Consider the following 56018-nt stretch of genomic DNA (forward strand, 5'->3'; position numbering starts at 1 on the left):
CAGGGCCCGCTGGGACAGCCGTGCTGCCCGGCGTCTCCGAGGTCGTCTACGTCACCTACACCGAACAGCTGAACTGACGAACAGCGCCAACGCAGCCGCCGCGACGAGCGCCGAGTAGTCCGACACGGACATGTCCTCGTCGTCGAGGGCGGCTTCCTGGACGTCGAGCAGCCACGCGACGTCGACGTAGAGATGCATCAGGCGGCCGCGGCCCCCTCGCGCTCGGACGGTGGCACCTCGTCGGGGAACGCCTCGTCGAACTCCTCGCGCAGCCGGTCGGCCCACGCGGCGGCACCGGAGACGAACTGGCGGCGCTGCATCTCTCGCACCCCGAGGTCGTGCAGGTACTGCTTGAGGCTCTTGCCCTCGGCCGCGGCGGCCGCCCGCACGCCTTCGAGCTCGGCCTCGGTGAAGGACACATTCAGTGACGGCATGACCCGATGGTACCTAGTAGGTGCCTGGAGGGCGAGAGCCGGTACCTCCGGGAGGCCGGGGCGGCACGCGCGCGGGCCGCGGGGGCGTGGTGCGGACGCCGGGACGGGGGCCCGGCGAGGGGGCGTTGTCAGTGGTGGCAGGCAGGATGACCTGCATGACAACTCCTGTTGCAGTGATCGTGGACGCCGTCGCCTACGCGCAGGCCGTCGAGGACGCCACCAAGGCGTCGGCCGCCTACTACGAGGGCGGCACGTCCGCGCTGGACGACGACGCCTACGACCGGCTGGTGCGGGGGATCGCCGCCTGGGAGGCGGAGCATCCCGACGAGGTGCTCCCGGACTCGCCGACCGGAAAGGTGGCCGGCGGGGCCGTCGAGGGGGACGTCCGGCACACCGTCGCGATGCTGAGTCTGGACAACGTGTTCTCGCCGGAGGAGTTCACCGCCTGGACCGCGTCGCTGACCCGCCGGATCGGTCACGAGGTGGAGGCGTTCAGCGTCGAACCCAAGCTGGACGGTCTGGCGATCGCGGCGCGCTACGAGCAGGGCCGGCTCACACGACTGATCACACGCGGGGACGGGACGGCCGGGGAGGACGTCTCGCACGCGATCGGCACCGTCGAAGGCCTGCCGGGCGAGCTCGCCGAACCGGTCACGGTGGAGGTGCGGGGCGAAGTCCTCATGACCACCGCCCAGTTCGAGCACGCCAACGAGGTGCGCACCGCACACGGCGGACAGCCGTTCGCGAACCCGCGCAACGCCGCGGCGGGCACCCTGCGCGCCAAGGACCGCGCCTACACCGTCCCGATGACGTTCTTCGGGTACGGCCTGCTGCCGACGCCCTCGACGCGTGCCTCGGTGGCCGGGGAGCTGGAGGAGCGCGCGCACAGCGATCTGATGCGGCGGGCCGCCGAGCTCGGTGTGAACACCACGGCGGGGACGCCCGTTCCGGGCATCACCGCCGCGACGGCCGAGGAGGTCCTGGCCCGCGTCCAGGAGATCGCGGCGCTGCGCCCTGAACTGCCGTTCGGGATCGACGGGATCGTCATCAAGGCGGATCTGGCCGCGGACCAGCGGGCCGCCGGATCGGGCTCCCGCGCGCCGCGCTGGGCGATCGCCTACAAACTGCCGGCCGTCGAGAAGATCACCCGCCTGCTGGAGGTGGAGTGGAACGTGGGCCGCACCGGCATCATCGCCCCGCGCGCCGTCCTGGAGCCGGTCGAGATCGACGGCTCGACCATCACCTACGCCACACTGCACAACCCGGCGGACATCACCCGCCGCGACCTGCGGCTCGGTGACCACGTGATGGTGCACCGCGCGGGCGACGTCATCCCGCGCATCGAGGCGCCCGTCGCCCACCTGCGCACCGGCGAGGAACAGCCGATCGTCTTCCCCGAGGCGTGCCCGCGCTGCGGCTCCGCCATCGACACCAGTGAGCAGCGCTGGCGTTGCGAACAGGGCCGCATGTGCCATCTGGTCGCCGCCCTCTCGTACGCCGCGGGACGCGACCAGCTCGACATCGAGGGCCTCGGCCACACCCGGGTCGTCCAGCTCGTCGACGCGGGCCTGGTCGGCGATCTGGCGGACCTGTTCACGCTGACCCGTGAGCAGCTCCTCGGTCTGGAGCGCATGGGCGAGACCAGCACGGACAACCTCCTCGGGGCGATCGAGACGGCCAAGGGCCGGCCGCTGTCGCGGGTGCTGTGCGCGCTCGGCGTCCGGGGTACGGGCCGCTCCATGTCCCGCCGGATCGCCCGGTACTTCGCCACCATGGAGCACGTCCGTGCGGCGGACGCGGAGGCGATGCAGCGGGTCGACGGCATCGGCACCGAGAAGGCGCCGTCCATCGTCGCCGAACTCGCCGAGCTGGCGCCGCTCATCGACAAGCTCGCCGCCGCCGGGGTGAACATGACCGAGCCCGGCGCCACCCCGCCCGTCACGGCGGACCCGTCGGAACCGGGCGCCGAGGGCGACGAGCAGGACGGAGGACCGCTCGCGGGCATGACGGTGGTGGTCACGGGCGCGATGACCGGTGCGCTGGAGAAGCTCACCCGCAACCAGGTGAACGAACTCGTCGAGCGCGCGGGCGGGCGTTCCTCCTCCAGCGTGTCGAAGAAGACCAGCCTGGTGGTCGCCGGAGAAGGCGCCGGTTCCAAGCGCGCCAAGGCCGAGACCCTCGGGATCAGGCTCGCGGAACCGGAGGAGTTCGCGACGCTGGTCGCCGACTACCTGACCTGAGGCGACGGGTGTCCGAGGAGACGGATACCCGAAGCGAGGAGTACCCGAGGCGAGGCGGTTGACGGGGCACGGCGGTGGCTCCGAGAGTGCTCCGGAAGTCGGCTTCGCTCCGCCCGTCAGCCGATCCGTCGTTCCAGCACCTGTCCCGGCCAGGTCCCGGAGAGGAAGCTGTCGGTGGGGGTGAACCCGTTGCGCTCGTAGTAGGCGACCAGGTCACCGCCGCCGCCCGCCCAGCAGTCGACGCGGAGCAGGGAGACGCCCGCTCGCCGGGCCTCCTCGACGGCATGGGCCAGCAGCGCCGCCCCGATACCCCGGCCCGCGCTCCGGCGGTCGGAGACCAGCAGGCGCACGTAACGCTCCGGCTCGTCCGCGGGCTTGATCATCGGCATCTGCGGACTGGGCCCGGAGTCCAGCACCAGGGTTCCGACCGCGGCGCCGTCCAGCTCCGCGATGTGGGGGGCGTACTCGGTGGTGTACCGCCGCACCCTCTCCACGCCACCCGAGGTGCGTGAGTACGGGACGGTGCCCCACTGCTCGGTGTTCCCGCGGCTGTTCATCCAGGCCACCGCGGCGTCGAGCATGTCCAGGATGACCGGGGCGTCGGCCGGGCCGCCCGGCCGGATCCGTAGGTCGTGCGTGCTGTCGTTCACGGCCGAGAGCCTAGGCATCCGCCGCCTCGGGCACGAGAGGCGGCCCTCAGGCGCACGAAGGGCACAGCCCGCGGTAGGTGACCTCGACGGCGGCCACCGTGAAGCCGAAGCGTTCCGCCGCCGGAAGGTCGGACAGCGGGTTCCCGGTCGGGTGGACGTCACGGACGGTGCCGCAGCCGGAGCACACCAGGTGGTGGTGGGGGTGGTGCGCGTTCGGGTCGTAGCGCTTGGCGCGGCCGTCGGTGGCGACCTCGATGACCTCGCCCAGGGAGACCAGCTCCCCCAGGGCGTTGTAGACGGTCGCGCGGGAGATCTCGGGCAGCCGCTCCGCCGCACGGGCGTGCACCTCGTCGGCCGTGAGATGCACATGATCACCGTCGAGGACCTCGGCGACGACACGCCGCTGCGAGGTCATCCGCCAGCCACGCCCGCGCAGTCGCTCCAGCAGGTCACTCATGTCGGTTCACCTTTTCGGGTTCGGTGGGATGCCCGCAGTTTATCGGTGCAGATCCGGGATCCGATCGGATATGGGATTGGCGTCCTTCTTGACTTGGACTCTGTCCATCGTAGGATCGGTTTCGGCGCTAGCCAAGGGACAGGATGACTCCAGTACGGGCAGGAGAGACAGACATGTCGGGACCACCGCCGCGGAACTGCGCGGCGCCGGTCTGCACGTGACGACCGCCCAGGGCGCGAAGCCGCACTCCGCCGAACGTCGTACACGGCCCTCCGTCCGCTCGCCGTGGCAGGACGCGTACCCCGCACCGGACCGCTTCCGCCGGCCCGCCGCACGGGATGTGCCGCGTCCTGACCGTCGGCCGTGCGGCCGGCGAGGCCCCCTGTCCGTGTCCGTCCCACCACCACGGCCTTCCCGTCGGACCCATCGACGGTTCCGAGGACCGTTCCCCTGGCCGCCGCCCCCGAAGCTTCACCCCCCTCAGTTCCTGAGCACCGAGATCCGCCCCGTCCGGAAGGATTCCCATGTCTGAGAACCACGATGCGATCGTCACAGACCCGAAATCGGAAGAGGCCGGAGGTGGCTGCCCCGTCGCGCACGGCCGCGCCCCGCACCCGACCCAGGGCGGCGGCAACCGTCAGTGGTGGCCGGAGCGCCTCAACCTGAAGATCCTCGCGAAGAACCCCGCCGTGGCCAACCCGCTCGGTGAGCGGTTCGACTACGCCGCCGCGTTCCAGGGCCTCGACCTGGCGGCCGTGAAGCAGGACATCGCCGGGGTGCTCACCACCTCCCAGGACTGGTGGCCCGCCGACTTCGGCAACTACGGCCCCTTCATGATCCGTATGGCCTGGCACAGCGCGGGCACCTACCGCATCAGCGACGGCCGCGGCGGCGCCGGTGCGGGCCAGCAGCGCTTCGCCCCGCTCAACAGCTGGCCGGACAACGGCAACCTCGACAAGGCCCGCCGTCTGCTGTGGCCCGTGAAGAAGAAGTACGGCCAGAGCCTCTCCTGGGCCGACCTCATGATCCTCACCGGCAACGTCGCCCTGGAGCAGATGGGCTTCGACACCTTCGGCTTCGCCGGCGGCCGCGAGGACGTCTGGGAGTCCGAGGAGGACGTGTACTGGGGCCCGGAGACCACGTGGCTCGGCGACGAGCGCTACACGGGCGACCGCGAGCTGGAGAACCCGCTCGGCGCCGTCCAGATGGGCCTCATCTACGTCAACCCCGAGGGCCCCAACGGCAACCCGGACCCGCTCGCCGCGGCCCGCGACATCCGTGAGACGTTCCGCCGCATGGCGATGAACGACGAGGAGACGGTCGCCCTGATCGCGGGCGGTCACACCTTCGGCAAGACCCACGGCGCGGGCCCGGCGGACAACGTGGGCGACGACCCCGAGGCCGCCCCGATCGAGGCCCAGGGCCTCGGCTGGAAGAGCACGTACCGCACCGGCAAGGGCGCGGACGCGATCACCTCCGGCCTGGAGGTCACCTGGACGACCACGCCCACGCAGTGGAGCAACGGCTTCTTCGACAACCTCTTCGGCTACGAGTGGGAGCTGACCCAGAGCCCCGCCGGCGCCAACCAGTGGAAGCCGAAGGACGGCGCGGGCGACGGCACCGTCCCGGACGCCCACGACGCGTCGAAGAAGATCGCCCCCTCGATGCTCACGACGGACCTGTCGCTGCGCTTCGACCCGATCTACGAGCCGATCTCGCGCCGCTTCCACGAGAACCCCGCGGAGTTCGCGGACGCCTTCGCCCGCGCCTGGTACAAGCTGACCCACCGCGACATGGGCCCGAAGTCGCTCTACCTCGGGGCCGAGGTGCCGCAGGAGACCCTGCTGTGGCAGGACCCGCTGCCCGCGGCGGAGGGCGTGGCCATCGGCGCCGAGGACGTCACCGCTCTCAAGGCGAAGCTCCTCGACTCCGGCCTGACCGTGTCGGAGCTGGTCTCCACGGCGTGGGCGTCTGCCTCGACGTTCCGCGGCAGCGACAAGCGCGGCGGTGCCAACGGCGCCCGTATCCGTCTGGAGCCGCAGCGCGGCTGGGCGGCCAACGACCCCGACCAGCTGGCCTCGGTGCTGCGCACGCTGGAGGGCGTCCAGCGTGAGTTCAACGCCGGTGGCAAGCACGTCTCGCTGGCCGACCTGATCGTCCTCGGCGGCGTCGCGGCCGTCGAGAAGGCCGCCCAGGACGCCGGTCACGCCGTCCAGGTGCCCTTCACCCCGGGCCGGGTCGACGCGACGGACGAGCACACCGACGCGGAGTCGTTCGCCGCGCTGGAGCCCGCCGCCGATGGTTTCCGCAACTACCTCGGCAAGGGCAACCGCCTGCCGGCGGAGTACCTGCTGCTCGACCGCGCGAACCTCCTGACCCTGAGCGCCCCGGAGCTGACGGTCCTCGTCGGCGGCCTGCGCGCCCTCGGTGCCACCCAGGGACAGTCGGCGCACGGTGTCCTCACCGAGACCCCCGGCAAGCTGACGAACGACTTCTTCGTCAACCTGCTCGACCTGGGTACGACGTGGACGGCGACGTCCGAGGACGCGACCACCTTCGAGGCCCGCGACGCCTCGGGCCAGGTCAAGTGGACCGGCACGCGCGCCGACCTGGTCTTCGGCTCGAACTCCGAGCTGCGCGCGATCGCCGAGGTCTACGCGAGCGACGACGCGAAGGAGAAGTTCGTGAAGGACTTCGTCTCCGCGTGGGACAAGGTCATGAACCTCGACCGGTTCGACCTGGTCTGACGACCGCGGCGGAGCGTCTCCCGTCCGCGGTCTGACGACTGAGGACGACGACCGCCGTCAGGGCCGGCCTCCTTCGGGGGCCGGCCCTGACGTGTGTCCGGCCCGCGGGAGCCGGGGGCCGCGGGGTCGCGGAGCCGCCGCTCAGGCGTGAGCCGCGTGACACCCCATAGGCTGGCCGTCATGAGCGCACACTTTGACGTGGTGGTCCTGGGCGCCGGCCCGGGTGGTTATGTCGCGGCGATCCGGGCGGCCCAGCTCGGACTCAGTACGGCGGTCGTCGAGGAGAAATACTGGGGCGGTGTGTGCCTGAACGTGGGGTGCATCCCGTCGAAGGCGCTGCTGCGCAACGCGGAACTGGCCCACATCTTCACCCAGGAGGCCAAGACGTTCGGCATCCGCGTGGACGGTGAGGTGACCTTCGACTACGGCCCGGCCTTCACCCGTAGCCGCAAGGTGGCGGACGGCCGCGTCAAGGGCGTCCACTACCTGATGAAGAAGAACAAGATCACCCAGTTCGACGGGCGCGGCACGTTCTCGGACGACCACACCCTTCAGGTCGCCCTCACCGACGGCGGCACGGAGACGGTCACGTTCGACCACTGTGTCATCGCGGCGGGCGCCACCACCCGGCTGCTCCCGGGAACGTCACTGAGCGAGCGCGTGGTGACGTACGAGGAGCAGATCCTGTCGGACACGCTTCCGGAGAGCATCATCATCGCCGGGGCGGGCGCCATCGGCGTCGAGTTCGCGTACGTGCTCCACAACTACGGCGTCGAGGTCACCCTCGTCGAGTTCCTCGACCGGATCGTCCCGCTGGAGGACGAGGAGGTCTCCGCCGAACTGGCCCGGCGCTACAAGCGGCTCGGCATCAACGTACTGACGTCCACCCGGGTCGAGGCGATCGACGACTCCGGTGACGCGGTCAAGGTCATGGTGACCACGGGCGGCCAGCGGCAGACGCTGGAGGCGGGCAAGGTGCTCCAGGCGATCGGGTTCCAGCCGCGGGTGGAGGGCTACGGCCTGGAGAACACCGGGGTCAAGCTCACCGAGCGCGGCGCGATCGACATCGACGGGCGGGGCCGCACGAACGTGCCGCACATCTTCGCCATCGGGGACGTGACGGCGAAGCTGATGCTCGCGCACGCGGCCGAGTCGATGGGCATCGTGGCGGCCGAGACGATCGCCGACGCCGAGACGATGGAACTCGACTACGTGATGATCCCGCGAGCGACCTACTGCCAGCCGCAGATCGCCAGTTTCGGCTGGACCGAGGCGCAGGCCCGCGAGCAGGGCTTCGACGTCCAGGTGGCCAAGTTCCCGTTCACGGCGAACGGCAAGGCGCACGGCCTGGGCGAGACCGCGGGTTTCGTCAAGATCCTCTCCGACGCGCGGTACGGGGAACTCCTCGGCGCCCATCTGATCGGACCCGAAGTCACCGAGCTGCTTCCGGAGTTGACGCTCGCCCAGCAGTGGGACCTCACGGTCCACGAGGTCGCCCGCAATGTGCTCGGGCACCCGACGCTCGGCGAGGCGGTCAAGGAGGCCGTGCACGGACTCGCCGGGCACATGATCAACATGTGAGTACGGCCGACCCCTCCCCGGTCTCTCCCCCGGCCCGTGCCTCCTGTCCACGAAGCGGACAGCACGAACAACAAGGTGTCGGGTGCATCTAGTGTGCGGCGTACGCCGACCGCAGAGGGGAGCCCGGGGATGGGTGAGGTGCCGACCGAGGAATCAGCCGATCTCCGAGAGGCGGTCGTCGCGCTCCGCGAGGTGAGCGTGCACCGTCACACGACGGGTCAGGTGATCCTTTCGGAGATCGACTGGACGGTCAGGTCCGGTGAGCACTGGGCGCTGCTCGGTGCCAACGGCGCGGGCAAGACGACGCTGCTGCGGCTCCTCGGCGCGCTGATGCACCCGACCACCGGGACCGTCGAGGTGCTCGGGTTCCGGCTGGGCCGCGTCGACGTGCGGGAGCTGCGCGCCCGCATCGGTCATGTGAGCACCGCACAGCGGGTGCCGCTGGACGTCACCGCCCACACCGTCGTCCTGACGGGCCACACCGGCACCGTGCAGCCGCTGTGGCGGAAGTACGACGACACGGTGCGCCGGCGGGCCGACGAGCTGCTGGCGGAGCTGGACATCAAGGAACTGGCCGACCGGCCGTACGGCGTCTGCTCGGGTGGGCAGCGGGCCCGTGTCCTGATCGCCAGGGCACTGATGGCCGACCCGTCCCTGCTGCTTCTCGACGAGCCGTTCAACGCACTGGACCTGCCCTCCCGCGAGGATCTCGTGGACGCGATGCAGCGGCTGGCCGAGAGCCGTCCGGGCCTCGCGACGGTGACGGTGACGCACCACCTGGAGGAACTCTCCCCGGCCGTCAGCCACACCCTGCTGCTGCGGGAGGGCCGTGTCCTCGCCCGCGGTTCCGTGGACGAGACCCTGACCGACACCTGGCTGACCAGTTGTTTCGGCCGCCCCATCAGCGTGGCCCGGCACGACGGGCGGTGGGCGGCCTACTCCGGTCGCTCCGGCGGTCGTTGACGGCCCGTCGGGATCGCGCGGCCGAGGACGGCCGCCACGGCGGATCTTCCCGACGGTGTGTGCGCGCAGCGCTCATGGGCATGATCGGACGAGGGCTCCTGCGTGCGCGTGTGCGCGAACGGGGGCGCATCAAGAGACAGAGTGAGCCCTGTACGCGCCCCCTGCCGTGCGGCGAAAATGCGCCTGTCGAGGGTCATGTGGCCGAGACATCGCGTATCCCGCCGCCAAGTCACCAGGAAAGCAGGTCGGCTGCCGTGCTGTTGCGTCTGCCCACGTCCGTGTCCGAAGCACAGGAGTGCATGGCCGAGGGGGCGGTGCCGATAGGCGGCGCGACGCTGGTGTGGGCCGGCTGGCAACGGGACGGTTTCCCGGAGCTGGCGATGTCGCTGCGCGACCTCCCGGAGGCCAACGCGATCGGGGACGGGACGCTGGGCGCGGCCGTGGTGCTGCACCGGATCGACGACCGCGTACCGGAGGTGCTGCGCCGTGCCGCGGCCACCGTGGGGACCGGGGCGGTACGCCGGACGGCCACCGTCGGCGGCAATCTCGTCGGCAGCTCGTTGCGCTGTCTGCTGCCCGGGGCGCTCGTCCTGGACGCGCGCGCGGTCGTCCTGGAGCAGGACGGGGTCCGCGAGACCGATCTGGCGGAGGTCATCGCCAAGCGCCACCTCCTTCTCCGCCTTCGCTGGAGCGCTCCGACGGCCAGCAGCTACCACAAGTCGGAGGGCGAGGCGGGCGGGGCGCCGCCCCTCGTCGTGGCCGCCGCCCTGCGTCCCGCCGCCGACGGACGGCGCCTCCTGCGCGTCGCCGTGCGCGACGGGTACGAGGTGCTGGACGACAGCATCGTGTGCGACGCGGGCGCGGACTCCGTCCTCGGCACGCTGCGCAACGGCGACCTGGGACAACTGCCGCCCGCCGCCTGGGACGTCATGGCCCGGCAGACCACCGATCTCCTGGCCCGTAGCGCGGCCTGACCGGACGCCACGGAAGGCCCGGCGGGAATCCCGTCCGAGGACGGCGTTCCGGCCGGGCCTCACGTCCGTGGGCTACTCCGCCGCCGGGCCGCCGACCGTGGCGGGAACCGGGGCCACGCGCCAGTAGCCGAGAGCGTGCACCCGCTGGCGGGGCACGTTCAGCTCCTTGCGGACGTGGGCGGAGAGGGCCCGCGTGGTCGCGGTGTCGCAGGTGATCCAGACATACGGGTCGGATTCGTCGCGCAGCAGATCGGGAAGTTCGGCCCTCACCCGCTCGACGAGGTGTGCGCCGTCCTCCCTGCGGGGCACCGGACGCAGATCGTGCCGGGCCGGGTCGACGGCACATGGGAGGCCGTCTGGGTCCCCCTCGAACCAGATGGTCGCGGGCGCCGAACCCAGCGCGCCGATCAGGGAGTTGAGGGCGGGCAGCGCGGCCGGGTCGACGACGGCGAAGACGTGGGACGGCGCGGGCGTGGGCTCCTCGAAGTCCGTGCCCTGAACCGTGGCCTCGATCGTGTCGCCGGGCCGGGCGCCGCGCGCCCAGTCGCTCGCACTCCCCTCGTGCAGCGCGAACTCGAGGGCGAAGGTGCCCGTCGCCGGGTCCGGGTCGACCAGGGTGTACGCCCGCTGATGGGGCCGGCCGGCGTTGGCGAACCACAGGCGGACCCACATGGTCGGGTGGACACCGGTCGCGGTGAGCAGGCCCCCGTCGCTGACCCGCAGCCGCCGGTAGAGCGGCGCCACGTCCTCCACGTCCGTCACGGTGAGGACGAAGTCCCTGGCCCTCAGCAGTTTGAGGACCGCACCCTCCCAACCACGTCGCTGCCCCATCTACCCTCTCCCCTCCGAAAACGATCTCTTGGTGATATTAGGCAAGCCTAACCTAATATGATCCGCCTCCGGTCACGAAGGACCGCCCGACACAAGGAGATCCATGTCTGAAATGTGCGCCCCCACCCGGCCGTTCGTGCACGAAGAGCACATCCCGGGCGCCGGCACCTTCCGCATCCTGCCCCTCGACCCCGCCGCCGACTGCGCGACGATCCACGCGTGGGCGCGCCAGGAGCGCGCCGCCTTCTGGGGCATGAGCGAGCTGACACAAGCCCAGATCATGGAGATCTACGGCGAGTTGGAGGAGCTGACGACCCACCATGCCTTCCTGGTGGAGAAGGACGGCGAGCCGGTCGCCCTGCTGCAGACCTACGAGCCGGCGGCCGACCGCGTGGGCGAGTGCTACGAGGTCCGCCCCGGGGACATCGGCATCCATCTGCTGCTCGCGCCCGCGGGTCCGGAGGGGAGTCACACGGGCTGGACGGCGTCCCTGTCCGCCGTGATCGCCACGTACGTGCTGCGCGGTCTCGACCGGCGGCGGGTCGTCACCGATCCCGACGTCCGCAACCAGAAGGCGATCAGCAGACTGTTCAGACAGGGGTTCGTGGCCGGACCCGTGGTCGTCCTGCCCGAGGTCGACCTGCCGGAGGTCCATCTCCCCGAGAAGCGCGCCCAGTTGGCCTTCCTGCCGCGCGAGGTCGTCTTCCCCGCCGGCTCCTGAGGCACCGGCCGACCGCCCGGCGCCGGAGCCGGCGGGGCCCTCGCCCGGGCGCGCCGTACCGCTCGCGCGGAAAATTCAACAGGGCTCACCATCTCACTCGGAACGAGGGGCGCGGGCACCGGCGGGCCCGCCGGTGACGGATCCGATCCTGATCCTCATCAAGAAACTGACCTGCGTATTCATCAGGTGCGACACAGCGGCCCGCCGTGCGGTGACTTCGCCTCATCACCGTCCGCCGTGGCGCGGCAGAATTCATCGGCGTGGAAATCCGCGCGCCGACTGCCGAGTCTGGTTCCAGGCCCGGGATCCACCCGGACCGCTCGGACGAAGGACAGAGGCCATGCCCTCCACGCGCGCCCAAACCGCCGGCCAGGCGCCGGCCGCACGCCACCATCTGATCCTGGTGGTCACCTGCCTGGCCCTGGGCGCGGTGGTCGCCGCCATGGCCTCGCTGAACGTGGCCCTGCCCGACCTCGCCCGCGAGACCCACGCCACCCAGACACAGCTGTCCTGGATCATCGACTCCTACAGCCTCGTCTTCGCCTCGCTGCTGCTTCCGGCCGGTGCGCTCGGAGACCGCTTCGGCCGCAGGCGGGCGCTCCTCGCGGGTCTGACGATCTTCGGAGCCGGATCGGCCGCGGCGGCCCTCACGACGGACCCCTCGACGCTGATCGCCCTGCGCGGGGTGCTGGGCGTGGGTGCGGCCCTGGTCATGCCGGCCACGCTGTCCACCATCACCAGCACGTTCCCGCGGGCCCAGCGGGCGCGGGCGGTCAGCGTCTGGGCGGCGGTCGCCGGTGCCAGCGCACTGGTCGGCCTGTTCGCCACCGGCGCCCTGCTGGAGGGCTGGTCATGGCGCTCGGTGTTCCTGTTGAACGTGGCCCTGGCTCTGGTCGCGCTGATCGGGACCCTGCTCTTCGTGCCCGAGTCCGCGGAGCCGCAGCAGCCCCGCCTCGACGTCGGGGGTGCCCTCCTCGCCGTCGCCGGTCTGGTCGCGCTCGTCTACTCGGTGATCGAGGCGCCGACCCGCGGGTGGGCCGACCCGGTCACGCTCGGCGGCATCGGGCTCGGCCTGGTGATACTGGCGGGCTTCGTGCTCTTCGAGCTGCGCCGCGCCAACCCGTTGCTGGACCCCCGGCTGTTCCGCAACCACCACTTCGCCGCCGGTTCGCTGTCGATCATGCTCCAGTTCTTCGTCTTCTTCGGCTTCATCTTCGTGATGATGCAGTACCTCCAACTGGTCCGTGGGGACAGCGCGTTGATGGCCGCGACCGCCATGCTGCCGATGGCCGTGACGATGGTGCCGGTCTCGCGTGCGACGCCGCGCCTGGTGGCCCGGTTCGGTTTCCGCGGGCCGTGGGTGGCCGGTCTGGTGGGTGTCGCCGCGGGCATGGGCGTGCTCTCCCTGCTCGACGCGTCCAGCCCGTACTGGCTCATCGCGACCGGTCTCGTCCCGCTGGGCGCCGGTATGGGGCTGGCCATGACGCCGGCCACGACGGCCATCACGGACGCCCTGCCGCGCTCCCTGCAGAACGTCGGATCCGCGATGAACGACCTGGCGCGTGAGCTGGGCGGAGCCCTCGGGATCGCCGTCCTCGGCAGCCTGCTGAGCGCCGCCTACCGCGACCATCTGAGCCTGCCGGGCCTGCCGGACCACGTGGCGGACGCGGCCCGCTCCTCCCTCGCGGCCGCCCACGCCATCGGCGGACCGGTCTCGGACCGCGCGACGACCGCCTTCGTCGACGGCATGCACGTCGCGCTCCTCGGCGCCGCGGCCGCGGCGGTGCTCGCCGCGGTGACCGTCGCGCTGTTGCTCCGTTCCGCCCCGCTCCAGAAGCAGTTCGACGACGACGAGGGGACCGACGTGACGGGTCCGGCCGACATCGAGGAGCAGGAGCAGCCCGCGTACCGGTGAATCCCCGGGTTCGGGGTCCGAGAGGCCTCCGTACCGCTGGACAACGGCCGGAACCGGCGCCCCGCGTCGAGCGGGTCGCCGGTTCCGTCGTCGTGTGCGCGTCGGAGCGGCGCGCACGCCGGGAGCCCCGGCCGGCGGGTCAGGGGCGGGCCGCCGGTGGCCGGACCTGACCCGTGCCGGGCGCCTGGCGGCCCGGGCCGCGCAGCGCCTGCCGCAGCTGCGGGCTCACGAAACGGATCACCTCCTCGACGCTCATGGAGACGATCGGCTCCAGACGCAGCAGATAGCGTGTCGTGATGAGACCGGCGATCACCGTGGTGAACGCGGCGGCACGCTGTCGGGCGTCCCGGCCGGGCACGAGACCGGCGATCCGTTCCACGATCTCCCGTTCGACCGCCTCCTTGACCAGCTCACCGAAGCCGTCGTCGTCGATCGCGCTCTTCAGCATGGCGAGCAGGGGTGGTCCCGACACGGGGTCGTCCCAGACGGCGAGGACCTGGCGGAGGACCCGTTCGGGGAACGTGCTCAGGTCTCCGTCCTCCGCGACCTGCGCGAGGATCTCGGCCGGGTTCGCGCCGAGTGCCAGGGCCGCGCCGAACAGGCCCTTCTTCGAGCCGAAGTAGTAACTGATCAGGGCGAGATCGACCTCGGCCTCGCCGGCGATCGAGCGCAACGTCACCGCGTGGTAGCCGTCCTCCAGGAAGCGGCGCCGCGCGACGCCCAGGATCGCCGCCCGGGTGTCCGGGCTGCCCGGCCTGCGTCCACGCTGCGACCCGGATTTATTCATCACGGACGAATTCTAGGGCCCGTACCTCTGCCCGGATAAGCGGTCAAGCAGCGTATTCGCCCGGTGTGAAGCACTCCGGAATGATTCTCACGAAATGATGTCGTTCATCCATATGAGTGGTGCATCACACATCGGGGCCGTAGCGTCGTGGCAGAGAAGGAAGCCGGTGATCACCTATCGGCGACCGAACGACAGTCGTCCCGCACGGAGCACACATATGCGCAGCAGCACAGCGAGAACAGCAATCACCCTCTGCGCGGCCGCCTCGCTCGCCGCGGTCATGGGTACCGCCTCGGCAGCTCCGCAGGCCCCGAAGGCCATACAGGCTCCGCAGCCCAAGCAGTCGGCGCCCGTCCTCGTCGACTGCTTCTGGAAGCCGGACGTCCGCCCCGCGAACTTCATCCTGGCCTGCGGCGACGGGAACAGCCGGCTCGTCTCCCTCCACTGGTCCCACTGGAACCAGAACGCGGCGGTGGCCCGGGGCGTCAACGTGGTGAACGACTGCAAGCCGTACTGCGCGGCGGGCAAGTTCCACTCGTACCCCGTGGTCGTGAAGCTGGACCACCCGCAGACGTGGAAGAAGAACCCGCACCAGCGGCACTACACACAGATGACGCTGGTGTACACCCACGACCGTCCCGCGGGGTTCGACCGTACGGTCAGCTATCCGCTGTGGAACTGACGTCGGCGCGCCGCCGGGCCACCCGCGCGGCGCACTGACAGCGGGCCCGTGGACACGCCGGGATCGTTTCCGGGGACGGCCTTCGCGCCGGACACACCGGCGGTCCCGGCCCGGCCCGAAGCCCACCACCGCAAAAATCAGGGCAAACTGGCACACGTGGGCAACCGGCGCATGTCAGTGGGCAGCCTCGTGGAGCAACCGTCGGGCCGCGGCCTGGTGGCGATCCCGCTGGCGTTGATCGTCGTGATCGCCATCGTGGACATCCGCTCCCCCACGGACGTGCACCTCGGCCCGTTGCTGGTCATCGCGCCCACGCTCACGGCGTCGTTCGCCGGCCCCCTGCTGACAGCGCTGATCGGACTGCTGGCCGTGGCCGCGCAGGTCGTCATCGCCGTGTTCCACGGCGGCCTGACCACCACCAACCACATGGCGCAGATCATCGCGCTGATCGTGCTCTCCGCCCTGGTGGTGTTCGTGTGCCACGTACGGGAGCGGCGGGCGCGCGAGCTGGTGCGGGCCCGGTCGGTGGCCGAGACGGCCCAGCGCGTACTGCTGCGGCCGCCACCACGGCGGATCGGTCCGCTGCGCACGGCCTGGCTGTATCTGGCGGCCGAGGACGACACACAGATCGGCGGCGACCTGTTCGCCGTCACCCGCGCCGCCGGCGCGTCCACCCGCGTGATCATCGGTGACGTACGGGGCAAGGGGCTGGCCGCCATCGGCGAGGCCTCGGTGGTGCTGGGCGCCTTCCGCGAGGGGGCCCACCGGTACGCGACGCTGCCGGAGCTGACGGCGGCCCTCGAGGTGAGCGTGTGCCGTGACATGGACGAGGTCGCCGACACGCGGTACGACCCCGGCGAGCACTTCATCACGGCTCTCGTCCTCGACATTCCCGACACCGACGCCGAGGTCGGGATGATCAACTGCGGCCATCCCCCGCCGCTGCTCCTGCGCGGCCGCGAGGTCACGGTGCTGCACGCCCGGCACTCGGTACCGCCGCTCGGCATGTGCGAACTGCCCGCCGCGAGCCATCACACCGACCCCTTCACCTTCGAAGCCGGCGACTTCCTGCTGCTCTACACGGACGGCGTGATCGAGGCCCGCTCACCGAGCGGTGCCTTCTATCCCCTGGTCGAGCGGCTGGCGTCCTTCCCTGCCTCCGGTCCCGACACCCTGCTGCGCCACATCCACGACGACCTGGTCCGTCACATCGGCGACGAGCCGGCCGACGACGCAGCCCTCCTCGTCATCGAACGCACCACCGCCCACCACCTGCGGATCCCCCATCGCGGGCACCACACCGAGGGACCGCCGCCCCGGCCCGACGCGAACGCGTCCTGACCGGGCGGACCGCGCACCTCGGGTCGAGTGGCGGGGCCGGGCGCCCCAGGGCCACGATGGAGGAAGAGCTGCTCGGCGTCGGGGGGCAACGCAGGGAGGCGTCCGTGGCGCACATCTTCGGAACCGACGTGCTCGTCGCGGGCGCGGGCCCCGTGGGCCTCACCGCGGCGGTGGAACTGCGCCGACGCGGCGTGCGCTGCCGGATCGTCGATCCCCTCCCGGCCCGCCGCCCGTACGCGAAGGCCGTGGGCATCCAGCCACGCACCCTGGAGATCTGGGACCACATCGGGCTCGCCCGCACGGCTCTCGAAGCGGCGGTGCCGATGTACGGGCAACTGGCGTACGTCAACGGCGTAGAGCGGCCCCGGATCGACCTCGCGCTCCCGCCCGAAGTGCCCTACGGATTCGCCGCGATGCCGCAGTACGAGACGGAACGCATCCTCGACGAGTTCCTCCAGCGGTTCGGGACGACGATCGAACGCGGCACCGAGCTGGTCTCCTTCGACCAGGACCTCGACGGGGTGACGGTCGCGCTGCGGACGGCGTCCGGCGTCGAGGAGGAGGTCAGGGCACGGTATCTGGTGGGCTGCGACGGCGCGCACAGCACCGTCCGCAGGCAGTTGGGGCTCACCTTCGAGGGCAGCGCCTTCCCGGAGGAGTACATGCTCGGCGACGTGGAGGTCGACTGGGATCTTCCGCGGGGGTACGGCGTTCGCGCCATGCACCAAAACGCCGACGGGGACGTGGACGACCTGCTGGTCTGTATCCCGCTGCCGGGCCGGGGACGCTATCGGATGTCGATGATGGTGCCGCCCGAACTCTCCGCCGCGGCACGGCGGTCGGAGACGTCCGACGGCATCACCCACGGCCTGGAGAGCGGCACCGGTCCCACCCTCTCCGACATCCAGGCCGTCCTGGACCGGCTCTCCCCCCGGCCCACCACGGCCTCCGCGCTGCGCTGGTCCTCCGTGTTCCGCATCAGCCACCGGATCGTCGACCGGTACGGCGACGGCCGCGTCTTCGTGGCCGGCGACGCGGCGCACATCCACCCGCCGACCGGCGCGCAGGGCATGAACACCGGGATCCAGGACGCCTGGAACCTGGCCTGGAAACTCGCCCTCGCGACCGAGGGAGGCACGCATTCCAGCCTGCTCGCGGCGAGTTACGACGCCGAGCGGCGGCCCGTCGGCGAGGAGGTCGTGGAGCGAACGGTCCGGCACGCGGGCCAGGGCATCCAGGCCGACCCGAGCGACCCGTCGACCCTGATGCTGCGCGAGGCCCAACTCCTCGTCGGCTACCGCGGCAGCCCGATCGTCGACCCCGAGTCCGTGGGCCCTGCCCCGCAGCCCGGGGACCGCGCACCCGACTGCGCCGGTCTCGCGGCGTCCATCGCGACCTACCCGCTGCGTCTGTACGACGTTCTGCGCGACCGCGAGCACGTGCTGCTCCTGTACGGCGACACGGACCGGGACGGCGACGGCGTCGTACAACTCGTCGACCTCGCCCGCGATCTCTCACGCGACCGCGTCGACGTCTGCGTCATCCTCCCGTCCGAGGCCCAGCCCGACGCAGGGGGGCCGCCCGCCTACGTCGACACACTCGGCGAGTTCGCCCGCCTCTACGCGGTGCCGGACCGGGCGACGGCGTTCCTGATCCGCCCGGACGGCTACCTCGCCGCCCGCCTCTCCCCACCCACGGTGTCCGGCCTGACGGCGGCTCTGGCCCGCCCCTTCGCCCCGCCCGGATACGCGTAGCGCGGGCGCGGATCACCTGAAGGGTCATCAACGAGCCCAACCAGGGCGCCGGTTGATCGAACGCGTACCGGCCCCGTCATTCCATCAACTGAGCGGCGAGGGTCGCTCCGAGGTCCCAGCAGGCCTCGATGTCGGCCTTGCCCGGTTCGCCGGTCACCGTCACCGCCTCGGCGGCACGCCGCCAGCCGAGCCCGGTCGTGATCGCCTCGATGCCGCGCACCGCCCCCGTGACGTCGTTGCCGCCGTGGACGTAGTACCCGAAGGGCCGCCCGGACGTCGTGTCCAGACACGGGTAGTAGACCTGATCGAAGAAGTGCTTCATCGCGCCCGCCAGGTAACCGAGGTTCGCCGGGGTGCCGAGCAGGTAGGCGTCGGCGTCGAGCACATCCGAGGCGGTCGCACTCAACGCGGCTCGTCGCACCACCCGTACGCCCTCGATCTCGGGAGCGGTCGCTCCGGACACCACGGCTTCGAACAGCGCCTGGCAGTTGGGCGAGGGGGTGTGATGAACGATCAACAAGGTAGCCACCCCCGCACCTTGCCGCCCCGCCCCTCCCACCGCAAGCACCGCCCCGACGCCCCCGTCGGATCCACCCAGGCCGCCTGCTAGGCTGAATACCGAGCCCACACCAAACACTTGGTGCAGGGCCCGGCGTTGGTGGTCCAAGGAAAGACGCCCCGCTTCCTGCGGGGAAATGCAGGTGCAAGGCCTGCCCGGCGCTCCACATGCACCGCCTCCGGTTCTCCGGTGGCGGTGTTCTTGCGTGCGCGTCCCTCCGGGAAGAGATGGTCGAGAGACAGCCGTCGTCGCGGAACATCGGTTCCTGGATCGACTCATGCACCACCGGGCTCCACCCGGTGCGCGGGAATACGACAGAGGGCCCGGCATCCATGATGCCGGACCCTCTGTCTTCGAGTAGCGGGGACAGGATTTGAACCTGCGACCTCTGGGTTATGAGCCCAGCGAGCTACCGAGCTGCTCCACCCCGCGTCGTTGAACACAACCCTACGCCATGTTTCGCGGGTTCAAGACCATGATCAATCGCGGGCTCGGGGAGTGATCATGGATGGTGTCTCGGAGGGCGGCGGGGCTGGGGGCTCGGTCAGGTGGGCCAGCCAGGTCCTCGTGGCCCGGGGTGTGCGGAGGTGGACGACCTTCAGGGGGGTCGGGCGGGGGGCCGCGCAGCGGGTGGCGATGTCCGTTCTGCGGGTCTCGTACTGCGACCAGGCCCACCACACCGGGTGATCGGCGCCGAACCAGGAGCCGAAGGTCTCGACGTTCCCGCCGAAGACCCGGCGTCGGAACAGGGTGCGGGCCACCGACCTGCGCAGCACCCGGCGCATGACCACCGCACGGGGATGGTCGAGCCAGACGACGGAGTCGGCGCGCGCCCACAGCAGGTCGCGCACGCTCGGGTGGCCGAAGGAGTCGATCACCCAGCCGGGACCGTCAACGAGGCGCGACACGTCGTCGACCAGGCTGGGGTTCTCCTGCCAGCCCGGCCCCGTGATGGCCAGGGCGTCCATTTCGTGGAAGGGAACGCCCAGCCGTCCCGAGACAGCCCGCGCCAAGGTCGTCTTGCCGGCGCCGGTGCTCCCCACGACCAGGATTCTTCGCATACCTGATCTTCACCGCACGAGGCGGTGCCGGGCAAGATCCCCAGCGCGGGCGGGAGAGTGCCGAAGCCCGAGCACACAGCGGCACCCCGGCCCGTCCCGCCCACCCGTCTCCACGGCGGGCCGGCGCAGGCCGGGGTGCCCCGGTGCGTCTCACACATCGGTGGGCAGACCGCTCACCTCGGCGATGCCCCGCAGTTCCTCGTCCTGGCGGTGGCGCTCACCGATGAACTCGGCGATCTCCCTGCACCGTTCGGGATCGTCCGCCGTCCCCGAGTCCGTCACGACCCGGACGACACCGATCTCCTCGGTCTCCAGCTCGACGATCCGGTTGTCCAGGCGACCCGTCACAGCCACCGCGACCACGAGGGAGGCCTCGTCGCGGACCTCCTGCGGGACGTCGTCGGCGTCTTCGCCGTCCAGATTCAGTTCGATCGCTCCAGCCCTCTCCTCCCTGATCGCTTCGAGTACGGGCTCGACCATGCGCAGCAAGAGCGCGTAGTCCGCCGGAGCCATGCGCAGGCGGAGCATTTCGAGGTACAGGTCGAGGGGCCGGTCATCCGGTGCCTGCTCTGATGCGTCCATGGAGCTTCGCCTTCCCCAATGTGGACGACATGATCGCGTCTCACCCCAGGATGCTGTGAATCGGCGCACACCGCCGGTCGAGATCGCCTCCCGGGACACCTCTGAGGGGGCTTGTGCCCAGCGTGGACCGGGCACAAGCCCCCTCAGGACTCATTCGTACGACCGGGCGTCCGACGTCGCTCAGGACGCTTCCGTCGGGAGTCGTCCGTGGCTCTCGCCGGGCGGCAGGGTCACAGGGCGCCCCGCCTGATCCTGCGGAGCAGGACGAATCCGGCGATCACGAAGATCCCGCCGATCGCGGCCGGCCACAGCTGCGCACCGGTGTCGGCGAGCCCGCCGCCTGCGACGGCCTGCGGTTCGGTCTGCGAAGCGGCCGACGGAGCGGAGCCGGCCACCGGTGCCGTCGACGCGGGAGTCCCCACATCGCCCGAGCCCTCGTGCGTGCCGTCGTGCGAGGCTCCGGACCCGGCGGCGTGCCCCGACGAGGAGACGTCGGCCTTCGGCTCCGCCTCGACGGGCGGTGCGTCGTCGCCGGCCGGCTCGGTGCCCGGCGTGTCGGCCGTGGGCTCCGCGGTCTGGCCGCCCTCGTCGTCACCCGGGGCCTGGCCGGCGTTGTCGTCGGACGGGTCGTCGGCGGTGGGTGCCGGCTGCTCCGAGGGCTCCTCGGAGGCGTTCGGGGGCTCCGCGCTCTCCGAGGGGTTCGGGGGCTCGGCGCTCTTCGACGGCTCCTCCGGCTTACCGGTCTCCTCGGGGTCCTGGGGGTTGTCGTCACCCGCGCCTGCCCCGCACTTCCGGCCCTGGTTGATGCAGTCGACCGCGTCCTTCATGAGGCCTTCGTCGAAGACGTTGATGAAGTCGCCGTGGTCGGTGACCGGCTTGTGCAGCTGCTCCGGGAAGGAGTCCACCGCGAACAGCGGCGACGTACGGCCACCGTCCTTCAGGCTCGGCGCGTCGACGTCGTAGACGATGCGCTGCACCAGTTGCGGGATGGCCTTGAACCCGCCGGGGCAGTTGCCCTCGGCGTCCTGGAACGCCACGTGGGTGCGGTGGTTGGCGCTGTCGATGTTCGCGCCGTCCCAGCAGCTCTGGAACCTGAACGTGCGGACCACGTCGCTGCCCTGGGGGCAGACCGGGTACTTGTCCTTCAACTGCCGGTCCTCGAAGCCGGTGCAGCTCCAGGACGCGTTGGCGTTCGCGGTGCCGTTGACGAAGGCCTTGGCGTCACCGGTGATGATGCGCAGCAGACGCGGCATGGCGGTGACCTTGCCGCGCGCGTTGCCCACGAAGGTCAGCGTGACCTGCTTGGGCGTGACGATCTCACCGGCGTTGCCCTCGGTGCCGCCGCCGGCCGCGTCGGCGTCGCGTTCGCGGGTGCCGTTCTGGAGGCGCAACACCGGCCAGTAGTAGGTGGACTTGTCACCCTGGTTCTGGCAGGTGGTGTCGGCCTTGGCCAGGTCGTCGTCACTGGCGAAGGCGTTGTTGGACTGGTTGCCGACGTAGTCGTGGAAGTGGTGCGCGCCGTTGGTCACACCGGGAGCCACGATGACGTTGTCCGAGTTGAACAGGCCGTTCGCGTTCACACCGCAGCTCGTGGCGAACTCGCCGGTGGAGGCGCCGTCCTGGGGCCGCGGCGTCTGCGCGGCGGGCTGGACGGAGTTGATGTCGGCGAAGTCCGCGACCACGGGCCCGTTGCCGGCGGCCGGCGCGTCGCCGCCCTGTTGGCCGTTCTGGCCCTGGTCACCCTGGCCCTGCGCGTCCTGCCCCTGTTCCTGCCCGCCCTGGTCACCGTTCTCGTCCGCGCCGCTCTGGTCGCCGCTGGAGCGAAGGGTGCAGGCCGCCAGGTCGTCGAGGCCCTCGGGCCGGTCGCCCGCGCCGTCGACGGCGGTGACGATGCGGCCGATCGACTCGGACCGCTTCTCCTTCAACGGGTTCATGACCGCGTCGGCGCCGCTGTCGCCGTTCTGCTCCATCTGCGCCCCGTCGGAACGGAGTTGCTGATAGGCCTCGGCTATCTGCTGGTCCAGCGTGGCGAGTTCTTTGTCGACGTCGCCCTTCGTCGCGTCCGGAACCGTCGTCAACTTCTCGCCGACGTCGGGGCAGTCGATGGTGGCCGCTCCGGCGGACAGGACATGGTTGCCCGCGCCCTGCGCGCTGCCACCCGCACCGCTCTCGGTGGCCGAGGCGTAGACGTTGACGGCGACGAGCCCGCCTCCGCCCAGAATCAGCGCGACTGCTGCAGAGGTTGCGCGTCGTGCGCCCGTGGGGCGTCTGCGCCTGTTGCGTCCCAAGGAAATGCTCCTACGCGTCGTGGTCGGCCCCGCCTGAAAATCCCCCAGCCCTATACGGGAGGGGGAGGCGATGTGTTCAGCCGTCCCGCGAATTCACAGCAACCCCGTATGGAGCAACGGTCCGAGGCGTCGTCGCCACCGTCCCCGGGCAGGCGCGCAACGGGCGTACCGACCCCGGCCGGCGGCCGCCGCGATCCCTCCGCGCTTGCAGCGGCCGCCGACCGGTGGCCTGATGGGAACACTGCACCACTCCTGGGTCGTGGCCGAGGCCGAGCCGGTGGGACAGGGTCGGATGCTCCGCCGTCTCCACCGTGGGCACGACCGGGCCACGGCAGGAGGCGGGTGAAGCAGGTGGCGGGAGTCGCGCACGACTACGCGGGCGTGTTCCACGCGCTGCCCGGCATGGTCGCCCTGCTCACCCCCGAGCTGGTCTACGTCGACGCCAACGACGACTACCTGAACAGTTCCGGCCGCACCCGTGAGCAGGTGGTGGGGCGCTATCTGTTCGACGTGTTCCCCGACCGGCCGGACGATCCGGCGTCCGACGGGGTACGCAACCTCGAGGCGTCGCTGCGCCGGGTGGTGGAGACGGGGCAGCGCGACGCGATGGCCCTTCAGCGCTACGACGTCGAGTCCCTGGAACGGCCGGGCGTCTGGCAGGAGCGGTACTGGAGTCCGGTCAACGCTCCCCTGCTCGACGAGGACGGCAACGTGGTACTGCTCGTCCACCGGGTGGAGGAGGTCACCGAGCTGATCCGGCACCGGGGCAGGCGGACCGACGCCGACCGGGGCCGTTTCCTGGAGGCCGAGCTGTTCACCCGCGCCCGGGAGCTCCAGGAGATCAACGAACGTCTGCGGCGGGCCCACGCACGCGAGCGGGAGGTCGCGCTCGCCCTCCAGGACGCGCTGCTGCCGGCCGCGCACTACCTGGGCCCGCACCGGGCCGCCGTACGCTACCGGCCGGCCACCAGCGCTCTCAACGTGTGCGGCGACTGGTACGACCTGGTGGACCTGACCGACGGCCGGATGGCGATCGCCGTGGGGGACGTGGTCGGCCACGGACTGTCCGCCGCCTGCGTCATGGGCCAGCTGCGCAGCGCCCTCAGTGCCGCGTCACGCGCTTCGAGCAGTCCCGCCCGGGCACTTGAGGTGCTCGGCCTGTACGCCCGTTCCGTCCAGGGCGCCGAGTCCACCACGGCGGTGACCGTCCGCGCCGACTGGGAGACCCACTCCCTCACCTACAGCAGCGCCGGGCATCTCCCGCCGCTCCTGCTGCGCGGCGACGGACGGGTGGAGTTCCTGGACCGGGCGACCGACCCGCCGCTCGGCGCCCGGCCGGACCACGTGCCCCGCCCCGAGGCCGCCACCGACTTCGCCGAGGGCGACACGCTGGTCCTGTACACCGACGGTCTGGTCGAGCGCCGCGGGGAGGACATCGACGTGGGACTCGGGCGTCTCGCCGCCTCCCTGTCCGACCACCGGGCCGACGAGCCCGAGGCCCTCGCCGACGCCCTGCTGTCGGAGCTGCTTCCGCCCGGCGGTGCCACCGACGACACCGCCCTGGTGATCCTGCGCCTCTGAGCGGACCGCCGGGGAGGCCCGGCGAGGGCTCGGTGGCCGCCGGTGAGTTCGCCGCTCAGCGTGCCGTGGACGCGGGCCCTGTGCTCGTTCAGCCCGGTGATCCGGTGGACGACGCTCGTCTCGTCGGGGTCGGTGACCGAGGTGACGTGGGCGACGTGGGCGACGTGGGCGACCCGCTCGGCGAAGATCACCGTGATGACGGGACGGCTCGACGGCGCGCGTGGTCCACTGCCGGCCGTGCCCCACGTCGTCCGTGACGAACCCGGCCCGACGGTGGCTCGCGCCGCCTTCGCGGGACCAACGGCCCGAGCCGGGCAGGTGCTGTTACGAGCGCGCCGGTGAGGCCCTGGTGAGGAGCACGCGGCCGCTCGCGCCCGCGAACAGCAGACCCGCCACCATGCAGACCAGTGAGAGAGCGGGGCCGGAGTGCCAGTCGACGGCGGAGGCGCGGCAAGCGAGGACGACGGTGACGGTGAGGGCGGTGCACGGCAGGGCGATCAGGGCCGCGCCGGTGCGGGTGAGGTCGTCCTCGGCGAGCGCTCCGAGGACACCGACGCCGAGGGCGAGGGCCCACACGCCGAGTGCCTGGGCGTCCACACGGTTGGTGGTCCAGGGCACGAAGTCGGCCCAGAATCCAGGCCGGGTCAGCAGCCCCGCGCCGATGCCGAGCCAGGCCGACCCGAGCACGGCCAGGGCCGGTTTCGACCAGCCGGGGAGCGGCGCGGTGCGCGGACCGAGCGGCTGGGCGGGGGCGAAGTACTGCCACGCCAGGGCGACGAGGGCGAACACGCAGAGCACGCCGAGGACGAACAGCCAGCCGAGGCTGAACAGCACGGGGACGACGGAGCCGCCGCGAGCGATGTAGAGGTGCCCGGCGTCGAGCAGGCTCACCGTGAAGAGGCCGACGAGGACGATCGCCAGCGGGAGGAGCAGGGTGCGGACCTCGTGCCAGGCCCGGGCCCGGCTCACGGCGAACAGCCCCGGCGCGGTGCCGAGCATCGCCGCGCCGATCAGTCCCGGGGTGAGCGACTCGGGCGAGCGCCAGGCGCCGAAGACGTGTCCGGTGAGGCCGACGGCCATCAGGAGCCCGCCGACGAGGACGCTCACCACGGCCACGGCGGTGGCCAGCATCGCCACACCGGCGGTGAGCGGCCGTCCGCCCTCGACCGGAGGCGCGGGGGCGCGTTCCGCGTCGTCGCCCGGAGCCTCGCGCGTATCGATCGCAGGGGTCGCGGGGACCGGGTGCGTCCCGGCAGGCGGTTTCGCCGCGGGTCGCGGGGTTCGGGAGCCTGCCGCGCTGTCGTCGTGACGGGGCAGGTCGGATGCGTTGGTCATGGGATTCCGTTTCCGGACGGGGTCGATGACGAAGGGGTCGGGCCGGGGCGGACGGCCGTCGGGAACGGCTCAGGGGCGGGCCCGCCGGACACGCGGCTCCGGTTCCGGGCGCGTACCGCCGCCGCGCGCACCGCCTGCCGCTAGGAGACCGGCGACGAGAGGCGGGGGGCCGTGGCGCGGGCGGGCGTGGCCCGCTTGAGGACCTCCCGGGCGTACATGACGCGCAGGCTGACCACGAGGGTCGCCGTGGTCGCGAGCGCGCCGCAGCCGATCGCCGCTCCCGCGGAGACCGCCGTGAGCCGGTCGAGGCCCAGCGTCCGTTCGAAGAGCGGAGCGGCAGCGGCCGACAGCACCGGCGCCAGGCACAGGGCCGTCCAGTGCAGACGCCACTCCTCGCGGGCCCAGAGGCGCCCCGCACGGCCGGTGCGCAGGGCGCAGGAGGCCATCACCGCGTAGGTGACGGCGTACGGCAGGAGATACGCGAGCAGCAGCCGTCGTCCGGGGGCGCCGAAGTCCAGCGAGGAACGGACGATCCAGGTGAGGGCTGCCGCTCCGGCGAGGTGGGCGACGGCCAGGACGGGCAGCGGGGCCCACGACCGGGAGATGCCGGCGATCTTCCGGCGCCGGTCCAGGGAACGCGAGGCGATCAGGGCTCCGAAAGCGACCACCGAGCCGAGGTGCATGGTGGCCGCACGGTTGATCTCCGCCATGGAGAGGCCGGGCATGATCATGGGCAGGCCGCCCCACTCGAAGCGCAGCAGGGGCGCGGTCAGCAGGAAGCCGTAGCAGAGGAGCATCCAGCGCTGGTGCAGGTCCGGGTAGCCGGCGACGGCGGAGAGCACGCCGAACGTCACACTCAGGACCGTGCCCACCAGGATGGTGGCGAGCACGATCCAGAAGGCGGCCCCGCTGAACGCGTCCTCGGGCGCGGTCCGCGCCAGGTACAGCGCGGCGCCGGCCATCGAGGCGCAGACGGTGACCGCGAAGACCACCCCGAGGGCGCGGTGCAGCCGGGTCCGCCGACGCACGGCGGTGAGCACCTGCGCGGGCCCGAGGAGCATGAGCAGGCCGCCGAGGACGGAGTGCACGATCAGCGGGACGAGGCTGTGGCGGTACGGCTCGATCCGGGTGGCCAGGGCGTCGGCCACGTAGCGGGGCGAGACCACGTGCCCGAGGATCCACTCGCCGAACGCCGGGGCGCCGGGGCGCGCGTACGGCCACAGCTCGGTCATGGCGATGGGCGCGTAGCCCACGCACACGGCCGAGACGGCGATGACGGCTACACGGCGCCAGGTGGTGCCCGTCGGACGACGCACGGCGACTCCCTGCTCGTGGCCGCGACCCGACCATCGATAGTCTCGTTTGGACTATCGAGACGGTAGGGCCGCCCGGCCGCCGGGGTCAACGGTCTGTCGCGTCCTCGTCGTCCCTCCGCTGCACCCACTGCCAGAAGTCGACCATCATCCGCTCGTACCGGATGCCGAACTCCAGAGCGTCGCGCTGCCCTCGCGTCAGCAGCTCGCCCACACTCTCCGCGAGCTCCTGGTAGTCGCCGAGGGTCCGCCGGTGCTCGTCGAGCTGGACGGGACCGAGCAGGTCGGGCCGGCCGCCGAACCAGAGCTTGAGGATGCCGCGCTCCCGCGCCTCGACCGGGACGAAGGCGGTGTCGTCCAACCAGTCGCGCAGTGCGGCCCTGCCCTCGTCGGTCAGCGTGAGCACCCGGCGGTTGCGGCCGCTCTCCTGGCGCACCTGCGACAGCAGGCCGGCCTCCAGGAGACGGTCGCACTGCGCGTACACCTGTGCGTGCGGAACCGACCAGAAGGGCGCCACCGTGCGCGCCGCCTCACCCTTGACGTCGTACGCGCTGGCCTCACCGAGCTTGTCGATGACGCCGAGCACGAGGAACGAGGCGGTGGTCAACCGAGCATCAGCCATGGGTCCGACCGTATCGCCACCCGAACACCGCACGGCACACCGTTCACCACGCCGGGGAGGGCGCCCGACGCGAAGAAGCCGCGGGTGACCGTCACAATGCGGGGTATACGGGCGATCACACTGCCGACCGCACTCAGGCCCGCGGGGCACGCACGCTAGGAGTTCCTGTGACCACCTACGTCATCACCGTTCCCGGGACGTTCGTCCACGGCGTCTCGGACTCCTCCCGCGCAGACGTGGAACGAAGGCTGCGCCCTCAGGACCCGCAGAACACGGAACTGGGCGAGACCGAGGAGCTGAGCCTGCTCACCGTGGACGAGAACCACACGTTCTCGGTCCGGCTGGAGGTCGAGGCCGCGGACCGGCGCGCCGCCGAGGCGGAGGCCGTTCGGCTCGTCTCTGGCGCGCTGCGCGAGAGCGGCCTCTCCGAGAACGACGCTCCGCTCGGACCGGCAGCCGTCACGGGAATCGACAGCGAGTTCTGACGCCGACGAGGCCGGGGTGGCCGAGGGGCCGGTCGGCCGCGGGATGCCCGCGGCCGACCCCGCCGCCGCTCAGACCGGCCGTACGACGCTGTGGATCGCCGCCTGTCCGGCGTGCTGGACGGACTCCTCGGTGATCCGCCCTCCGGGGCTGGGCGCGTGGACCATCATGCCGTCGCCGACGTAGAGGCCGACGTGGCTCAGGTCCTCGTGGAAGAAGAGCAGGTCACCCGGCTGGACACCGGCCAGGGCGATCGCCGGTCCGATCCGCGCCTGGTCGGACGTGGACCGCGGGAGCAGCACACCGGCGCTGCGCCAGGCGGCCTGGGTCAGACCGGAGGGGTCGTACGAGCCGGGCCCGGACGCTCCCCACACGCACGGCCTGCCCACCTGCGCGCGGGCGAACGCGACGGCCTCGGCGGCCCGGGTGTCGTACCCGGCGACCGGCGGCGCCGCGACGGCGGCGATGCCTGAGGCGTCGAACCCGGGGTGGGGATCGGCGGACCAGGGAGCGCCGGGCGCGGGCTGGTTCACGGGGTCCGGCCACGACGGGCGCCGACTGTCGTCGACGGCCGGGGCCGTCGGCTCGGGCGCGGCGGACCACGCCTCCCGCACCGGCAGGTACTCGACGTCCGCGACCGGCAGCGGGGCACTTCGCACCTGCGGGTGCCCGGCCTCCACGGCCGGCCACGCGGCACTCGCCACCGACGAGTACGCGGCCGTCGCGGCCGGCATCGGCACGTTCTGCGCCGGCCAGTACGGGGCCGACGGGACGGCCGTCTCCGCGGCCGGCAGGTCCACGGACGGGTACGCGACCGGCGTCGCCGCGCTCTGTCGTGCGGTGTGCCGGTTCAGCAGGTCCTGTGCGGCCGCCAGTTTGCGGCGGGCGCGGTCCTTGCGGAACCGCGGGGAGGCCGCGTCCGAGGCGGGCGCGGGTTCGGACACCACCGGAAGGGGCCCGGTGGACGGGGCGCCGATGTCCGGTACCGCGAGGGCGTACGCGGCCGTCGGGCCGGCGGTCAGTTCGAGGACGGGGCGCGCGGTGAGTTCCGCGACCGGCGCCGCGGTCAGCTCCGCGACGGGACCCGCCGTCAGTTCCCGTACGGGTGCCGCCGTCAACTCGGCCACGGCGCGCGCGCCTTGGGCAGGGAGTTCCATGGGACGTCCCGCACCCCCACCGGACCGGCCGGCCTCGCGCCCCCGGTCGGGCTGCCGGTCCGCGGGCAGTACCGCCGCGACGGTGGGGCCGAGCCGTGACCGCGCACCGTCGAACCACTGGCGCATCAGGTCGCTTTGAGCGGGATCGACACCCCCGCGCTCCTCCCCGGCCGGGCGCTGGTCGGTGAGCCGTCGGGCCGCGGCGCGCCGGTCGCCCTGACGGGAGGAGAGGCCCGCCAGAGCGCGGGTGGCGTTGAAGTTGCCGGTGTCGTCCTCGGCCCGGTCGTAGAGGGATGCGAGCCGTCGGCGGACTTCTTCGCCACTGGGCTGGGTTCGTTCCGGCGCCATGGGGATGGCACTCCTTCCGTCGTCCGCCTACCGGGTTAGCTGTCGGGTTCGGGCGGACGGTTCCGGAAGGTATGCCCTACGGCCAGTGCCCCTCAAGGCGGTTGGCCGATTCACCCCAGGTTCGGTGGGTCCCCGGCTCCGGCTGCCACGAGGACGGGCCGGACTCGGCGGAGGCCGCACCGCCCGGCGAGCATTCGCCGGAGGGAGTCGGGCGGCCTGGTCGTCAACCTAGCCATCTTGTGACCCCCGTGTGAAGATCCACGTCCCAGATGTCCGATACATTTTCGTGACCTTCGTCGCATCGCCCCGCTGTGCGACGGCGGAAGCACACACCGTGCGCGAATCGGCCGTCCGGACAACCGCGTTCGGCGGTGGACCCCCTCCAGGCGTCCGCCTCCCGTCCAGTTCCCTCCACCAACTCTCCACGCCGGCCCGGGGCTTTCGGTGGCCCGAAACAGGCCGTTCGCGGTGCGAACAGAACTGGCGTTCCCTGACGGCTCGTTCGACATCGACGGCTGCCGATGGTCATGCGGTGACCGGTTCTGGCCGACCCTGACGGATGACCACCGCGGCGGCGTCGCGCCCCTACCGTCAGGACAAGGAAGGCCCGCGGAAGGCCCTGAGAGCGAGTCGAGGATCCCCACGTGCACGATGCACCGATCTATGCCCAACTGATCTCCGAACGCGGTGACATACCGACGCTCGTCCGGAGCGAAGCCCGGCGGCTGCAGCGCGACTTCGAGTGGATCCTCAGCTGGGATCCGTCCACGGGCGGCCCGCTTCCCGGGTCCGCCCCGCGCGTGACGGCCGGCTCGCGTCGTTCCTTCGCCCCCGGCCCCGATCCCGCGGACCGGCTGGACTCCGCGTAGGCCCGTCCGGCGTGCCCGCCTCGTACGCGCTCGGGCGTGGGTCTAGAGGACGCCGGGTTCGCCGTCCGGCCCCTCGGCGGGAAGCCGTCCGTCCGGGCCGTCGGTGCGGGACACCAGACCGGCGACCGCCGAGCCCGTGACCTCGTGCCAGGTCCGCGCACGCCGCAGCATCGCGTGGTCGCCGCCCGCCACTCGTACGGCGCTCGCGGAGGATCCTTCCTTCGCGGCGCGGCGCACCAGGGCGAAGGACGCGGCGGGCTCGGTGATCCGGTCCCGGTCGCCGTGCAGCACGATCACCCGCTTGTCCCGCAGATGGGCCACCGGCTCGCCCGCCGGGCACCAGGGTGCGAGGGCGACGACGGCACGGACCTGCGGCGCGGCGGCGGCACGCAGCGCGGCGCGGCCGCCCATCGAGTGGCCGACGAGCACCACCGGCACGTCCCCCACCAGGTCCGTGAGTTCGGCGAGGGCCCGGTGGACGTCGGCGACCGGATCGGCGGCGGCTCCGTTCCATCCGCGTACGCGGTAGCGCACCTGCCCGACGAAGACGTCCTGGTCCGGAACGGCCCGTGTGACCGCGCGCACGAAGGGCCGCATCCGCAGGCGGGAGACGTGCCAGGGCCGCGAGGGAGCCAGGCTGTCCGCCCTGCCGCCGTGCAGGATCAGCACCGCGGCCCGCGTCGGCCCCGCGTCCTCGCCGGCGAGCCGGTGCGGCACCAGCGCCGTCAGTGTCCGGGCAGCCCCGGGACGCAGTCCGTCACGGGCGGACGTCCGCGCAGAGCCTCGCATGGCACCTCTTCACCGTCGGAGCGCTTTCGACGCCCCACCCTAGGCCGACGGGGGATCGCGCCGCCGGTCACTGGATATCCGTAGCCGACGCGGGGGCGGTTTGGTGAGGTGTCCGCCCGGCGGAGCACGCGCTGGGCGCCGCCCCGGGACGAGGCGGGCGCTCCCTTCCGCGTGACAGCCGGATCACGGCTCCGGCGCGGCCTCTCCGGACGCGTACCCCTGGCTGGACCCGCCTCCGGTCGTCCCTGTCCAGTCGACCGGAGGCGGGTGCTCGGTGGAACTACGGCTTCGCCTCGTCGTCCGGAACGTGTGCGGGCACCGGAAGGGGTCGCGCGTAAGCGATCGAAGCGGTCCGTCGGTGCGGTCTCACTCGGCTCCCCCGGGGCGCATGCCGTAGCCACTGCGCCACTCCTGGTAGAGCCGCCACAGACGCTCGGCGAGCGGGCAGCGGCCCGACTCCCCCAGGCAGGTGCGGCAGTTGCCCACATGGCCGATGTACGCGGCCTCGGGAGTCTCTCGCCCCGGTTGCGGATTCGTCATGGCCCTCGGCACCTGTCGGTGCGACGCGCACGAACGCTACGTCGCTACTGATGCCGTACTTCCGTGGCACATCGCCCGCCGGATGCACCCGGCGGGGCCCGATTTCGCTCCGGCCCAGCCGACTTCGGCTCGTGCGCCCGATGCGCCCGCTGTTTCAGTCGAGCAGGCCGACGTCCACCGCCTCACCGTCCGGCTCGTCGGAGCCGGGTCTGCGGACGAGGAGGCCGTCCACCGCGAAGTCCATCGCCGTCACGTCCGGAGCGGGCGGCGGGTGGTAACGCCCGCCGCACACCGACAGGTTGACGATGAGATACGCCTCCCAGTGCCGGCCCACCCCGCGCCGGTCGGCGAAGGCGCGGACGCCGTTCACCCACCACACGACGCGGTGGGCGCCGAACTCGACCACGAGGTCCACCCAGGCTCCGGGCTGGACCGCCCCGTCCCGGTAGTAGTGATGGGCGTCACGGACATGGTTGGAGAGTTCGAGCAGGTCGGGGTTGTCGGGGTGGTATTCGAAGACGTCGATCTCCTGACCGCCGTCCCGCCAGGTCCAGATGGCCGGCCACGCGCCGAGCGCCGTGGGCAGCCTGACCCGGGCCTCCAGCACGTCCCCCGCGCGGACCATGAACGCGTCCTCGCTGCCCTCGGTGGTGAGGAGTCCCGCGTCCCACGCCCCGTCGGAGCGGCGGGTGGCACGGAAGACACCCGTACGGCAGTAGGCGGGGTCGGCCACCAGGTGGTCGAGCTTGTCGTCGCCCGGGTTGACCGGGCCGCCGTCGGGATAGGCCCACGAGTGGCCCGCGACCCATTGACGGGTGGAGGTGAAATCCGCGGTGAAGACGACATCGGACACGCGGGGCTCCTCGGCGACAGCGTTCGTGTACGGGCCAGGTTCTCCCCCGGGACACCCGCGTTACACGCCGTTCACGCAGACCTGCCGGGAAACAACCCTTGGGAGTGAACGGGCCGGACGCCGGGTCGCGGTCGGCGGTGGGCGCATCGCGGGCGGGCCGACTCGGCGCCCGTCAGGCCCCGGGCGGCGAGGCCGTATCGCGGGCGGGCTCTCACTTCACCGCGGCGGAGCCCCGAACCGCGACCCGTCGCACCGGGCCAGGACGAGCACGGTGCGACAACGGCCCTCGCCGTGGCGTCGCGGCCCTAGGGAGTGTCCGGCCAGGCGCCCCGCTCGGCGAGTCCGAGAACCAGGGCCGCGATGTTCCAGGCATCGTCCTCGCCCCGGTGATGCCGTCCCTCCAGGGGCAGTTCGGCGATCCGTAGCGCCTGCGCCATGCCGGGCCGTTTGCGGAGGCGGTGGGCGGCGGCGAAGGCGGCCTTGGCGTTCGTGTGTCGACGGCCGAACGGATAGGGCGTGTCGGTGGCGGCGCACTGGCGGGTGAACTGGTGGCGGTCGTAGTCGCCCCAACTCGCCCACGGCCGCTCCCCCGCGCGGTGCAGGGCGGCCAACTCGCGGCAGGCGTCGGCGAATTCGACCCCCTGGTCGACCTCGTCCGGGGTCAGCCCCGTCAGCTCCGTGCAGAAGGCGCTGACGGTCGACAGGGCGGGCCGCACCAGCAGTCGGTGCTTCTCGCGTCGTACGCCCTGCTCCAGATCGACGACCGTCAGACCGATCTCGATGATCTCGCTCACGGCCCCGGGCGGCGGCGTCCCCTCCCAGCAGGTCGCCTCGACGTCGACGACGTTCAACAGTCCCCCGGACTTGTCCATGCGGGTGAGGCTAGGGCGTGCCGGGCCGGCAGGTCATCGGGTTTTCCGGTGGCCGGCACGTCGGCCGGCCGGCGCGTCAGGGACGCGGCCAGGGCCGTCCGCCGATGCGCTCGATGTCGGCGTTGAAGCGCCGAAGGTACGACGCGAAGGCGGCGATGTCCGACTCCGACCAGTCGGCCATGACACGGTCCAGGGAGCTGATGAGCCCCTGCCGTTCCTGGTCCAGGAGGCGTGAACCCTCCTCCGTGATGCGGAACTTGCGGGCCATGCCACCGTCGGGATCCGGAATGCGGTCGACGAGCCCGGCCCGCATGGCGGCCGCCGTCTGCCGGTTGAGGGTGGAGGCGTCGAGCCCGAAGGCGTCACTCAGCTCACCGATCGACATCGGCCCCTGGACCCGGATACGGCTGAGCAGGATGTACGCGCTGCGCTCCAGGACGCCGTCCTTGGTCCGGCCGCCCTTCTGGTGCATCAGACCGTGGCGGCTCAGCAGCATCTGCTCGTACTCGACCTCGTGTGTGGGCCTGACCATTACGCCTGCCGCCTCCCGCTGTCGCACGGACCGCGCGTCGCACGTATCGGCACGGCCCGCGACCATGGTCCCACACCCGCATGCATGAGCCACATCACATGCGCAATACATACGACGTGTACGATGCACATCCCTTGCCCCACAGGCAGTCACCCAGAGACACACCGAGCCACCCGAGGAGTCCCTCATGGACGCCCCCCAGCCCACCGCCCGAGCGAGCGGTGTGATCGCCACACTCGCCTTCGCCGGCACCGTGGCGGCGATCATGCAGACGCTGGTCACTCCGCTCATCGCCGAGCTGCCGCAGATCCTGCACACCACCCCCGCGAACAGCGCCTGGGTGATCACCGTGACGCTGCTCGTCGCCGCCGTCTGCGTCCCGGTCTCCGGCCGGCTGGGCGACCTGTTGGGCAAGCGGCGGATGCTGCTCGCCTGTTCCGTCCCGCTCGTGATCGGCTCGGTCGTCTGCGCGCTGTCCTCGTCCATCACGCCGATGATCGTCGGGCGCGGCCTGCAGGGCATGGGCATGGGCATGGTGCCGCTGGGCATCGCCCTGCTGCGCGACGTGGTGCCCGCGGAGAAGCTGAGTTCGTCGATCGCACTGGTCAGCGCCTCCATGGGCATCGGCGGCGGCCTCGGCCTCCCCATCTCCGCGGCGGTCGCGCAGTACGCGAACTGGCGGGTCCTCTTCTGGGGTTCCGCGGTCCTCGCCGTCGCCATCGGAACGCTCATCTGGTTCCTCATCCCCGACGTGCCGGCCAGCGCCAAGGGTCAGCGGTTCGACGTCCCCGGAGCGCTCGGGCTCGGCGTCGGCCTGGTGTGCCTGCTCCTCGGTGTCTCCAAGGGCGCCGACTGGGGCTGGGGTTCCGCCACGACGCTCGCGCTGCTCGTCAGCGCCGTCGTGGTCCTGCTCGCCTGGGGCTTCTGGGAACTGCGCACCCAGGACCCACTGATCGACCTGCGCACGACGGGCCGCCCCCGCGTCCTGCTGACCAACGTGGCCTCGATCTTCGTCGGCTTCGGCATGTACGCCAGCATGCTGATCATTCCGCAGCTGCTCCAGTTCCCCGACGCCACCGGCTACGGTCTGGGCCAGTCGATGCTCGCGTCCGGCCTGTGGATGGCACCCGGCGGCATCATGATGATGATCGTCTCCCCGTTCGGCGGGAAGCTCACCGACGCCCGGGGTCCGAAGTTCACGCTGATCTGCGGCGTCCTGGTCATCGCCCTCGGCTACGGTCTGTCGCTGGCCCTCATGGGCTCGGCCTGGGGTCTCATGCTGGTCGGCATGGTCATCAACAGCGGCGTCGGCCTCGCCTACGGCTCGATGCCCGCGCTCATCATGAGCTCCGTACCGCTCTCCGAGACCGCCGCGGCCAACGGCTTCAACACCCTGATGCGCTCGCTCGGCACCTCGGTCGGCTCGGCGGTCGTCGGCGTCATCCTCGCGCAGATGACGACCACGGCGGCCGGCTACACCTTCACCTCCGAGAACGGTTTCCGTACCGGGCTCGTCGTCGGCGGCTGCGTCGCCCTGGTCGCCGCGGCGATCGCGGCCGTCATCCCGGCGGTCCGCGCCGCGGCCGGCACCGACAAGGCGGGCCCGACGACCGCGCCCGAGGTGACCGCCGCCGCGCGCTGAGGCCGAAAGGCCGAACGCACCGGTTCCGGCGGGTGGTCGTCGTCCGCCCGCCTCGGAACCGGTGCCCCCGCTCGCGAGCGCCGCACGGACTTCCCGGTGTCCACGAAATGGCCGTGCGGCGCTCGCGATCCTCAACTCCCTTTCCGCGCGCGCCCCTACACGACCACCGTGGACCTGCCGAGATACGTGAGCGGCCCCGGATCCGCGACGGGGATCTCGTGGAAGTCGAGACGGTCGTAGAACGCTCGCGCCGCCTTGTTCGCGGTGACCATGCCGAGATGGACGGCGGGCACCCCGCGGTCGTGCAGCGCGGCCAGGAGGGTGTGCATCAACGCCCTTCCGTGACCTCGGCGTTGATGCTCCGGCAGCAGATCGATGTGCAGGTGCGCCGGATAGGCGGCCAGTTCGGCAAGGATCATGCGCTCGGGGGTGTGCAGCAGCCCGATCATCTCCTCGGTCGGCGTGCGCGGCGCCCCCGTGAGCGGCGGGTAGCGGTGCGCGACCCGCGGGATCCAGGACTCCCGGAACCGTGCCGCGAACGCCTCGGTGTCCGCGGTACCGACGACGTAGCCGACCGCCCGGCCGCCGTCGTCGAGGACGAAGGCCAGTTCAGGCTCCAGATGACAGTAGGGCTCCGCGAAGATCGCCGGCATCAGCCCCTCGTCGGGGTACCGGGCACGCGAGTCCCCTCCCTCGTCCGCCGTGCTCACACAGACGTCGGCGACGGCGGAACGGTCGGCGGGCCGGTAGGGGCGAATGCTCGGCGATGCGCTCATGGACGGCATCCTGGCGCCTTGGGAGCGCTCCCACAAGAGGCGGGACGCCGCCCGCCCGAACGTACGGTGGCCCACCCACAGCGGACGTACGGCGGCCGATCCTCGGCGGACACGGCGGACGCGCGGCAGCCGTACGAGGACGGCTGCCGCGCGTCGGACACACCCGGTCGTCTCCGCCCGGACACGGGCCCCGGATCTCAGAACCGCGGCACCGGTGCCCGGCTCTCCACCAGTTCGGCGGCCTCCTCCGGAGTGCCGACGGCGGGCGGCGATCCTGCCAGCGGCTGCCGCGCGGTCTCCTTCATGCAGGCCACCGCGATCACACCGACGAGGGCCGCCCCCATCGCGTAGTACGCGGGCATCAGTTCGCTTCCGGTCACCGAGATGAGCGCGGTGATCACCAGCGGGGTCGTCCCGCCGAAGAGGGAGGCGGAGAGGTTGTAGCCGACCGAGAGGGAGCCGTAGCGCACCTGGGTCGGGAACAGCGCGGGCAGGGCCGCCGACATCGTGCCCAGCATGCAGACCAGCGAGAGACCGAGCATCAGCATGCCCGCCGACACCGCCACCAGGCTGCCCTGCTGGAGCAGCAGGAAGGCGGGGACGGACAGGAACAGGAAGCCGAGCATGCCGGCCATGAGCAGCGGCTTGCGGCCGAAGCGGTCGGAGAGTCTGCCGACCTGGCTGATGATCAGCATGAGCACCACCATGGTGGCGATCAGGACGAGCAGCCCGTGCGTCTCGCTGTAGCCCATCTCGTCGGACAGATAGGTCGGCATGTACGACAGCAGCATGTAGTCGGTGATGTTGTAGGCGCCGACCAGGCAGATGCACAGGATGAGCGTCGGCCAGTAGTCACGGAAGATCTTCGCGAGGTCTCCCTTGGCGGTCGTCTCCACGGCGGAGGCGGCGTCCGACGCCTTGTGCGAGGACTCGTCCTCCAGCTTCTGGAACGCCGGCGTCTCGTCCAGGCGCAGTCGCAGATACAGACCGACGAGTCCGATCGGCCCCGCCACCAGGAACGGCACGCGCCAGCCCCAGGACTCCATGCCGTCACTGCCCAGCGCGGAGGTCAGCACCGTGACCAGGCCGGCCGCGCCCACGTACCCGGCGAGCGTGCCCAGCTCCAGGAAGCTGCCGAAGAAGCCGCGACGCCGGTCGGGCGCGTACTCGGCGATGAACGTGGAGGCGCCGCCGTACTCACCTCCCGTGGAGAAGCCCTGCACGAGACGGAACAGGATCAGCAGGACCGGGGCCCAGAAGCCGATGGTGGCGTAGGAGGGGATCAGCCCGATGGCGAAGGTGCCGACCGCCATCATGATCATGGTGACGGCGAGCACCTTCTTGCGGCCGACCCGGTCGCCCATGGGCCCGAAGACCATGCCGCCGAGCGGGCGGACCAGGAAGGACACGGCGAAGGTCGCGAACGACGACAGCAGCTGGACGGTGCCGTTCCCGGACGGGAAGAAGACGTGCCCGATGGTGACGGCGAGATAGCTGTAGATGCCGAAGTCGAACCACTCCATGGCGTTGCCGAGCGACGCCGCCTTCACCGCGCGCTTGACCGCCGCCTCGTCCGTGACCGTGATGTCGGTCCGCCGCAGCGGGGGATTCCTGCGCCTCCGTACGGCTCTGAACAGCGTGCGATGACGCTTGACCGCCTCCGGATCGACTGGGTGCGTCTCGGTGACCGCCATGAAGCGTCCTCTCTGCCTTCTGTGTCTTCACTGCTCTGAGCCCAGGAGATGCCCAGAGGCTCGTTTACTCGTTCGTGGCAGATGCAAACAGATTCACGGCAACGATGATCTTCGTCACGCGCGGGCACCGGCTCGGCGCCGCTTCCGGCGCCGTGTCCTCGCCGGGCGCTCGCTCGTTCACCGGCCATGTCACCAGCTGATCCGATCAACCGGCCGGAGGCCGTCGGTCCCCAGCACACGGCGGCCCCGACCCGCCGGGCCGGGCACGGCCCCGAGGCCGCCGCGGCACCGGCCGCGCGACAGTCCGAGGGCCACGGGGCACCGTCCGCCCCGGACCGGTCCGCCGTCGCCAACCGATGGTGCACCGTCATCTTCTGACCGGACCGGTCCGGCGGTCTCGCCCCCGGACGGACTGCGTGGCCCGTGCCGGGCGGGGAGACTCGACGTATGGCACCCGACGAGGCAACGGCACATGGCTGGGTGGTCGCCGCCGACGGCGGACGACCTGAGGGACGGAGCTGCTCCCACTTGGAGCAGGCCGTGCACGGGATGGGTCTCTCCGGCGCGGAAGGCTGCGCGGAGTGCCTCGCCCGGGGCAACACTTGGGTTCATCTCCGCGCCTGTCTGACCTGCGGCCATGTCGGCTGCTGCGACAGTTCGCGGGGGCAGCACGCCACCGCCCACCACGAGCGGTCCGGCCACCCGCTCGTCCGGTCGGTGGAGCCGGGCGAGACCTGGGCGTGGTGCTACGAGGACGAGGTCTTCCTCCGGCGCGAGCCGTGCTGAGTCCCCACCCGCTACCGGCCGTGTCCGCCCCGTATCCCCGTCGGCGCACGGCGGCTGTCCCCCGGACGGAACCCGGTGGTCCGCGCCCCGCGGCCGGGCCGGCCGGGGCGGCGGGACGGTGGGGCAGCGCGGACCGTGCGACCCCCGCATGCCATGCTGGAGTTCCGGATCATGACGCGGGAGCGGGGAAAAGCGCAGCGTGAGGACAGTGACCAGGCCGAGTCGGGCGGGGATCTGGGACCGGTACGCGGCCTCCGACCCGGGGTTGTTGCGGCTGATGGCCGGCCTCCGGACCGTCGGTGCCATCGCGTTGGCGCTCGCCGTCCTCAGCCTGCTCGGCGCCAATGTCACTCACATGGTGGCTGGTGCGATGACCGCGATGGTCGGCACGTTCGCGATCAAGGAGAAGCAGCGCGGCGATCAGGCCCGCACCCTCTTGCTCGGGCTGCCCGTGGCCGTCGTGGCGATGACGCTCGGCGCGTGGCTGAACCACCATGTCGTCGCGGGCGACCTGTTCTTCGTCGCGCTCATCTTCACGGCGGTCTACAGCCGCCGGTTCGGCGATCGCGGGTGGGCGCTCGGGCTCATCGGGTTCCAGATCTACTTCGTGTCGCTGTTCGTCGGAGTCACCTTCTCCACGCTCCCCGGGCTGGTCGCGACGCTCGCCGTCGCCTTCGCCTGCAGTGCCGTCGTCCGGTTCGGGCTGGTCGTCGAGACACCCGAACGCGTCCTGCTGCGGCTGCGCGAGGCGTTCCGGGCACGGCTGGCCCAGCTGGTGTCCGCGCAGATCGACCTCCTCGACGCCACTCCCGACCGAGCCGAGAAGGCACTGGAGGACGTACGGCAGAACACCGCCCGGCTGCACGAGAGCGCGATGATGATCCAGGGCCGCCTGGAGGAGGGTACGAGCGACAGCACGGTCGCCTCGCTGCTCCAGCGCCGGGTGGCCGATGCCGAGATCTCCGCGGAGCGGCTCGGTGTCCTCATCCTCACCGCGCGCAGCGCCGAGCGGGCCGACACCCTCACGCTGCACCTGCCGGACGCGCCGCTGCCCGCGCCGGGTGACCGGCTGCTGGCGCAGGAGGACACGACCGCGGTCCTGCGGCGCGACCTCGACGCGCTGCGGCTGCTCGTCGCCCGCCCGGCCTCCGGTGAGCGCGGCACCGGTGTCGCCCAGGTTCGCAACCGCCTTCTCGGCTACCGGGACGAGGAGAACCTGCCGCGTGCCTCGGCCGCGGTGCAGGACGTGTTCCGCGGTATCGGCGAGGCGGCGCGCTCCGTGCTCGGTCTGCGGCTGGCGCTCGACGGGCCCCAGGACGAGTCGGACGACTCGCCGGAGACGACGCGTTCCCGCGAGGAACTGGACGCCGAGGACGTCGCCATCGCGGGCGCCGAGGAGTCCGAGGAGGACGAGTCGGCGCGCAAGGGGCTGCAGCGGCCGACGACTCGGGCTGCCGTGCAGGTCTCGGTCGGCTCTGCGCTCGCCATCGTCGGCGGGGAGTTCCTGTCCAGCCAGCGCTGGTACTGGGCGGTGCTGACCTGCTGGGTGGTCTTCCTCAACACGTCCTCGACCGGGGAGATCCTGGTCAAGGGCTATCGCCGGCTGCTCGGGACCGTGCTCGGCGTGGTCGCGGGTGTCGGACTCGCCGGTGTGGTCGGCGACCACACCTGGATCGCGTTCACGCTGGTGCTGCTGTTCATCTTCGCGATGTTCTTCACGGCCCCGCTGTCGTACGCCCTGATGTCGTTCTTCGTGACGGCGATGCTGGGGCTGCTGTACACGCTGCTCAACACCTACAGCGCCTCGGTGCTCTTCCTGCGGATCGAGGAGACGGCGCTCGGCGCGGCGTGCGGAGTGGTCGCGGCGGCCCTGGTGCTGCCGGTGCCCACGGACCGGCGTACCGACGAGCTCCTCGCCACCGTGCTGACCCGGCTCGGGGACGTCAGCAGCGCGGCCGTCGACCAGTTGAGCGGCGGGGTGGCGCTCGACCTGCTGGACAAGGCGCGTGATCTCGACACGGCGCTGGAGGATCTGCGGTCCTCCACGCAGCCGTTGACGCACCCGATCACGCCGCTCAGGGCGCGCCGCCAGACCGCCCGCTACCTCGTCGCTCTGCTGGAGACCTGCGCGTACCACGCCCGGTCGCTGGCGGCGACGGCCGAACTCCTGCCCTACAGCCGGACGGTGGCCGCCGACCCGCGGCTCAAGCTCGCGGGCCGGCGCATCAGCCACAACATCGACGTCCTCGTCGCACGGGTCGAGGACGAGACCGCCGACGGGGTCGCGGAGACGGGGGCGAGTCTCGCCTCGATGCTGGAGCCGGACGCGCCGGGTCTCCCGCGCCACGACCGCGTCACGGGCCGGGTCCTGCGTCATCTCCAGCGCCTGGACGAGGGCGTGATCGGTCTGGCCCGCCCGCTGGGCGTTCAGGTCGCCACGCCCGAGAAGACGTCGCCGCGGAGTGCGGCGCCGTAACCCCTGCGGGGCGCTCGTTCAGCCGACGTTCCAGAGGAACCGGTGCGTGTGGATGCCGAAGTACGGGAACGACTGCACCAGGCGGACCCCTTCGACCGGCCGCACGACGTCGTTGACGAAGTCCAGCAACTCCCGCGGGCCCGGGCAGACGACCTCGGCGAACAGGTCGAAGCCGCCCGAGGTCAGCACCGAGTAGACCACCTCGGTCCGTTCGGCGAGCGTGTCGGCGACGGCTCGTGGATCCCCGTCGACGCCGATGCCGAGCAGCGCCATCGCCTGACCGCCCATGCCCATCGGGTCGGTGACGCCGACGACCTGCACCGCCTGGGAGTCGAGCAGGCGTTGCAGCCGCTGGCGGGCCGCCGACGCCGACAGGCCCACCTTCGGGCCGAGTTCGGCGTAGGCGATACGGCCGTCGATCTGCAGTTCGCGCAGGATGGCCCTGTCGATCTCGTCCACGCGCGGTTCCTTTCCGTTCGGCTCGCGGGGGTTGAACGGCGTGGCTCAGCCGACCAGTTCGGCCAGCGCGCCGGCGAACACCTCGGTGTGCAGGTCGACGTCCCGCTCCGTGGTGTCGGGGCACATCAGCGCCATGTTGTGGAAGGGGGTGAGGAGGATGCCCCGGTTGGCGAGGTAGAGATGGAGGAAGTCCTCGAGTTCCGTGTCGGCGGCGGCTGCCGACGCGGTGCCGGTACGGGGCGCGGGGTCGGCGAACCGGTACTCGGTACGGGCGCCGAGCCGGCTGACCGACCACGGCAGCTCCCACCGCTCGATGCCCGCGCGCACCCCGGCCTCGAACCGCTCGGAGAGCTTCGCCATGGCGGTGAACGCCTCGTCGGTGAGGACGTGTTCGAGGGTGGCCCGCATCGCGGCGACGGAGAGGGCGTTCCCGGCGAGGGTGCCGCCGACGCCGCCCATGTCGACCAGGTCGAGGTCGGCGCGGCCCAGCAGTTGCTCGGCGAGGTCGGCCGAGAGCCCGTAGGCACCGGCCGGGATGCCCCCGCCGATCGCCTTGCCGATGGTGAGCATGTCCGGCTCCAGGTCCCAGGCGGCGGTGCAGCCGCCCGGTCCCGCGGAGAAGGTGTGGGTCTCGTCGTTGATGAGGAGGGTGCCGTACCGGCGGGTGAGTTCACGGACCCCCTCCAGGTAGCCCGGTTCGGGCAGCACGATGCCGATGTTGGTGAGCGCGGGCTCCATCAGGACGGCGGCGACGTCTTCTTGGGCGAGTTCGCGCTCCAGTTGGGCGAGGTCGTTGAACTCGGCGACGCGGCTGGTGAGGGTGACGTCGCAGGGCGCGCCGACGTTTCCGGGCCGGGTGGCGCCCCGTCCGTCGGGGCCGACCACGATCAGCGATTCGTCGACACTGCCGTGGTAGCTGTAGCTGTTGACGAGGATCTTGGGGCGTCCGGTGACGGCCCGCGCGAGCCGGATGGACCAGCGGTTGGCGTCGGTCGCGGTGAGCGCGAAGCTCCAGCGGGCGAGGCCGAAGCGGCGGGTCAGCTCGGCGCCGACCCACTCCGCCTCCTCGGTGGGCAGCATCGCGGTCGCGCCGCCGCTCTCGGCGAAGCGGGCCTGAACGGCCTCGGCCACCACCGCCGGGGAGTGTCCGGCCATCGCGCCGGTGTCGCCGAGGCAGAAGTCGACGTACTCGTGACCGTCGATGTCCGTGACACGGGCGCCGCGAGCCGTGTCCAGGTAGCGCGGGAAGGCCCCCGCCGTCTTGTTCATCCAGGTCATCGGGACCCTGCCGAAGAGATGGTCGGCCCGCTCGTAGGCGGCCCTGGACCGCGGGTTGCGGCGCTCGGCCTCGGCGCTCTCGCGGGCCAGGAGCTGCTGCAGCCGGGTGCGGTCCATCGAGGGGCTCCTTCGGTCCGGTGAACGAATACGGCGATGCTACGAACGGATGCGCCTTTCCATCAAGGCCTGACGACGGATTCGATTGCCTCGGCACACGAATCGAGCGTCTGGCGGGGTGCATGGACCGTCCGTCCGAGCGTTCGCCGTCCGGGCCGCCGTACGGGCGCGGTCGACGGCTCGCGGGTCACCCGCCGCCCGCGACCGGCCACCCGTTCCCGTTCCCTGGCCGGGTGGAGCCGTTCCTCAGGTGGCGTTCGGTCGTGTGCCGTTCGGCGCGCCCGGTGCCAGCGCGGTCAGGGTGCGTTCGCCTCCCGGGTCGCCGTCGGTGGCGGGGACGAGGGCGATCTCGTCCAGGCCCGCGGCGGCGTAGGCGGCGATCCGGGCCTCGACGGTGGTGAGGTCGCCCACCAGGCCGACCGTGGTCGCGGCCTCCCGCGGGAGCTTCGCGAGCAGGGTCTCCCGGTCGGCGCCGGACCGCGCCTGTTCGACCGACTCGCCGAAGCCCGCCGCGGTGAACATGTCGCTGTAGCCCGGCACCGTCAGATAGCCGACGACGCTGCCCAGGATCTGACGGACCGACTCCGGCTCGGGGTCGACCGCCGCGGGCAGCCAGGCGGCCAGTCGTGGTGGTGTCCGGCCGACACGCTCGGCGGCGGCCACGAGCTTGGCGCGCAGCTCGACGACCTGCTCGGGTGAGACGACGTCGAGGAGCATCCGGTCCGCGTGTTCGGCGGCCGCCGCGATCGCCCGGTCACCGAAGGCGGCCACGGTGAGCGGGCCGCCCGGCGGCCGCTGCCGGCGGCGGAACGAGCTGCCGGGCACGATCGGCTCGCCGGGCGCACCGTGCAGAAGGGCGCGGACGGCTTCCGCGGACCGGGCGAGTTCGGCGGCGGGCCGGGTCCGGGGACGGCCGTGCACGCCTTCGACGACCCGCTTGCTGGAGGTCCCGAGGACGACTCCCACCGGGCGGCCGATCACGGCGGCGGCGGACGCGGCGCCTCTGGCGATGGTGAGAGGGTCCCGGACCGAGACCGGCACCGGTCCGGCCGTCACGGAGACGCGCTCCGTGACGTGTCCGACGGCGGTGGCGAGCACGAACGAGTCCCAGGTGGGCCCCTCCCCCGCCCACACCTCGTCGTACCCGAGCCGGTCGGCGACCGTCGCGACCCTCAGGGGTTCCTCTGTCGGGCTGTCGTCCTCTCGCGCTGCGGCGACCACGCTGATCTTCATGCCTGCCACCGTAGTCACGGCCGGAGCGGGGGCAACAGCGCGCCCCGGGAGCGGACTTGCGCGCGCGGGACGCGGGTGGGCTATCGCGAGGCCTCCGGCGCCCACACCCGGTCCGCGTAGTCGAGGAAGTTCGTGCCGAGGATCTTCTCGATGCGCCCGGAGCTGTAACCCCGCTGCTCCAGAAGGCGGATCAGGTCCCGGAACTGGTCGACTCCGCGGAGGTCGAGCACGAACGGCAGTGTGTCGTCCCGCTCTCCGGCCGCGCCGACGCCGGCCTCGCGCCGCAGGGCCACGTGCTCGGCGAGCTGCGCGCGGTAGGCGTCGAGGTCGTCGATGGAGGTGACGGTGCCGTCGGTGCCGATCCCGACATGGTCCTCGCCGCACACGTTCACCGCGTGCACGATGTGCTCGACGACGTCGGCCGCGCTCGCGTGACCGGACGGGTTCAGGAACGGCATGAAGTAGATGCCCACGAAGCCGCCGCGCGAGGCCACCAGGCGCAGTTCCTCGTCGGTCTTGTTGCGGGGCAGGTCGGCGAGGGCGCGGCAGCCGGTGTGGTTGATCGACACGGGGAGCCGGGCGGCCTCGGCGGCCTCCAGGCAGGTGCGTTCACCGCTGTGGGAGAGGTCGACCATGAGGTGGTGCTCGTCGAGGGCCTCGACGAGGCCGCGGCCGAAGTCGGTCAGGCCCCGGTTCTCGGGAGCCATCGAGCCGTCGCCGATGTGGTTGGCCTGGTTGTACGTGAGCTGGACGACCCGCACGCCGCGCTCGGCGAAGGTGGGGACTCGGCTCGTGTCGTCCCCGACGGCGACAGCGTTCTGGAAGCCGTAGATCACACCGATGCGCCCTTCCCGCCGGGCGCGGTGGACGTCGGCGACCGTACGGACCTTGAGGAGGTCTGCGGCGTGGTCGTCGATGATCCCGTCCCACACGTCGATCTCGTGGAGCGTGTGCTCGTACGGGGGCAGGTCCCCCATGGTGTAGCCGAGGGTGATGTTGACGGCGGTGAGGCCCGACGCGTGGGCGTCGGCCAGGGTGCGCGCGTCGATGGTCAGTTGCTCGCTGGAGGGGTTCAACTCGGCGGCGGCCTCGGCCGACCGGGGAGCGTTCGGGTTGTCGAGCTGCCCGAGCGCGTTGACGATCAGGGGAAGGGTGGTCATCGGGTCTCCTCGGCACGGTGGGTCGGTCCGGCCTTTTCGGCCTCGGGGGACGGGACAGCGGCGGGCCGCCCCGCGCGGGAGTGGGTGCCGTCGAACGCACGGCGCTCGAAGCGGTGGCCGCGCTTGACGGTCAGCGTGACGCTCCGCAGGTTCTCGATGTCCCGCAGCGGATCGTCCGCCAGGACCACGAAGTTGGCGAGCTTGCCCGCTTCGACGCTGCCCATGACGTCCTCGGCTCCCGCGCTGCGGGCGCCGATCAGCGTGGCCGAGCGGAGCACCTGCGCGGGTGTCATCCCGCAGCGGCGCACGAGGAAGGACAGCTCGTCGAAGAGCGCCGGGAAGGGTGCCTCGTGGGCGGTCTCGTAGTCCGTGCCGGTCGCGATGTCGACGCCGGCCCGGTGGGCCTGCGCGGTGAGTACGGCGGCGAGTTCGGTGTTGGCCGCGGCCCGCTCCGCGTCCTCGGGGCCGTCGCCCGCGAGGGCCTCGCTCGCCCACATGGCTGCGGTGGCGTCGAGGACGGTCCCGCGCCGCCGCATCAGGGCGAACAGTTCCTCGACGCGCGGGTCGTCGCCGGCGGCGAACCTCTCGTACGCGACGCGGGGTTTGTGCTTGTAGCTCGTCAGGGGCTCGTCCGTGCCCTCGAAGGCGAGCAGGGTGACGTGCGAGACGCTGTCCGCGCCGGCCTCGACGATCTGGCCGGGTGAGGCCGGGAAGACCGTCGCGTGGGCCCAGACGGGGACGCCCTGCCGGTGCGCCTCGGCGGTGATGGCGGCGACGGTGGTGTGGTCGAGGTCCGCGTACACCTTGATCGCGCTGGCGTGGGTTCCGCGGGCCAGGGCGACCGCCAGCGGCAGATCGGTGTCCTTCGTGATCGCCTGCATCCATGGCACGGCGCCGGGCGTCTCGCCCTGCGACACCTGGTGGGTGCGCGGGTCGTCGAAGAAGCCGGGGCCCGCCATGAGCGCGGCGTACCGGATGTCGGGACCGGGGATCTCGCCGACGAGCGTGGCACGCGCCAGGTCACCGACCTGCCGCAGGTCGTCGGCCATGTCGCGGATGGCGGTGACACCGCTGTGCACGAGTCGGCGGAGCACGGCCTCGGCCACGGGGCGGTCGGGCGGCGTCGCGATGTGCTGGTGCGCGTCGATCAGTCCGGGCACGACGAAGCTGCCGCCGAGGTCGAAGACCTGTGCGTCGGCGGGCAGTTCCGCCGCGATCGCGGCGTCGTCGCCGACCGCGCGGACGACCTGGCCGTCGACCACGATCGACGTGCCGGGCCGGGCGGGGCGCCCGGTCCCGTCGAACAGCGTCGCGCCGCGGTACACCGCGACGGTTCCCTCCACCGCGGGCGCGTGCGGGGCCGGTGCGCCCGAAACCTCGTCCGTCATCTTCACCTCGTCATAGCTCTGCCCGAACCCCGTCGCGGCCGGACTCGTGTCCGTCCGATCGACGCCTGTCCGAATCTTGTTACGCTGTGCGTAACAGACGTATCGTCTCCTGAAACATGCGCTACCGTACGCTCGCATCCGACGGCATCACAAGGAGGGGCCGGAATTGCCCGCAGAGACACGGACCGCGGTGGACAAGGCCCTCGATCTCGTCGAGGCCGTGGCGCGCGCGGACCGGCCGCCGCGCCTCACCGACCTGGCCGAGGAGGTCGGGCTGCACCGGGCGACGGCGTACCGGGTGCTCGTCGACCTGGTCCGGCGCGGCTGGGTGCTGCGCGCGGGCGACCGCTATCTGCCCGGCACGGCCGTCCTGCGGTTGTCGTCCTCGGCCGCCAGGAACTCGCTCGGCGCGCTCGCCCGGCCGGTGCTCGACAGGTTGTCCGAGCGCACCGGCATGATGGTCAACCTCCAGGTGCCGGAGGTCGACCGCTCCCGCGTGATCGACGTCGTACGCCCCGACCGCCTGGCGATGATCAGCAGGCTGATGGGCGAGGCCCTGCCCGTCCACCGGTTCGCCGGCCCGCTCGCCCTGGTCGCCGCCCTCGAACCGGCCGACCGGGCCCCTTACCTCCGGACCGCCGAGGCGGACGGTCACCCGCTGGACGGACCCGACGGGCTGCTGGCCGACATCGAACGGACCGCGCGCACCGGATTCGCCGTCGAGTACGGGCGCAACGAACAGCCCGTCGCCTCGCTCGGTCGAGCGGTCGTCACTGGTACGGGCGCGCCGGTCTGCGCCCTGACCATGGTCGGTCTGGGCGCGGAGATCGACGAAAACCGCCTCGGCCTGCTCCAGGAGTTGCTGCGCGAGGCGACGGACGAACTGGGCCGGATCCTCTCCGGTCCCGGATCACCCGCTCCGTCTTCTCCCTCCACACCTACCGCTTCCGCGTCGGCCTCGATCGACGCGATGCGCCCGGCCGCCGACCGGGCGGAGTCGGTGACCGCGTCACCCTCGCCGTCCCCGACCCCGACCCCGACCCCGGAAGGTCCGGCATGAGCGAGATCCGCTTTCTCGACGGCGCGCAGACACGGGCCGCGCTCGATCCTCGGCGGGTGATGGACGCCGTGGCGACGGCCCTGATCGCCGTCGGCCGGGACGAGGTCTCCGCGCCGCCACGGATCGCGGCGCACGCTCCGGACGGTCTGCTCGGCGCCATGCCCGGTCACGTGCCCGGCCTCGGGCTCGCCGCCAAGCTCGTCTCCGTGTTCGCCGACCCCGGGCGACCCGGGCGCAGCAGCCACCTCGGCATCGTCGCGCTGTTCGACGCCGTGGACGGCCGCCCGCTCGCCCTGATGGATGCCGAACCCCTCACCGAGATCCGCACCGCCGCGAGCGCGACTCTCAGCGCCCGCGCCCTGGCCCGCGTCGACGGGGGCCCGGTGACCGTCGTCGGAACCGGCGCCCAGGCACGGGCCCAGCTGACCCTGCTCGCGGCGCTCGACCCGAAGGCCCCCGTCCGCGTCGCGGGCCGCGACCCCGAACGGGTGGCGAGCGCGGCGGCCCTGCACCCCGCGGGCCGGGCCGCGCGGAGCATCGAGGACGCCGTGCGCGGGGCAGGGACGGTGTTCTGCTGCACCGGAGCCGTACGTCCCGTGGTCGACCGCGAGTGGCTCGCCCCCGGCGCGCACATCAGCTCGGTGGGCGGTTCCCACGGTCCCGAACTGGACGCGGCGACCGTCCGGGACGCCACCCTCTTCGCAGAATGGCCCGGCGCGGGGGCGACCCGACCACCGTCCGGCGCACACGAGTTGCAGGGCCTCCCGGCCGAGCGCCGGGTGACCCCGCTCGGCGCGGTCCTCGCCGGCGACCGCCCCGGCCGCCGCGACGACGACGAGCTCACGCTGTTCAAGTCGACCGGGCACGCCGCGCTCGATGTCGCGGCGGCCCACGTCGCGCACGCCGTCGCGGTCGCGGAGGGATGGGGCACCCGGCTCTCCATGTAGGCGTTCACGCGGGGGCGTTCCGCTCCCGAGGCGCACGGACGTACGGGCCCAGGGGTGCGGGCGTACAACAAGGCTCCCGTACAGGGGAGTTCACGAAGACCGGCGGCGACCGGCGTCCGGTGCGGGGTCGGTCCGCTCGGCGCGCACCTCGGCGAGGATCGCCTCCCACACGCGCGGGGGCGGGCTCACGAGAGGTTCCTGGGGAAGACTGTCGCGGGCGGCCGCGTCGACGCGCTCGAAGGCCTGGACCCGGTCACGGCAGGGGGCACAGTGTCCGAGGTGATCCAGATCCTCGGGCGGCCACGGTGCGCGCGCCGCGTCGAGAACATGCTGGGCGAGGTCCGCGGGCGGGAGATGGCCCGACAGCCGGGCGCCGCTCATGTGTCACCTCTTCACCTGCTGGAGCCGCCGCGCGGACGTCGCCGACACCTGGTCCCCGTCATGCGAGAAGCGGCTCGCCCACGGGACCCCGGACCGTGACATCCGTCCTTCGCTCCTGCTTCGCGGCCTGCCGTCCCATCGGATGCACCGACGACGTGGACCGTGCTCCGCCCCGGCTCTCTCGGACGCACTCCGCGCCCCCGGGTTCACGGAGAGCCGGACGTCGGCGTGGCTCCTCCGCCGCCCGCCGTCGTCACCTCACGCCCGCGGCCCGTCCTCCCGGGCGTCCTGGAGGCAGCGGCTCAGGCCGTGCAGCCCTCGGCGGGCATGGCTCTTGACCGTTCCCAGCGGCAGCCCGGTGACCTGGGCGATCTGGGTCTGGGTGAGGTCGTCGTAGAAGGCGAGGCTGAGCACCCGCCGCTGGGCAGGGGGGAGCTTCGACAACTCGTGGCCGACCAGCACCCGGTCCAGGACCGCGTCCGGCTCACCGGCCCGGTCCTGGGTGCGGAGCGCCATCACGGCACCGGCGGCCGCCACCAGGTCGGCACGGCGGGTGCGGGCCGACAGCGCGTCCGCGATCTTGCGCCGGGTGATCCCGACGAACCAGGCCGCGAGGGCGCCACGCTCGGGCGCGTACCCGGCCCTCCCTCGCCACGCGGCCAGGAACACCACCTGGGTGACGTCCTCCGCCTCCGCGGCGTCCCCCAGGGAACGCCGGGCGAGGGTGTACACCAGGCGGCCCCAGCGGTGGTAGGCCGCGGCGAGTGCCTGCTCGTCGCCGCGGACGAACGCGGCGGCGAGTTCCTCGTCGTCGAGCGACTCCTGTACCGGAGCCGCCCACGGAGCGCCGTGCAGCGGCTGCTCGGTGGTCTGCTGTGCGGTCATGGCGACTGCTCCTCGGACCATGCGGTGGCGTCCCGCCTCCGGTCCTGCGGCCGCTCCTGGTGGCAGCCCCGTCCCGAAGGCGTCGAACGTGCCGGGCGCGCGGCGCGAAGCCGCGTTTCCGGCTCTGCCACCATCCGCAATATCGATGCATCTAGGCAACTTGCATCGACTCTGCATCGCATTGCTCTCCACTGCGGCCTTCGGACTTTCGCCCGGCCGCGTTCACGCGCCGGGAAGGGCCACCGGGGTGCCGAAACGCACCGGTACACCGGGGGCGTACAGCACGCTGACCGGCTGCTCGCGCGGCTCGGACAGGCCTGCCGCCGCGATGAGCGAGTCGTCCCAGTCGAGGAGGCCGCAGCGACGGAAGGTCCACGCCGGATGGGTGTTCGGCAGGTAGTACGACCTCCCGAAGGCCCGTCCGTGCAGTCCCCAGCGGTTGGTCAGGAACTCCTCGACCGGGTCGGGTTCGACGGGCTCGGCGCCGACGTCGACCCACACCCGCGCCCGCGCCTCGGGCGCCCCACGGCGGCTGGTGCGGTACATCAGGCGGGAGTCGAACCACTCGCTGCGGATGCGCGACCACCGGTACGGAAGCCGGAAGGACGCGTCGGCCGCCAGTACGGGCAGCAGCCGGTCGCACTCCAGCGAACGGAACACCACACCCCGGCGCCCCTGGGCGTCCCTGCTGTAGAGCCGGACGTTGACCTCGTCGAAGGAACCCAGGTACGGGACGGCGGGGGTGCCGCCGAAGGTGAGGTCGCGCAGCCGGAAGAAGACCAGACCGACGTACGTACGGCCGTTGTGGAGGTCGGGGACGGTACCGGGCGGCAGCAGCCCGGCCACCTGGAAGGGGTCCGCCGGCCAGTGCAGGAACACCAGGTCGCGCCAGTTCTGCCGGAACAGCGTCCGCCGCACCTGCCTCGGCGCGAGCGGCGTGACCGGCTCCACGGGACGCGCGGTCCGGTGGTGCTGTCGGGAGACTCCACTGCCGGACACGTGACTCCCCGTCCGCCCCTGCTACCGGACCACGCCGGAGGTCGCGCCGCCGCTCGGCCGCGCCGGCCGGGCGGCGCTCGTGAGCGCGGCGACGACCGCGTCGGGACCGCCCAGTTCGTCGGCCGCCCAGGTCACCGTGCCCGCGCACCGCGCCACGCCGTCCACGTCGAAGACGGGGGCACGACCGTCGCCGCAGGCCTGCGCCACACGAGCCGGTGCGGCGCGGTCGCGGTCGGCGACGGTCGCCGCGGCTCCCCGCGCGTGCCGGCGCGACGCCACGGCGGCGCCCCGCACTCCGGTCGCACCGGCCACCAGCATCCACGCGCCCCTGATCCGCATGTCATACCTCCTGCGGCCCGGTTCTCCGGGCCGTTCGCGTCGTCTGCCTATTCGGCCCGTGATCGACGCCCGGATGCGGCGGAGAGGCGCGCTCTGCGGGCTTGCGAGCCGTCCGCGGGCAGCGTCCCGGAGCCGCGGCGCCCGTCAGGGTCCGTGACGCCCCGCAGCCGTCCGGAGTCTGAGGGCGCGGCGCTCGGCCGCCGTCATGCCGCCCCACACCCCGTCGTACTCCGCGTTCAGCAGGGCCCAGCTCGCGCACGCGTGCAGCACCGGGCAGCGGTGGCAGACCGCGCGGGCCTGCTCGATCTGTCCTCTGGACGGGCCGTCCTCGCCGAGGGGGAAGAAGAGTTCCGGATCCTCGGTGCGACAGGCCGCCGATTCACGCCAGTTCATGACTCATCCGGTCCTCCACCGGTCGCCGCGCGCTCGCGGGCAGGTCGTCTCCGCGGTGCTCCTGGCACCGCCCGACCCGGCAGAGGTAGGCATCAATCTAGGCTTTCCCGGCGAATTCGGCCATGCTGGGGAGTGCCTCGGCCGGTTCGCGTGACGGGCCGGAACCCGCCCTCACGGGCTGCATCCGACCGGTCGCGCCCCGGCGAATTCACCGGGGGTCGGTCCGCCGTGCGACGCGGGCCGCCCGGAGGACGACACGGAGGGAGGCCGCCCGTCCCATGAGAGTCACCGGACCGGACACCGCCGGAGTACGGGAACGGCTGGGCAGCGCGCTCTTCGCCCGCGTCGCGGGTCCCGAGGGGCCGAAGAACCGCGCCCGCATCCACGACACGCCCGGACCCCGCTGGTTCGGCCCGGACCGGCCCATCCGTACGGTGCACGGGGACGCGTCCATGTTCATCGGCGGGCTCTCCGCCCTGCTGCTCCAGTCGCTCCACCCGCTCGCCATGGCCGCCGTGTCCGCCCACTCGGGATTCCGCGGTGACCCGTGGGGACGGCTCCAGCGCACGAGCACCTTCCTCGCGATGACGACGTACGGGACCGCCGAGAGCGCCCAAGAGGCCTGTGACCGGGTGCGAGCCGTCCACGAGCGGGTCAGCGGGACGACCTCGGAGGGCACGCCCTACCACGCGTCGGATCCGCGTCTGCTCGCCTGGGTGCACGTCGCGGAGGTCGACAGCTTCCTGCGCGCGCACCAGCGGTACGGCGTGCGGCCGTTGACCGAGGAGGGATACGACGGCTACGTCGCCGACACCGCACGCGTCGCCGACGCGCTGGGCGTCGATGACCCGCCGACGAACCGCGCCGAACTCGCCGAGCGGCTGGACTCCTACCGCGACGAGGTGCGTGCCACCCCCGAGGCGCGGGAAGCCGCCCGGTTCCTCCTGCTGAACCCGCCGGTGCCGCTGGCCGTACGCCTCCCGTACGGGGTGCTCGCGGCGAACGCGGTGTCTCTGCTGCCTTCCTGGGCCGCCACCGAACTGCGGCTGCCCCGGCTGCCGTTGGTCGACACCATGTGCGTCCGGCCGCTCGGCTGCGCCATCACCTCGGTGGTCCGCTGGGCTATGGCGCCGTCGCGCCCGACGGCCCCTGCCCCGACGTCCGCCGGGTGAACCGCGACCGCGCGCCCGCCCGGGTGCACCGTGCCCTCCCGGACCGAACCCGGGGGCCGAGTCGCCGAAGTCCGCGCCGTGGAGGGCCCAAGGCCGAAAGACTGTCCCCGTGTTGAGAAACCTGCCGCCCGTACCACCCGACTTCGTGGGACGCGGGGACGAACTGGCCCACCTCGCCAAGGCGTTGCACGAACACCGCGTCGTCACCCTCACTGGGGCCGGCGGTGTGGGCAAGAGCCGTCTGGCCCTTCACGCTGCGGACCAGCACCTCGGCAGCGGCGGGGGCGGAGTGGCCTGGGCGGACCTCTGGCCCCTGCAGGACGACCGGCTTCTCGTCGCCACCGTGGCCGACGCGGCGGACTTCTCCGACCACACCACGAACATGGCGATGGACTCCCTGGTCGACTGGCTGTCCGGCAAGGACGTCCTGCTCGTGCTGGACTCCTGCGAGCACCTGGTCGGACCGTGCCGCCGCATGGTGGCCCGCCTGGTGCTCTCCTGTCCCCGGCTGACCGTCCTCGCGACCAGCAGGGAGCCGCTCGGCGTACCCGGTGAACACCTCGTCGCCGTCGACCCGTTGCCACCCTCGACGGACGCCGTCGAGATGTTCTGCCGACGGGCCGCGGCCGCGGGCACCCCGGTGTCGGCCCCGGCGGACATGGTGACCGTGGCCCGGCTGTGTCAGCGGCTCGAAGGGATGCCCCTGGCGGTGGAGCTGATCGCGGGCCAACTGACGCAGCGCACGGTCACGGAGGTCGACCTGGAACTCGGCCTGCGGCTGGACATCGCGGCCGACACCGTCCTCGCCGGACCGCCACGGCACCGCGCGGTGCGGACCACGATCGGCTGGAGCCACGAGCTGTGCACACCCGCCGAACGTCTGCTGTGGGCGCGGATGTCGGTGTTCCGGGACGGTGTGGACGCGGACACGGCGCGCACCGTGTGCGCCGGTGGCCCGCTCGCGGCGGAGGACGTCGACCGAGCACTCGAGGGCCTGGTGAGGAAATCGGTCCTGACCCGCGTCGGCGCCGCCCACCGGATGCTCGACACCGTCCGGGAGTACGGCACGATGTGGCTCGAACAACTCGGTGAGAGCACCGCGTCGGCGCGGCGGCACGCGGACCACTTCCTGGCGATGGCCCGCGCGTCCCACGACAACTGGCTGGGCGAACGGCAGGCCCACTGGTACGCCCGGCTCGACGCCGCGCACACCGATCTGTGCGCGGCGCTCGACCACCTCCTCGACGACCGGCCCGACACGGCCCTCGACCTGATCGGACTGCTCGGCTTCCCGTGGAGCTGCTGCGGCCATCTGCGGGAGGCCTCCTCCTATCTGGAGGACGCCCTGGCCCTGTCCGACGCCTCCGGCCCGGAACGCACGCGGGCCCTGTGGGCGCTGGGCGTGACGCGTGTGCTGCGCGGCGAGCACGAACCGGCCCGCCAACTCGCCGAGTTCTGCCGACGGCGGGCGGACCTCCAGGACGATGTCGAGGGGACGCTGCACGCCACGTATCTGCTCGGCCTGGCCCACCTCCTCGAAGGCCGGCCCATGACGGCCAGACACCACGTGGACGGCGCGCTGCGGGGCGCCGGCGGCACCGCGTTCACCTCGGCGGGACACCTCCTGTGCCACCTGGTGCGGGTCTTCGCCCTGACGGCCGAGGGACTGCTCGACGACGCCCGCGGGGAGGCGGAGGAACTGCGGCGCGGCTGCGTGGAGCGCGGCGAGTGGTGGACCCGCTCGTACGCCGACTACCAGTTGGCGCTCATCTCCCTCTTCGCCGACCGCGCCGAGGACGCCTCCGCCCACGCCCTGTCGATGCTGGACGGCAAGCGCCGTATCGGGGACAGCTTCGGCCTGGCTCTGGGCCTCGACCTGCTGGCCTCCGCACTGGCGGCGCAGGGCGCGGGAGAGCGGGCGGTCGCCGCGTTCGGCGCCGGTGAGACGTACTGGAGCGCGGTGGGCCATCCCCAGCGCGGCACACCCGAACTCGGTCCCGTCCGCGAACGCTACGAGGACACGGCCCGTTCCCTGCTGGGCGACGCCGGGTACGAGGAGGCACTCCTGCGCTCGGCGCTCTCCGACCCCGAAGCGGTGCTTCGCCACCTTCTCGACAGTCCCGGCCAGGGGTCCTGAGGCCGGGGGGCGCGGTCCTGAGCGTCGTACCGGCATCGGCGCCGGTCCCCCGTGACAGAGGCCGGTGCCGGCCCCGAGGCGGGGAGCGCCGTCGCCGCGAAGATGCGCCCTCACCCGTTCGGACGGACGGTGGAGAGATGGCACATCCACTCGTACCACCAGGAGAGACCCCGCCCGGCGAGGGCTCCATCGCGGAAGCGCACCAGGAGCGGCCGGACGGCGGGATCTGGGAACACCCCTATTTCTGGCTCGGCCTGATCGTGATCGGCTCGCTGGTCGTCGCCGCCTTCTTCGTGGCCAGGATCAGCGGCCTCTGACCCGGCAGACGTGTCCTCCCCGCGGAGCCATGCGCTCCGCGGGGAGGACGTGCTGCCGTACCCGGACGGGCGCCACGCCGTCGGCGTACCGGGAGGCGTGCCCGGAATCCCCACCGGGCAGGACACGCACCTCTTCCGCCGATCGGCCGTCGGACCTTCCTTCCCCGCACACCGGTCCCCGTCTCTGCATCCGTCCCGCGTCCCCGGGCCGAAGGAGGGGTGAGCCCGGCGGACCAGCCGGTCCCGGACGGCTTCGGAAGCGAGGCGAGCCCCTGTCATGACCTTCTGCCGCCGTGCGCCGGAGACCGCCGCCCCGAACCGGGCCGCACCCGTCGGCCGATGCGCGCCCGTCGAACCCACCATGTCTCGGGGGGCCGGCGTATGGAGCTGAGCGCCCGCCCGGACGCGGACACCGAGAGCGTCGAGGGCGCCGACGCGGGAGTGACCACCGGCTTCCTGGCCAGGAAGCTCGGGGTGTCGCCGACGACACTGCGGTCCTGGGACCGCCGGTACGGACT

Annotated in this window: 53 protein-coding genes, 1 tRNA gene, 1 pseudogene and 1 riboswitch (1 of these 56 running past the window's edge); of the genes and pseudogenes, 23 read left to right on the forward strand and 32 right to left on the reverse strand. The window is 72.2% G+C overall.

Annotated elements, in window-relative coordinates:
- Positions 1-90 precede the first annotated feature (90 nt).
- Positions 91-198 (reverse strand): annotated as a pseudogene (locus tag AB0C62_RS32480) (toxin Doc); the annotation flags it as partial.
- Entirely contained in the window at positions 198-434 is a 237-nt protein-coding gene (locus AB0C62_RS32485) for a hypothetical protein (RefSeq protein WP_362979307.1), read from the reverse strand. The gene AB0C62_RS32485 and the pseudogene AB0C62_RS32480, both read right to left, overlap by 1 nt.
- A gap of 146 nt (positions 435-580) precedes the next feature.
- Between AB0C62_RS32485 and ligA the strand changes: the two genes are divergently transcribed.
- Complete coding sequence (gene ligA, locus AB0C62_RS32490) at positions 581-2674, forward strand: NAD-dependent DNA ligase LigA (RefSeq protein WP_362979309.1); 2094 nt, start codon at positions 581-583, stop codon at positions 2672-2674.
- Positions 2675-2790: 116 nt separating this feature from the next.
- Here the strand turns inward: ligA and AB0C62_RS32495 are convergent, their stop codons facing one another.
- Both AB0C62_RS32495 and AB0C62_RS32500 read right to left on the reverse strand, forming a co-directional pair.
- Positions 2791-3324 carry a GNAT family N-acetyltransferase gene (locus tag AB0C62_RS32495; RefSeq protein WP_362979311.1) on the reverse strand — a complete coding sequence of 178 codons (534 nt, stop codon included), beginning with the start codon at positions 3322-3324 and terminating at the stop codon, positions 2791-2793.
- A 46-nt stretch (positions 3325-3370) separates the two neighbouring features.
- Entirely contained in the window at positions 3371-3781 is a 411-nt protein-coding gene (locus tag AB0C62_RS32500; protein WP_355879526.1) for a Fur family transcriptional regulator, read from the reverse strand.
- Positions 3782-4305: 524 nt separating this feature from the next.
- Between AB0C62_RS32500 and katG the strand changes: the two genes are divergently transcribed.
- The 4 genes from katG (at position 4306) to AB0C62_RS32520 (ending at position 10046) form a co-directional block, all read left to right on the forward strand.
- Positions 4306-6528, forward strand: a complete 2223-nt coding sequence (katG, locus tag AB0C62_RS32505; protein WP_362979314.1) for a catalase/peroxidase HPI — start codon at positions 4306-4308, stop codon at positions 6526-6528.
- Positions 6529-6708: 180 nt separating this feature from the next.
- Positions 6709-8109, forward strand: a complete 1401-nt coding sequence (lpdA, locus tag AB0C62_RS32510; protein ID WP_362979316.1) for a dihydrolipoyl dehydrogenase — start codon at positions 6709-6711, stop codon at positions 8107-8109.
- A 129-nt stretch (positions 8110-8238) separates the two neighbouring features.
- Positions 8239-9072: an ATP-binding cassette domain-containing protein gene (locus AB0C62_RS32515; protein WP_362979318.1), complete on the forward strand. Its 834-nt coding sequence runs from the start codon at positions 8239-8241 to the stop codon at positions 9070-9072.
- Between the two features lie 254 nt (positions 9073-9326).
- Positions 9327-10046, forward strand: a complete 720-nt coding sequence (locus tag AB0C62_RS32520) for an FAD binding domain-containing protein (RefSeq protein ID WP_362979320.1) — start codon at positions 9327-9329, stop codon at positions 10044-10046.
- 72 nt (positions 10047-10118) lie between these two features.
- On the opposite strand, the gene AB0C62_RS32525 is transcribed toward AB0C62_RS32520, so the two are convergent.
- Entirely contained in the window at positions 10119-10877 is a 759-nt protein-coding gene (locus AB0C62_RS32525) for a siderophore-interacting protein (RefSeq protein ID WP_362979322.1), read from the reverse strand.
- Positions 10878-10980: 103 nt separating this feature from the next.
- On the opposite strand from AB0C62_RS32525, the gene AB0C62_RS32530 reads away from it, so the two are divergent.
- Together AB0C62_RS32530 and AB0C62_RS32535 are read left to right on the forward strand one after the other, a co-directional pair.
- Positions 10981-11598, forward strand: coding sequence for a GNAT family N-acetyltransferase (locus tag AB0C62_RS32530; RefSeq protein ID WP_362979324.1), 618 nt, complete (start codon positions 10981-10983; stop codon positions 11596-11598).
- 340 nt (positions 11599-11938) lie between these two features.
- Positions 11939-13513 carry an MFS transporter gene (locus AB0C62_RS32535; RefSeq protein WP_362979327.1) on the forward strand — a complete coding sequence of 525 codons (1575 nt, stop codon included), beginning with the start codon at positions 11939-11941 and terminating at the stop codon, positions 13511-13513.
- A 139-nt stretch (positions 13514-13652) separates the two neighbouring features.
- Here the strand turns inward: AB0C62_RS32535 and AB0C62_RS32540 are convergent, their stop codons facing one another.
- Positions 13653-14300 (reverse strand): TetR family transcriptional regulator, encoded by a 648-nt coding sequence (locus AB0C62_RS32540; RefSeq protein ID WP_362979439.1) that lies wholly within the window; start codon positions 14298-14300, stop codon positions 13653-13655.
- A 217-nt stretch (positions 14301-14517) separates the two neighbouring features.
- Here AB0C62_RS32540 and AB0C62_RS32545 point away from each other — a divergent pair, with 217 nt between their 5' ends.
- The 3 genes from AB0C62_RS32545 (at position 14518) to AB0C62_RS32555 (ending at position 18077) form a co-directional block, all read left to right on the forward strand.
- A complete protein-coding gene (locus tag AB0C62_RS32545) occupies positions 14518-14982 on the forward strand; it encodes a hypothetical protein (protein WP_362979329.1) in 465 nt (154 codons plus the stop codon).
- Positions 14983-15138: 156 nt separating this feature from the next.
- Entirely contained in the window at positions 15139-16323 is a 1185-nt protein-coding gene (locus tag AB0C62_RS32550; protein ID WP_362979331.1) for a PP2C family protein-serine/threonine phosphatase, read from the forward strand.
- A gap of 104 nt (positions 16324-16427) precedes the next feature.
- A complete protein-coding gene (locus AB0C62_RS32555) occupies positions 16428-18077 on the forward strand; it encodes an FAD-dependent monooxygenase (RefSeq protein ID WP_362979333.1) in 1650 nt (549 codons plus the stop codon).
- Between the two features lie 76 nt (positions 18078-18153).
- Here AB0C62_RS32555 and AB0C62_RS32560 read toward each other — a convergent pair whose 3' ends face one another.
- The 5 genes from AB0C62_RS32560 to AB0C62_RS32580 all read right to left on the reverse strand — a co-directional run bounded on the left by AB0C62_RS32560 (position 18154) and on the right by AB0C62_RS32580 (position 22567).
- Positions 18154-18606 carry a flavodoxin family protein gene (locus AB0C62_RS32560; protein WP_362979335.1) on the reverse strand — a complete coding sequence of 151 codons (453 nt, stop codon included), beginning with the start codon at positions 18604-18606 and terminating at the stop codon, positions 18154-18156.
- A 388-nt stretch (positions 18607-18994) separates the two neighbouring features.
- Positions 18995-19068, reverse strand: a tRNA-Met gene (locus AB0C62_RS32565).
- A 47-nt stretch (positions 19069-19115) separates the two neighbouring features.
- The gene (locus AB0C62_RS32570) at positions 19116-19679 is read right to left on the reverse strand and encodes an AAA family ATPase (RefSeq protein ID WP_362979337.1); all 564 of its coding nucleotides are present in this window, start codon (positions 19677-19679) and stop codon (positions 19116-19118) included.
- A gap of 168 nt (positions 19680-19847) precedes the next feature.
- Entirely contained in the window at positions 19848-20279 is a 432-nt protein-coding gene (locus AB0C62_RS32575) for a hypothetical protein (RefSeq protein WP_362979339.1), read from the reverse strand.
- A gap of 230 nt (positions 20280-20509) precedes the next feature.
- Entirely contained in the window at positions 20510-22567 is a 2058-nt protein-coding gene (locus AB0C62_RS32580; RefSeq protein ID WP_362979341.1) for a DUF1996 domain-containing protein, read from the reverse strand.
- A 351-nt stretch (positions 22568-22918) separates the two neighbouring features.
- Here AB0C62_RS32580 and AB0C62_RS32585 point away from each other — a divergent pair, with 351 nt between their 5' ends.
- Both AB0C62_RS32585 and AB0C62_RS32590 read left to right on the forward strand, forming a co-directional pair.
- The gene (locus AB0C62_RS32585) at positions 22919-24148 is read left to right on the forward strand and encodes a SpoIIE family protein phosphatase (protein ID WP_362979441.1); all 1230 of its coding nucleotides are present in this window, start codon (positions 22919-22921) and stop codon (positions 24146-24148) included.
- Positions 24149-24190: 42 nt separating this feature from the next.
- Positions 24191-24490: a hypothetical protein gene (locus AB0C62_RS32590; RefSeq protein ID WP_362979343.1), complete on the forward strand. Its 300-nt coding sequence runs from the start codon at positions 24191-24193 to the stop codon at positions 24488-24490.
- Here AB0C62_RS32590 and AB0C62_RS32595 read toward each other — a convergent pair.
- From AB0C62_RS32595 to AB0C62_RS32605, 3 genes are all read right to left on the reverse strand, one after another.
- Positions 24473-25483 carry a hypothetical protein gene (locus tag AB0C62_RS32595; RefSeq protein WP_362979345.1) on the reverse strand — a complete coding sequence of 337 codons (1011 nt, stop codon included), beginning with the start codon at positions 25481-25483 and terminating at the stop codon, positions 24473-24475. The two genes, AB0C62_RS32590 and AB0C62_RS32595, sit on opposite strands and share 18 nt — an antisense overlap.
- A gap of 140 nt (positions 25484-25623) precedes the next feature.
- Positions 25624-26799 carry a DUF2306 domain-containing protein gene (locus AB0C62_RS32600; RefSeq protein ID WP_362979347.1) on the reverse strand — a complete coding sequence of 392 codons (1176 nt, stop codon included), beginning with the start codon at positions 26797-26799 and terminating at the stop codon, positions 25624-25626.
- An 85-nt stretch (positions 26800-26884) separates the two neighbouring features.
- Entirely contained in the window at positions 26885-27418 is a 534-nt protein-coding gene (locus AB0C62_RS32605; protein ID WP_362979349.1) for a PadR family transcriptional regulator, read from the reverse strand.
- Between the two features lie 167 nt (positions 27419-27585).
- Here AB0C62_RS32605 and AB0C62_RS32610 point away from each other — a divergent pair, with 167 nt between their 5' ends.
- Positions 27586-27903: a hypothetical protein gene (locus tag AB0C62_RS32610; RefSeq protein WP_362979351.1), complete on the forward strand. Its 318-nt coding sequence runs from the start codon at positions 27586-27588 to the stop codon at positions 27901-27903.
- A 69-nt stretch (positions 27904-27972) separates the two neighbouring features.
- On the opposite strand, the gene AB0C62_RS32615 is transcribed toward AB0C62_RS32610, so the two are convergent.
- Positions 27973-29406, reverse strand: coding sequence for an NlpC/P60 family protein (locus tag AB0C62_RS32615; RefSeq protein WP_362979353.1), 1434 nt, complete (start codon positions 29404-29406; stop codon positions 27973-27975).
- Positions 29407-29414: 8 nt separating this feature from the next.
- A riboswitch (cyclic di-AMP (ydaO/yuaA leader) is annotated at positions 29415-29586 on the reverse strand.
- 464 nt (positions 29587-30050) lie between these two features.
- Between AB0C62_RS32615 and AB0C62_RS32620 the strand changes: the two genes are divergently transcribed.
- Positions 30051-30275 (forward strand): hypothetical protein, encoded by a 225-nt coding sequence (locus AB0C62_RS32620; RefSeq protein ID WP_164370056.1) that lies wholly within the window; start codon positions 30051-30053, stop codon positions 30273-30275.
- A gap of 42 nt (positions 30276-30317) precedes the next feature.
- Here AB0C62_RS32620 and AB0C62_RS32625 read toward each other — a convergent pair whose 3' ends face one another.
- The 5 genes from AB0C62_RS32625 to AB0C62_RS32645 form a co-directional block, all read right to left on the reverse strand.
- Entirely contained in the window at positions 30318-31064 is a 747-nt protein-coding gene (locus AB0C62_RS32625) for an alpha/beta hydrolase (protein WP_362979355.1), read from the reverse strand.
- Positions 31065-31430: 366 nt separating this feature from the next.
- Positions 31431-31604 (reverse strand): hypothetical protein, encoded by a 174-nt coding sequence (locus AB0C62_RS32630; RefSeq protein WP_362979357.1) that lies wholly within the window; start codon positions 31602-31604, stop codon positions 31431-31433.
- A gap of 154 nt (positions 31605-31758) precedes the next feature.
- Complete coding sequence (locus AB0C62_RS32635) at positions 31759-32457, reverse strand: beta-glucanase (RefSeq protein ID WP_362979359.1); 699 nt, start codon at positions 32455-32457, stop codon at positions 31759-31761.
- Positions 32458-32762: 305 nt separating this feature from the next.
- The gene (locus AB0C62_RS32640) at positions 32763-33329 is read right to left on the reverse strand and encodes a 3'-5' exonuclease (protein ID WP_362979361.1); all 567 of its coding nucleotides are present in this window, start codon (positions 33327-33329) and stop codon (positions 32763-32765) included.
- A gap of 76 nt (positions 33330-33405) precedes the next feature.
- The gene (locus tag AB0C62_RS32645; RefSeq protein WP_362979363.1) at positions 33406-33861 is read right to left on the reverse strand and encodes a MarR family transcriptional regulator; all 456 of its coding nucleotides are present in this window, start codon (positions 33859-33861) and stop codon (positions 33406-33408) included.
- 187 nt (positions 33862-34048) lie between these two features.
- On the opposite strand from AB0C62_RS32645, the gene AB0C62_RS32650 reads away from it, so the two are divergent.
- Positions 34049-35503 carry an MFS transporter gene (locus AB0C62_RS32650; protein ID WP_362979365.1) on the forward strand — a complete coding sequence of 485 codons (1455 nt, stop codon included), beginning with the start codon at positions 34049-34051 and terminating at the stop codon, positions 35501-35503.
- A gap of 155 nt (positions 35504-35658) precedes the next feature.
- On the opposite strand, the gene AB0C62_RS32655 is transcribed toward AB0C62_RS32650, so the two are convergent.
- Positions 35659-36279 (reverse strand): GNAT family N-acetyltransferase, encoded by a 621-nt coding sequence (locus tag AB0C62_RS32655; protein ID WP_362979367.1) that lies wholly within the window; start codon positions 36277-36279, stop codon positions 35659-35661.
- A 197-nt stretch (positions 36280-36476) separates the two neighbouring features.
- The gene (proP, locus tag AB0C62_RS32660; RefSeq protein ID WP_362979369.1) at positions 36477-37973 is read right to left on the reverse strand and encodes a glycine betaine/L-proline transporter ProP; all 1497 of its coding nucleotides are present in this window, start codon (positions 37971-37973) and stop codon (positions 36477-36479) included.
- Positions 37974-38522: 549 nt separating this feature from the next.
- Here proP and AB0C62_RS32665 point away from each other — a divergent pair.
- Positions 38523-38759, forward strand: coding sequence for a UBP-type zinc finger domain-containing protein (locus AB0C62_RS32665; protein WP_362979443.1), 237 nt, complete (start codon positions 38523-38525; stop codon positions 38757-38759).
- A gap of 277 nt (positions 38760-39036) precedes the next feature.
- Positions 39037-41235 (forward strand): FUSC family protein, encoded by a 2199-nt coding sequence (locus tag AB0C62_RS32670; RefSeq protein WP_362979445.1) that lies wholly within the window; start codon positions 39037-39039, stop codon positions 41233-41235.
- A gap of 18 nt (positions 41236-41253) precedes the next feature.
- Here the strand turns inward: AB0C62_RS32670 and AB0C62_RS32675 are convergent, their stop codons facing one another.
- The 5 genes from AB0C62_RS32675 to AB0C62_RS32695 all read right to left on the reverse strand — a co-directional run bounded on the left by AB0C62_RS32675 (position 41254) and on the right by AB0C62_RS32695 (position 46870).
- Positions 41254-41694: an Lrp/AsnC family transcriptional regulator gene (locus AB0C62_RS32675; protein WP_362979371.1), complete on the reverse strand. Its 441-nt coding sequence runs from the start codon at positions 41692-41694 to the stop codon at positions 41254-41256.
- A gap of 45 nt (positions 41695-41739) precedes the next feature.
- Positions 41740-43089: a transaminase gene (locus AB0C62_RS32680; RefSeq protein ID WP_362979372.1), complete on the reverse strand. Its 1350-nt coding sequence runs from the start codon at positions 43087-43089 to the stop codon at positions 41740-41742.
- A gap of 246 nt (positions 43090-43335) precedes the next feature.
- Positions 43336-44322, reverse strand: coding sequence for an LLM class F420-dependent oxidoreductase (locus AB0C62_RS32685; RefSeq protein ID WP_362979373.1), 987 nt, complete (start codon positions 44320-44322; stop codon positions 43336-43338).
- 80 nt (positions 44323-44402) lie between these two features.
- Positions 44403-45482, reverse strand: a complete 1080-nt coding sequence (locus tag AB0C62_RS32690; protein WP_362979375.1) for a membrane dipeptidase — start codon at positions 45480-45482, stop codon at positions 44403-44405.
- Entirely contained in the window at positions 45479-46870 is a 1392-nt protein-coding gene (locus AB0C62_RS32695) for an amidohydrolase family protein (RefSeq protein ID WP_362979377.1), read from the reverse strand. The genes AB0C62_RS32690 and AB0C62_RS32695 overlap by 4 nt, the downstream gene beginning before the upstream one ends.
- 166 nt (positions 46871-47036) lie before the next feature.
- Between AB0C62_RS32695 and AB0C62_RS32700 the strand changes: the two genes are divergently transcribed.
- Together AB0C62_RS32700 and AB0C62_RS32705 are read left to right on the forward strand one after the other, a co-directional pair.
- Complete coding sequence (locus tag AB0C62_RS32700) at positions 47037-47930, forward strand: IclR family transcriptional regulator (RefSeq protein ID WP_362979379.1); 894 nt, start codon at positions 47037-47039, stop codon at positions 47928-47930.
- A complete protein-coding gene (locus AB0C62_RS32705) occupies positions 47927-48877 on the forward strand; it encodes an ornithine cyclodeaminase family protein (protein ID WP_362979381.1) in 951 nt (316 codons plus the stop codon). Before AB0C62_RS32700 ends, AB0C62_RS32705 begins: the two co-directional genes overlap by 4 nt.
- A gap of 90 nt (positions 48878-48967) precedes the next feature.
- Here the strand turns inward: AB0C62_RS32705 and AB0C62_RS32710 are convergent, their stop codons facing one another.
- The 5 genes from AB0C62_RS32710 to AB0C62_RS32730 all read right to left on the reverse strand — a co-directional run bounded on the left by AB0C62_RS32710 (position 48968) and on the right by AB0C62_RS32730 (position 51874).
- Positions 48968-49258, reverse strand: a complete 291-nt coding sequence (locus tag AB0C62_RS32710; RefSeq protein ID WP_362979383.1) for a hypothetical protein — start codon at positions 49256-49258, stop codon at positions 48968-48970.
- Between the two features lie 258 nt (positions 49259-49516).
- The gene (locus tag AB0C62_RS32715) at positions 49517-50143 is read right to left on the reverse strand and encodes a sigma-70 family RNA polymerase sigma factor (protein WP_362979385.1); all 627 of its coding nucleotides are present in this window, start codon (positions 50141-50143) and stop codon (positions 49517-49519) included.
- A 222-nt stretch (positions 50144-50365) separates the two neighbouring features.
- Entirely contained in the window at positions 50366-51142 is a 777-nt protein-coding gene (locus AB0C62_RS32720) for a DUF2071 domain-containing protein (RefSeq protein WP_362979387.1), read from the reverse strand.
- 21 nt (positions 51143-51163) lie between these two features.
- Positions 51164-51481: a hypothetical protein gene (locus tag AB0C62_RS32725; protein WP_362979389.1), complete on the reverse strand. Its 318-nt coding sequence runs from the start codon at positions 51479-51481 to the stop codon at positions 51164-51166.
- Positions 51482-51625: 144 nt separating this feature from the next.
- A complete protein-coding gene (locus AB0C62_RS32730) occupies positions 51626-51874 on the reverse strand; it encodes a WhiB family transcriptional regulator (protein ID WP_362979391.1) in 249 nt (82 codons plus the stop codon).
- A gap of 278 nt (positions 51875-52152) precedes the next feature.
- On the opposite strand from AB0C62_RS32730, the gene AB0C62_RS32735 reads away from it, so the two are divergent.
- The 4 genes from AB0C62_RS32735 to AB0C62_RS32750 form a co-directional block, all read left to right on the forward strand.
- Positions 52153-53046, forward strand: a complete 894-nt coding sequence (locus AB0C62_RS32735) for an oxygenase MpaB family protein (protein ID WP_362979393.1) — start codon at positions 52153-52155, stop codon at positions 53044-53046.
- Between the two features lie 109 nt (positions 53047-53155).
- Positions 53156-55183 (forward strand): regulator, encoded by a 2028-nt coding sequence (locus AB0C62_RS32740; protein WP_362979395.1) that lies wholly within the window; start codon positions 53156-53158, stop codon positions 55181-55183.
- 17 nt (positions 55184-55200) lie between these two features.
- Entirely contained in the window at positions 55201-55500 is a 300-nt protein-coding gene (locus tag AB0C62_RS32745; RefSeq protein ID WP_362979447.1) for a DUF6480 family protein, read from the forward strand.
- A gap of 381 nt (positions 55501-55881) precedes the next feature.
- Positions 55882-56018, forward strand: the 5' portion of a protein-coding gene (locus AB0C62_RS32750) for a MerR family transcriptional regulator (RefSeq protein WP_362979397.1). 913 nt of this gene lie beyond the right edge of the window; the window shows 137 of its 1050 coding nt (coding positions 1-137); the start codon lies at positions 55882-55884; its stop codon lies beyond the right edge, outside the window.

It is taken from the genome of Streptomyces sp. NPDC048643 (assembly GCF_040650615.1).
Lineage (GTDB): Bacteria > Actinomycetota > Actinomycetes > Streptomycetales > Streptomycetaceae > Streptomyces.

What these genes read in the sequence shown, in the direction of transcription:
- AB0C62_RS32485 (WP_362979307.1), bottom strand. Translation starts at nt 434, where the DNA reads ATGCCGTCACTGAATGTGTCCTTCACCGAGGCCGAGCTCGAAGGCGTG.
- ligA (WP_362979309.1), top strand. Translation starts at nt 581, where the DNA reads ATGACCTGCATGACAACTCCTGTTGCAGTGATCGTGGACGCCGTCGCC.
- AB0C62_RS32500 (WP_355879526.1), bottom strand. Translation starts at nt 3,781, where the DNA reads ATGAGTGACCTGCTGGAGCGACTGCGCGGGCGTGGCTGGCGGATGACC.
- katG (WP_362979314.1), top strand. Translation starts at nt 4,306, where the DNA reads ATGTCTGAGAACCACGATGCGATCGTCACAGACCCGAAATCGGAAGAG.
- lpdA (WP_362979316.1), top strand. Translation starts at nt 6,709, where the DNA reads ATGAGCGCACACTTTGACGTGGTGGTCCTGGGCGCCGGCCCGGGTGGT.
- AB0C62_RS32515 (WP_362979318.1), top strand. Translation starts at nt 8,239, where the DNA reads ATGGGTGAGGTGCCGACCGAGGAATCAGCCGATCTCCGAGAGGCGGTC.
- AB0C62_RS32525 (WP_362979322.1), bottom strand. Translation starts at nt 10,877, where the DNA reads ATGGGGCAGCGACGTGGTTGGGAGGGTGCGGTCCTCAAACTGCTGAGG.
- AB0C62_RS32530 (WP_362979324.1), top strand. Translation starts at nt 10,981, where the DNA reads ATGTCTGAAATGTGCGCCCCCACCCGGCCGTTCGTGCACGAAGAGCAC.
- AB0C62_RS32535 (WP_362979327.1), top strand. Translation starts at nt 11,939, where the DNA reads ATGCCCTCCACGCGCGCCCAAACCGCCGGCCAGGCGCCGGCCGCACGC.
- AB0C62_RS32540 (WP_362979439.1), bottom strand. Translation starts at nt 14,300, where the DNA reads ATGAATAAATCCGGGTCGCAGCGTGGACGCAGGCCGGGCAGCCCGGAC.
- AB0C62_RS32545 (WP_362979329.1), top strand. Translation starts at nt 14,518, where the DNA reads ATGCGCAGCAGCACAGCGAGAACAGCAATCACCCTCTGCGCGGCCGCC.
- AB0C62_RS32575 (WP_362979339.1), bottom strand. Translation starts at nt 20,279, where the DNA reads ATGGACGCATCAGAGCAGGCACCGGATGACCGGCCCCTCGACCTGTAC.
- AB0C62_RS32595 (WP_362979345.1), bottom strand. Translation starts at nt 25,483, where the DNA reads ATGACCAACGCATCCGACCTGCCCCGTCACGACGACAGCGCGGCAGGC.
- AB0C62_RS32605 (WP_362979349.1), bottom strand. Translation starts at nt 27,418, where the DNA reads ATGGCTGATGCTCGGTTGACCACCGCCTCGTTCCTCGTGCTCGGCGTC.
- AB0C62_RS32615 (WP_362979353.1), bottom strand. Translation starts at nt 29,406, where the DNA reads ATGGCGCCGGAACGAACCCAGCCCAGTGGCGAAGAAGTCCGCCGACGG.
- AB0C62_RS32625 (WP_362979355.1), bottom strand. Translation starts at nt 31,064, where the DNA reads ATGCGAGGCTCTGCGCGGACGTCCGCCCGTGACGGACTGCGTCCCGGG.
- AB0C62_RS32630 (WP_362979357.1), bottom strand. Translation starts at nt 31,604, where the DNA reads ATGACGAATCCGCAACCGGGGCGAGAGACTCCCGAGGCCGCGTACATC.
- AB0C62_RS32640 (WP_362979361.1), bottom strand. Translation starts at nt 33,329, where the DNA reads ATGGACAAGTCCGGGGGACTGTTGAACGTCGTCGACGTCGAGGCGACC.
- AB0C62_RS32645 (WP_362979363.1), bottom strand. Translation starts at nt 33,861, where the DNA reads ATGGTCAGGCCCACACACGAGGTCGAGTACGAGCAGATGCTGCTGAGC.
- AB0C62_RS32650 (WP_362979365.1), top strand. Translation starts at nt 34,049, where the DNA reads ATGGACGCCCCCCAGCCCACCGCCCGAGCGAGCGGTGTGATCGCCACA.
- AB0C62_RS32655 (WP_362979367.1), bottom strand. Translation starts at nt 36,279, where the DNA reads ATGAGCGCATCGCCGAGCATTCGCCCCTACCGGCCCGCCGACCGTTCC.
- proP (WP_362979369.1), bottom strand. Translation starts at nt 37,973, where the DNA reads ATGGCGGTCACCGAGACGCACCCAGTCGATCCGGAGGCGGTCAAGCGT.
- AB0C62_RS32665 (WP_362979443.1), top strand. Translation starts at nt 38,523, where the DNA reads ATGGGTCTCTCCGGCGCGGAAGGCTGCGCGGAGTGCCTCGCCCGGGGC.
- AB0C62_RS32670 (WP_362979445.1), top strand. Translation starts at nt 39,037, where the DNA reads ATGGCCGGCCTCCGGACCGTCGGTGCCATCGCGTTGGCGCTCGCCGTC.
- AB0C62_RS32680 (WP_362979372.1), bottom strand. Translation starts at nt 43,089, where the DNA reads ATGGACCGCACCCGGCTGCAGCAGCTCCTGGCCCGCGAGAGCGCCGAG.
- AB0C62_RS32685 (WP_362979373.1), bottom strand. Translation starts at nt 44,322, where the DNA reads ATGAAGATCAGCGTGGTCGCCGCAGCGCGAGAGGACGACAGCCCGACA.
- AB0C62_RS32690 (WP_362979375.1), bottom strand. Translation starts at nt 45,482, where the DNA reads ATGACCACCCTTCCCCTGATCGTCAACGCGCTCGGGCAGCTCGACAAC.
- AB0C62_RS32695 (WP_362979377.1), bottom strand. Translation starts at nt 46,870, where the DNA reads ATGACGGACGAGGTTTCGGGCGCACCGGCCCCGCACGCGCCCGCGGTG.
- AB0C62_RS32705 (WP_362979381.1), top strand. Translation starts at nt 47,927, where the DNA reads ATGAGCGAGATCCGCTTTCTCGACGGCGCGCAGACACGGGCCGCGCTC.
- AB0C62_RS32710 (WP_362979383.1), bottom strand. Translation starts at nt 49,258, where the DNA reads ATGAGCGGCGCCCGGCTGTCGGGCCATCTCCCGCCCGCGGACCTCGCC.
- AB0C62_RS32715 (WP_362979385.1), bottom strand. Translation starts at nt 50,143, where the DNA reads ATGACCGCACAGCAGACCACCGAGCAGCCGCTGCACGGCGCTCCGTGG.
- AB0C62_RS32725 (WP_362979389.1), bottom strand. Translation starts at nt 51,481, where the DNA reads ATGCGGATCAGGGGCGCGTGGATGCTGGTGGCCGGTGCGACCGGAGTG.
- AB0C62_RS32730 (WP_362979391.1), bottom strand. Translation starts at nt 51,874, where the DNA reads ATGAACTGGCGTGAATCGGCGGCCTGTCGCACCGAGGATCCGGAACTC.
- AB0C62_RS32735 (WP_362979393.1), top strand. Translation starts at nt 52,153, where the DNA reads ATGAGAGTCACCGGACCGGACACCGCCGGAGTACGGGAACGGCTGGGC.